The 57671-nt window shown below is 50.0% G+C and carries 50 protein-coding genes (2 of these 50 only partly in view); 29 read left to right on the forward strand and 21 right to left on the reverse strand.

Translation table 11 applies throughout. The features are described from left to right. Positions 1-1046, reverse strand: partial view of a FecR family protein gene (locus ACQ4MZ_RS23330; protein WP_430849053.1) — the 5' portion only. It extends 22 nt beyond the left edge of the window; 1046 of the gene's 1068 nt are visible here — the first part of the coding sequence; the start codon lies at positions 1044-1046; the stop codon falls past the left edge of the window. Next, positions 1028-1705 (reverse strand): RNA polymerase sigma factor, encoded by a 678-nt coding sequence (locus ACQ4MZ_RS23335; protein WP_430849055.1) that lies wholly within the window; start codon positions 1703-1705, stop codon positions 1028-1030. The genes ACQ4MZ_RS23330 and ACQ4MZ_RS23335 overlap by 19 nt, the downstream gene beginning before the upstream one ends. A gap of 69 nt (positions 1706-1774) precedes the next feature. Between ACQ4MZ_RS23335 and ACQ4MZ_RS23340 the strand changes: the two genes are divergently transcribed. The 14 genes from ACQ4MZ_RS23340 to ACQ4MZ_RS23405 all read left to right on the forward strand — a co-directional run bounded on the left by ACQ4MZ_RS23340 (position 1775) and on the right by ACQ4MZ_RS23405 (position 16324). Then, positions 1775-2368: an OmpH family outer membrane protein gene (locus ACQ4MZ_RS23340; protein ID WP_430849057.1), complete on the forward strand. Its 594-nt coding sequence runs from the start codon at positions 1775-1777 to the stop codon at positions 2366-2368. Between the two features lie 232 nt (positions 2369-2600). Further along, positions 2601-5069: a heavy metal translocating P-type ATPase gene (locus ACQ4MZ_RS23345; RefSeq protein ID WP_430849059.1), complete on the forward strand. Its 2469-nt coding sequence runs from the start codon at positions 2601-2603 to the stop codon at positions 5067-5069. A gap of 71 nt (positions 5070-5140) precedes the next feature. Further along, on the forward strand, positions 5141-5290 hold the full coding sequence (gene ccoS / locus ACQ4MZ_RS23350; RefSeq protein ID WP_106596734.1) for a cbb3-type cytochrome oxidase assembly protein CcoS: 150 nt from the start codon (positions 5141-5143) through the stop codon (positions 5288-5290). 45 nt (positions 5291-5335) lie between these two features. After that, a complete protein-coding gene (gene ccoN, locus ACQ4MZ_RS23355; RefSeq protein WP_430849062.1) occupies positions 5336-7480 on the forward strand; it encodes a cytochrome-c oxidase, cbb3-type subunit I in 2145 nt (714 codons plus the stop codon). 106 nt (positions 7481-7586) lie between these two features. Beyond that, positions 7587-8624: a cbb3-type cytochrome c oxidase N-terminal domain-containing protein gene (locus ACQ4MZ_RS23360; protein WP_430849064.1), complete on the forward strand. Its 1038-nt coding sequence runs from the start codon at positions 7587-7589 to the stop codon at positions 8622-8624. 50 nt (positions 8625-8674) lie between these two features. Next, complete coding sequence (ccoG, locus tag ACQ4MZ_RS23365) at positions 8675-10096, forward strand: cytochrome c oxidase accessory protein CcoG (protein ID WP_430849066.1); 1422 nt, start codon at positions 8675-8677, stop codon at positions 10094-10096. Positions 10097-10121: 25 nt separating this feature from the next. Then, the gene (locus ACQ4MZ_RS23370; RefSeq protein WP_430849068.1) at positions 10122-10574 is read left to right on the forward strand and encodes a FixH family protein; all 453 of its coding nucleotides are present in this window, start codon (positions 10122-10124) and stop codon (positions 10572-10574) included. Positions 10575-10577: 3 nt separating this feature from the next. Then, a complete protein-coding gene (locus ACQ4MZ_RS23375) occupies positions 10578-11276 on the forward strand; it encodes a sulfite exporter TauE/SafE family protein (protein ID WP_430849070.1) in 699 nt (232 codons plus the stop codon). Between the two features lie 40 nt (positions 11277-11316). Continuing rightward, a complete protein-coding gene (locus ACQ4MZ_RS23380; protein ID WP_430849072.1) occupies positions 11317-11664 on the forward strand; it encodes a hypothetical protein in 348 nt (115 codons plus the stop codon). An 88-nt stretch (positions 11665-11752) separates the two neighbouring features. Continuing rightward, positions 11753-13117, forward strand: a complete 1365-nt coding sequence (gene hemN, locus ACQ4MZ_RS23385) for an oxygen-independent coproporphyrinogen III oxidase (protein WP_430849074.1) — start codon at positions 11753-11755, stop codon at positions 13115-13117. A gap of 78 nt (positions 13118-13195) precedes the next feature. Further along, positions 13196-14431: a PAS domain-containing sensor histidine kinase gene (locus ACQ4MZ_RS23390; protein ID WP_430849076.1), complete on the forward strand. Its 1236-nt coding sequence runs from the start codon at positions 13196-13198 to the stop codon at positions 14429-14431. Between the two features lie 17 nt (positions 14432-14448). Next, positions 14449-15513: a response regulator gene (locus tag ACQ4MZ_RS23395; RefSeq protein WP_430849078.1), complete on the forward strand. Its 1065-nt coding sequence runs from the start codon at positions 14449-14451 to the stop codon at positions 15511-15513. A 120-nt stretch (positions 15514-15633) separates the two neighbouring features. Beyond that, the gene (locus ACQ4MZ_RS23400; RefSeq protein WP_430849080.1) at positions 15634-15822 is read left to right on the forward strand and encodes a hypothetical protein; all 189 of its coding nucleotides are present in this window, start codon (positions 15634-15636) and stop codon (positions 15820-15822) included. Beyond that, positions 15815-16324: a DUF6169 family protein gene (locus tag ACQ4MZ_RS23405; protein ID WP_430849082.1), complete on the forward strand. Its 510-nt coding sequence runs from the start codon at positions 15815-15817 to the stop codon at positions 16322-16324. Before ACQ4MZ_RS23400 ends, ACQ4MZ_RS23405 begins: the two co-directional genes overlap by 8 nt. On the opposite strand, the gene ACQ4MZ_RS23410 is transcribed toward ACQ4MZ_RS23405, so the two are convergent. Together ACQ4MZ_RS23410 and ACQ4MZ_RS23415 are read right to left on the reverse strand one after the other, a co-directional pair. Further along, complete coding sequence (locus tag ACQ4MZ_RS23410; RefSeq protein WP_430849084.1) at positions 16319-18091, reverse strand: hypothetical protein; 1773 nt, start codon at positions 18089-18091, stop codon at positions 16319-16321. The genes ACQ4MZ_RS23405 and ACQ4MZ_RS23410 overlap by 6 nt on opposite strands. Positions 18092-18199: 108 nt before the next feature. After that, positions 18200-18595 carry an iron chaperone gene (locus ACQ4MZ_RS23415; protein ID WP_430849086.1) on the reverse strand — a complete coding sequence of 132 codons (396 nt, stop codon included), beginning with the start codon at positions 18593-18595 and terminating at the stop codon, positions 18200-18202. A 171-nt stretch (positions 18596-18766) separates the two neighbouring features. Here ACQ4MZ_RS23415 and ACQ4MZ_RS23420 point away from each other — a divergent pair, with 171 nt between their 5' ends. After that, positions 18767-20131, forward strand: a complete 1365-nt coding sequence (locus ACQ4MZ_RS23420) for a hypothetical protein (RefSeq protein ID WP_430849089.1) — start codon at positions 18767-18769, stop codon at positions 20129-20131. 11 nt (positions 20132-20142) lie between these two features. On the opposite strand, the gene ACQ4MZ_RS23425 is transcribed toward ACQ4MZ_RS23420, so the two are convergent. The 5 genes from ACQ4MZ_RS23425 to ACQ4MZ_RS23445 all read right to left on the reverse strand — a co-directional run bounded on the left by ACQ4MZ_RS23425 (position 20143) and on the right by ACQ4MZ_RS23445 (position 28265). Next, the gene (locus tag ACQ4MZ_RS23425) at positions 20143-22260 is read right to left on the reverse strand and encodes an ATP-binding protein (protein ID WP_430849091.1); all 2118 of its coding nucleotides are present in this window, start codon (positions 22258-22260) and stop codon (positions 20143-20145) included. 162 nt (positions 22261-22422) lie between these two features. Further along, the gene (locus ACQ4MZ_RS23430; protein WP_430849093.1) at positions 22423-23190 is read right to left on the reverse strand and encodes a LytR/AlgR family response regulator transcription factor; all 768 of its coding nucleotides are present in this window, start codon (positions 23188-23190) and stop codon (positions 22423-22425) included. 26 nt (positions 23191-23216) lie between these two features. Further along, positions 23217-24248 (reverse strand): sensor histidine kinase, encoded by a 1032-nt coding sequence (locus ACQ4MZ_RS23435; protein WP_430849095.1) that lies wholly within the window; start codon positions 24246-24248, stop codon positions 23217-23219. Between the two features lie 50 nt (positions 24249-24298). Then, the gene (locus ACQ4MZ_RS23440) at positions 24299-26674 is read right to left on the reverse strand and encodes a TonB-dependent receptor (RefSeq protein WP_430849097.1); all 2376 of its coding nucleotides are present in this window, start codon (positions 26672-26674) and stop codon (positions 24299-24301) included. A gap of 328 nt (positions 26675-27002) precedes the next feature. Then, positions 27003-28265: a YdcF family protein gene (locus ACQ4MZ_RS23445; RefSeq protein WP_430849099.1), complete on the reverse strand. Its 1263-nt coding sequence runs from the start codon at positions 28263-28265 to the stop codon at positions 27003-27005. Positions 28266-29161: 896 nt separating this feature from the next. On the opposite strand from ACQ4MZ_RS23445, the gene ACQ4MZ_RS23450 reads away from it, so the two are divergent. The 3 genes from ACQ4MZ_RS23450 (at position 29162) to ACQ4MZ_RS23460 (ending at position 32093) form a co-directional block, all read left to right on the forward strand. Next, positions 29162-29881, forward strand: a complete 720-nt coding sequence (locus tag ACQ4MZ_RS23450) for a LytR/AlgR family response regulator transcription factor (protein WP_430849101.1) — start codon at positions 29162-29164, stop codon at positions 29879-29881. Positions 29882-29887: 6 nt separating this feature from the next. Continuing rightward, positions 29888-31111: a sensor histidine kinase gene (locus ACQ4MZ_RS23455; protein WP_430849103.1), complete on the forward strand. Its 1224-nt coding sequence runs from the start codon at positions 29888-29890 to the stop codon at positions 31109-31111. 343 nt (positions 31112-31454) lie between these two features. Next, entirely contained in the window at positions 31455-32093 is a 639-nt protein-coding gene (locus ACQ4MZ_RS23460; protein ID WP_430849105.1) for a response regulator, read from the forward strand. On the opposite strand, the gene ACQ4MZ_RS23465 is transcribed toward ACQ4MZ_RS23460, so the two are convergent. Continuing rightward, positions 32075-32434, reverse strand: a complete 360-nt coding sequence (locus ACQ4MZ_RS23465) for a winged helix-turn-helix transcriptional regulator (RefSeq protein ID WP_430849107.1) — start codon at positions 32432-32434, stop codon at positions 32075-32077. The genes ACQ4MZ_RS23460 and ACQ4MZ_RS23465 overlap by 19 nt on opposite strands. Positions 32435-32585: 151 nt before the next feature. On the opposite strand from ACQ4MZ_RS23465, the gene ACQ4MZ_RS23470 reads away from it, so the two are divergent. Then, positions 32586-33449 carry an NAD(P)-dependent oxidoreductase gene (locus ACQ4MZ_RS23470; protein ID WP_430849109.1) on the forward strand — a complete coding sequence of 288 codons (864 nt, stop codon included), beginning with the start codon at positions 32586-32588 and terminating at the stop codon, positions 33447-33449. A 118-nt stretch (positions 33450-33567) separates the two neighbouring features. On the opposite strand, the gene ACQ4MZ_RS23475 is transcribed toward ACQ4MZ_RS23470, so the two are convergent. Then, a complete protein-coding gene (locus ACQ4MZ_RS23475; RefSeq protein WP_430849111.1) occupies positions 33568-34035 on the reverse strand; it encodes a carboxymuconolactone decarboxylase family protein in 468 nt (155 codons plus the stop codon). A gap of 400 nt (positions 34036-34435) precedes the next feature. Between ACQ4MZ_RS23475 and ACQ4MZ_RS23480 the strand changes: the two genes are divergently transcribed. Continuing rightward, complete coding sequence (locus ACQ4MZ_RS23480) at positions 34436-37648, forward strand: carboxypeptidase regulatory-like domain-containing protein (protein ID WP_430849113.1); 3213 nt, start codon at positions 34436-34438, stop codon at positions 37646-37648. 381 nt (positions 37649-38029) lie between these two features. Continuing rightward, entirely contained in the window at positions 38030-38470 is a 441-nt protein-coding gene (locus ACQ4MZ_RS23485; RefSeq protein WP_430849115.1) for a methyltransferase family protein, read from the forward strand. 12 nt (positions 38471-38482) lie between these two features. On the opposite strand, the gene ACQ4MZ_RS23490 is transcribed toward ACQ4MZ_RS23485, so the two are convergent. Together ACQ4MZ_RS23490 and ACQ4MZ_RS23495 are read right to left on the reverse strand one after the other, a co-directional pair. After that, positions 38483-38674 (reverse strand): hypothetical protein, encoded by a 192-nt coding sequence (locus ACQ4MZ_RS23490; protein ID WP_430849117.1) that lies wholly within the window; start codon positions 38672-38674, stop codon positions 38483-38485. Between the two features lie 31 nt (positions 38675-38705). Continuing rightward, a complete protein-coding gene (locus tag ACQ4MZ_RS23495) occupies positions 38706-39152 on the reverse strand; it encodes a DUF6934 family protein (protein ID WP_430849119.1) in 447 nt (148 codons plus the stop codon). 327 nt (positions 39153-39479) lie between these two features. Between ACQ4MZ_RS23495 and ACQ4MZ_RS23500 the strand changes: the two genes are divergently transcribed. Together ACQ4MZ_RS23500 and ACQ4MZ_RS23505 are read left to right on the forward strand one after the other, a co-directional pair. Beyond that, positions 39480-39941, forward strand: coding sequence for a (2Fe-2S)-binding protein (locus ACQ4MZ_RS23500; protein ID WP_430849121.1), 462 nt, complete (start codon positions 39480-39482; stop codon positions 39939-39941). A gap of 8 nt (positions 39942-39949) precedes the next feature. Beyond that, positions 39950-42121, forward strand: coding sequence for a molybdopterin cofactor-binding domain-containing protein (locus ACQ4MZ_RS23505; protein ID WP_430849123.1), 2172 nt, complete (start codon positions 39950-39952; stop codon positions 42119-42121). Positions 42122-42123: 2 nt separating this feature from the next. Here ACQ4MZ_RS23505 and ACQ4MZ_RS23510 read toward each other — a convergent pair whose 3' ends face one another. Then, a complete protein-coding gene (locus ACQ4MZ_RS23510; protein WP_430849125.1) occupies positions 42124-44886 on the reverse strand; it encodes a DUF6797 domain-containing protein in 2763 nt (920 codons plus the stop codon). 158 nt (positions 44887-45044) lie between these two features. On the opposite strand from ACQ4MZ_RS23510, the gene ACQ4MZ_RS23515 reads away from it, so the two are divergent. Continuing rightward, the gene (locus ACQ4MZ_RS23515; RefSeq protein WP_430849127.1) at positions 45045-46337 is read left to right on the forward strand and encodes an NCS2 family permease; all 1293 of its coding nucleotides are present in this window, start codon (positions 45045-45047) and stop codon (positions 46335-46337) included. Positions 46338-46344: 7 nt separating this feature from the next. Beyond that, positions 46345-47151, forward strand: coding sequence for a 5'-methylthioadenosine/adenosylhomocysteine nucleosidase (locus ACQ4MZ_RS23520; protein WP_430849129.1), 807 nt, complete (start codon positions 46345-46347; stop codon positions 47149-47151). Here ACQ4MZ_RS23520 and ACQ4MZ_RS23525 read toward each other — a convergent pair. The 5 genes from ACQ4MZ_RS23525 to ACQ4MZ_RS23545 all read right to left on the reverse strand — a co-directional run bounded on the left by ACQ4MZ_RS23525 (position 47126) and on the right by ACQ4MZ_RS23545 (position 51584). Next, positions 47126-48436 (reverse strand): chloride channel protein, encoded by a 1311-nt coding sequence (locus tag ACQ4MZ_RS23525; RefSeq protein ID WP_430849130.1) that lies wholly within the window; start codon positions 48434-48436, stop codon positions 47126-47128. The genes ACQ4MZ_RS23520 and ACQ4MZ_RS23525 overlap by 26 nt on opposite strands. A gap of 107 nt (positions 48437-48543) precedes the next feature. Further along, on the reverse strand, positions 48544-49263 hold the full coding sequence (locus ACQ4MZ_RS23530; RefSeq protein ID WP_430849133.1) for a LytR/AlgR family response regulator transcription factor: 720 nt from the start codon (positions 49261-49263) through the stop codon (positions 48544-48546). Then, the gene (locus tag ACQ4MZ_RS23535; protein WP_430849135.1) at positions 49264-50424 is read right to left on the reverse strand and encodes a sensor histidine kinase; all 1161 of its coding nucleotides are present in this window, start codon (positions 50422-50424) and stop codon (positions 49264-49266) included. Between the two features lie 167 nt (positions 50425-50591). Beyond that, complete coding sequence (locus ACQ4MZ_RS23540; RefSeq protein WP_430849137.1) at positions 50592-50828, reverse strand: hypothetical protein; 237 nt, start codon at positions 50826-50828, stop codon at positions 50592-50594. 147 nt (positions 50829-50975) lie between these two features. Further along, positions 50976-51584, reverse strand: coding sequence for an START domain-containing protein (locus tag ACQ4MZ_RS23545; protein WP_430849139.1), 609 nt, complete (start codon positions 51582-51584; stop codon positions 50976-50978). Positions 51585-51857: 273 nt separating this feature from the next. On the opposite strand from ACQ4MZ_RS23545, the gene ACQ4MZ_RS23550 reads away from it, so the two are divergent. Next, a complete protein-coding gene (locus ACQ4MZ_RS23550) occupies positions 51858-52112 on the forward strand; it encodes a helix-turn-helix domain-containing protein (RefSeq protein ID WP_430849141.1) in 255 nt (84 codons plus the stop codon). A gap of 7 nt (positions 52113-52119) precedes the next feature. On the opposite strand, the gene porV is transcribed toward ACQ4MZ_RS23550, so the two are convergent. Both porV and ACQ4MZ_RS23560 read right to left on the reverse strand, forming a co-directional pair. Further along, positions 52120-53202, reverse strand: coding sequence for a type IX secretion system outer membrane channel protein PorV (gene porV, locus ACQ4MZ_RS23555; protein ID WP_430849143.1), 1083 nt, complete (start codon positions 53200-53202; stop codon positions 52120-52122). Positions 53203-53301: 99 nt separating this feature from the next. Beyond that, positions 53302-54273, reverse strand: a complete 972-nt coding sequence (locus ACQ4MZ_RS23560; protein WP_430849145.1) for a phytanoyl-CoA dioxygenase family protein — start codon at positions 54271-54273, stop codon at positions 53302-53304. Between the two features lie 157 nt (positions 54274-54430). Here ACQ4MZ_RS23560 and ACQ4MZ_RS23565 point away from each other — a divergent pair, with 157 nt between their 5' ends. The 3 genes from ACQ4MZ_RS23565 to ACQ4MZ_RS23575 all read left to right on the forward strand — a co-directional run. Continuing rightward, complete coding sequence (locus ACQ4MZ_RS23565) at positions 54431-55273, forward strand: AraC family transcriptional regulator (RefSeq protein ID WP_430849147.1); 843 nt, start codon at positions 54431-54433, stop codon at positions 55271-55273. 105 nt (positions 55274-55378) lie between these two features. Continuing rightward, entirely contained in the window at positions 55379-56026 is a 648-nt protein-coding gene (locus ACQ4MZ_RS23570) for a 2'-5' RNA ligase family protein (protein ID WP_430849149.1), read from the forward strand. Between the two features lie 164 nt (positions 56027-56190). Beyond that, a protein-coding gene (locus ACQ4MZ_RS23575) for a gamma-glutamyltransferase family protein (protein ID WP_430849151.1) crosses the window boundary here: on the forward strand, positions 56191-57671 show its 5' portion. The gene runs 391 nt beyond the window's last position; 1481 of the gene's 1872 nt are visible here — the first part of the coding sequence; its start codon is at positions 56191-56193; its stop codon lies off the right edge, out of view.

A 57671-nucleotide genomic window follows, 5' to 3' on the forward strand; every position in this document is an offset into this window, starting at 1 on the left:
ACTAACTGGTCGCCGTCGCGCGTGATGGTTACAGCGGATGCCTCGGCAATACCCTGCAGAAGCAGGTCGACATTGTCCGTCGGGACGGAGCCAGAAATCTGGCGATCGAGCAGTTCGGGCCGGCTGGCTTCTGTTTCCAGGCCATAGGTATCCCGCAATATCCCCGCGACCTCCCGGAGTGAAGTATTTTTAAAAACAAGTTTATGGTCTTTCCATGCAGAATAGAGACCTTTTTCTACACGCTCTCGCTGGTAATCAGATGGTTTTTTATGAAACTGGATCATTTCGCCTGGCCTAAGGACCAGCGTGTCACTTTCTGAGTCACCCAGGTTGCAACGGACTTTCCCTTCGTCGAGGACGATTCGTGTGCCGCTCTCACGCTTGCTGATATTGAACTGGGTACCCAGCACGTCGAGGCTGAAATCAGCTCCTGTACGTACGCGAAACTTCCGGTGGTCTCTGGTATGAACTACCTTGAAGTACCCCTCGCCTTCCAGCCGTACCTCGCGCAATTCCGGCCATTCAGTATCGTATGAAAGCACTGAGTTTCCATTCAAAGTCACTTCCGAACCGTCGGGCAATATCAGTACCCGCGTTTCTCCAAAGCCGGTGCGTTCGGTAACGCGGCCTTTTTGTTGCTGAAACACATACAAGCCGATTCCAGCGACAATCAGCAATAGCACCGCTGCCGCGATTTTTCCCCAGCCAAACCAGCCGGACTTACCAGCCGGCGATTCTTCCAGCCATTCGTGAGATTCTGCATTCGCGGTCAGTATCCGGGCAAAAATTTTATCCTCTAATGCCGACAAGCCATCTGCAGACAGCCTATCCGTTAACGCCGGGCGCGCCTCCGCCGAGCGGTACCAGGCTTCCAGTTCCTCTGCCTCCGCGGACGAGTTCTGTCCCCTCTTGTCATTTTCCAGTAAATACAGCAAGCGATCTTTGTCCATTCGTCTATATACTTCTCCGCTTTTGATATAGTAACATTCCGGCGCGGTTACCGCCACGGCCAGCGCAGTTTTTTCTTCTAGGGGTATAAATCCCACATTTCCAGCACAATCCACGCCCAGGCAAATTCTTTCAGATTTTCACGCAAGATTTTCAGTGCCCGCCCCATTTGCTTTTCGACTGTATCGACGGGAATTTGTTCCTGTTCGGCAATCTCCTTGTAGGTTAGATGCTCCTTCCTGCTGAGCAGGTACACTTTTCGCAATTTCTCCGGCAGTTTCTGAACACTACTTTCCAGCGCGCGGGCGAGCTCCTCATAATGCAGGCGATCTTCGATATAGTTGTTTTCGTCACCCGGCATTTGTAGTAGATGCTCGAGATAAGCGTCCCTGATTTTGCGGGAACGGATAAGGTTATAAATGCTATACCGCAGCGCGCCGAACAGGTAGGCTTCGAGCGATACCGAAATTAGCAGCGTTTCGCGTTTGACCCAGAGATCCACGAAAATTTCCTGGATCATTTCCTCGCTTTCTTCACGCAACAGGATCCGCCGGTACGCGGCGTCGAAGAGCCTGCGCCAGTATTTACGGTACAAGGCGGCAAAAGCCTCACTATCGCCTGTTTGCATACGGGCGAGCAAAATATCGTCGGTGCTATTTGGGTTTTCGGGAGCGATGGTTGTAAGAAAGGGTTTGGAGCCCGCAAGTTCGCTGATCCGTCGGTTAAAACCGATGGTAGTTGGTGAGAATTTTAACAATTTTTGGGACAACAGGATCTTTATGTAACCGTTATTGAAGTATTACAAACCTCAAACAAACCTTTCGAAATGAGAACATTATCTGTACTTTTTGTGATGGTACTTTGCTGCACCGCGGCCAGTTTTGCACAGGCTCCCGACCAGAAGATCGGCTACGTCGACCAGCAGCACATTCTTGAAAATATGCCCGAATTCAAGAAACTAAATGAAGAGATCGTCGTCAAGAGCGATCAATACGATAAGATTCTGAAAGGGAAATACGAGGAATTCAAACTCAAATCCGATGCCTTCGACAAACTCGTCGCCAGCAAGGCCGATCAGGCCATTCTGCGGGACAAGGCCATCGAGCTCGAAAACCTGAAAAAGTCCTATGAAGATTTCGAGGCCAATTCCATGGCCCAATTGCGCGATTATTACGCCAAACAGTTTGAGCCCATCAAACAAAAAGTCAATGAGGCCATCATCTTCGCCGGTCGGCAGAAAGGTTATGCCTTCCTGCTCCGCATGGACCTCAACCCCAATGGCGGCGACCTCTGGCCCGTCGTCCTCTACGCCCGCGATTCCACCTCCAACCTGACATCCGATATCATGAAGAACCTGGGAATAAACGCCGCTGGCGCATCCACACGCAAGGTGGGGCTCCCGCAGCTGTTGAAGCGATGAACGCCGGATAACATTACATTAAAGAGCCTTCTTTACCGAAGGCTTTTTTCGTTTCCGATAAATAAATATAAAAGCTTACGGTTGAAAAAATCAATTATCACTACGCTTTCGAGCTCAACCAGGGTATAGATTACAATTTCTGACCAAAGTCAGTTTTTCACACGTCTTTCCGTCATCCGTTCGGCTGATCGTATGCTCCAATTTTGGACAAGGTTTAATCCAGACCATGACCATGAGCATATTGACGGCCCCGGAGGCCATTTCCGATACACGACATGCCTGCTACCATTGCGGCGAGGAATGCCGCGATGAAGTCCTGCACGCCGACGACCACGATTTTTGCTGCGACGGCTGTCTGACCGTCTACAGCGTTTTGAAAGACAGTGATCTTTGTCAGTATTACGCGATCGAAGGTGCGCAGGGCATTTCGCCGGATCCGACTTTTTACAAAGGCAAGTACAACCATCTCGATCAGCCCGAAGTGCATGACAAGATGATCGAGTTCACGGACGGGCACCTGACCACCGTGTACTGGTACCTTCCGAAAATGCATTGCAGCTCGTGTATCTGGCTGCTCGAACACCTTTATCGCCTCAACCCAGCGGTGCGAAGCTCGGTGGTGAACTTTCCCGAGAAAAAGGTTAGAATTACATTCGACGCGCCCGCATTGCGGCTAAGCGAACTGGCCGCGCTGCTTACGCGCATCGGATATGAGCCTTACCTGAGCATGGATGATTTGTCGGGCAAGAAAGCCGGCAAATGGAACCGCACCCGGCTTTACAAAATCGGCATTGCGGGCTTTGCATTCGGGAATATTATGATGCTCAGTTTTCCCGAATATTTTCATTTGGGACAGAATACTTCTGACCAAAATCTTCGTACGCTTTTCGGTATTCTTAACCTTACGTTGAGCTTGCCGGTTCTGTTTTACTGCGCGGCGGACTTCTACAAATCGGCCTGGTCGGCACTGAAAGGGCGTTATCTGAACATCGACGCACCGATTGCCCTCGCATTGAGCTGCGTTTTTCTGATCAGCATTTACCAGCTCGCCACGCAAACCGGCCCCGGATATCTGGATTCATTTGCGGGAGCCGTGTTTTTTATGCTGGTAGGCCGGTATTTCCAGGACAAGACTTACGCCGGCGTTTCGTTTGACCGCGACTACAAATCGTATTTCCCGATCGCCATTTCCATCCTGAGCGACGGCATTGAAGAACGCAAACCTATTACCGACCTGCAAAAAGGGGACCGGATGCTGGTCAGAAATGAAGAACTGATCCCGGCCGATGCCGTGCTGCAAAGCCCGGTGGCGATGGTCGATTACAGCTTCGTCTCCGGCGAATCGCAGCCGGTCGAAAGACGGAAAGGCGATACTATCTACGCAGGAGGCAAGCAAAAAGGTGCGTCCATCGAACTGGAAGTATTGCGGGAGGTTTCCCAAAGCTATCTGACGCAACTTTGGAATAATGAGGCATTTGCCCGTGAGAAAGACGATACCAACAAATCGCTGGCGGCACGTATTAACCGCTACTTCTCGCTGATCGTGCTGGGCATTGCGGCAGTCACTTTTGCGTTCTGGTTTTTTGTCAATAACAACCGGGAAACCGCATTCCTCGCGTTCACCACCACGCTGCTGGTGGCTTGCCCGTGCGCATTGCTGCTTTCATCGACCTTCACCAACGGGAATCTGCTGAGCGTTTTCAGCCGTAACCGTTTTTATCCTAAAAATGCACACAGCATCGAACGGCTGGCGCAGATCGACGCGGTAGTTTTTGACAAAACAGGCACCATTACCCTGCCCGACGACGCGGAAATCGATTTTACAGGTGAACCATCGACGTGGGATGAGCTGGTGATGATCAAAACCCTGGTAGGCCAATCCTCCCATCCATTGAGCAGACTGATATCGAAGCATTTGGCCGATGTGCCCGCCAGCCGGCGCGTTCTGACAGGCTTTTCGGAAGCGAGCGGCAAGGGCATGGCCGCACAATGGGGGGTACGAATGGTCAAAGTGGGATCCGCTGGCTGGGTTGGAGCGGTCAGCGACGAGGAAAGTACCGGGCAGTCGAGCCGGGTATATGTGGCTATCGACGAGGTCGTAAAGGGTTATTTCACGATCCGCAGCAAATACCGGCCCGAGCTGCCCGAAACGCTTTCCGCATTGCGTCAAGCAGGTATCCGCACCTACCTCCTTTCCGGCGACCGCCCTACCGACCGCGATTTGCTCGCCCCGCTCTTCGGGGAGAACGCATTGCTGCTTTTTAACCAGAAACCGGAGCAAAAGCTGGATTTCGTGCGCGGATTGCAACAAGAAGGCCGCCATGTGCTCATGGTGGGCGATGGACTGAACGACGCCGGCGCATTGCGCCAGAGCGACGTCGGACTGGCCGTTTCGGATGATATCAACAACTTCTCCCCTTCCTGCGACGCGATCGTCGAAGGCAACCAGCTCAGGTTGCTGCCGGGATACATCGCCCTTGCCCGCAGCGGCCAGCGTATCATCCGTGAAAGCTTTGCTATTTCATTGATCTACAACATAGTGGGACTATCCTTTGCGGTAACAGGCCACCTCTCGCCGGTCATTGCTGCCATTCTGATGCCGGTCAGTTCCATTACGATTGTGGCGTTTACCACGGTTGCAAGTAATGCCGCAGCGCGGCGACATCTCAGAAAACTGACCAATGTCATAAAACGGACGTAGCAATCATCATCCTTTACCAGCCGCACCGCCGGTAGTTTTGACCTATCAAAAACACCTAACCAATCCTCATCATGAGTGCATTATATCTACTGATCATCGCCAGTTTACTGGTGGCGCTGGGATTCCTGGGCGCATTCATCTGGTCGGTGCGGAAGGGCCACTACGACGACGATTACACGCCTTCCGTCCGCATCCTGCTCGACGACTCCGAAAAGCCATAACCCCCAGAACCTGAACTGATTTTTACCATTTATCACCACCAAGTTATGTCAAACGTTCCCCATCCCGGCCTCGCCTCCGTTGAGTTGGATGAATTTCAATACGACAACCGCATTGTCCGGGATTTCGCCATCGCCACCATCCTGTTCGGACTCATCGGCATGCTCGTGGGCTTGCTGGCCGCATTGCAGCTGGTTTTCCCAAACCTGAATTTTGATCTGCCGTTCCTGACATTCAGCCGCATCCGGCCACTGCATACTAACGCGGTGATTTTCGCATTCGTCGGAAACGGCTTTTTTACCGGGCTCTACTATTCTGTTCCGCGCGTGTTGCGGACGCCCATCTGGAGTCCTGTCCTGAGCCGCTTCCACTTCTGGGCGTGGCAGGCTATCATCCTCGGCGCGGCCATTTCGTTGCCCATGGGTTTTACCACTTCCAAAGAGTACGCGGAGTTGGAATGGCCGTTTGACATTGCGATTGCCGTAGTTTGGGTTTCCGCATTGGTGAACATCATCATGACCACCATTAATCGCCGCGTGGAGCATATTTATGCCGCGGTATGGTTCTACATCGCCTCTTTCGTAACCGTCGCCATGCTACACGTTGTAAACAGCGTGGAGCTCCCGATCTCATTTATGAAAAGCTACTCTGTGTACGCCGGTGTGCAGGATGCATTGGTACAATGGTGGTACGGACATAATGCGGTCGCATTCTTCCTGACAACCCCTTACCTGGGCTTGATGTACTACTTCCTGCCCAAAGCGGCCAACCGGCCAATTTACTCCTACCGGCTTTCGATCGTACACTTCTGGGCACTGATATTCCTTTACATCTGGGCCGGCCCTCACCACTTGCTATACACCGCATTGCCTGAGTGGGCCCAAACGCTTGGTACGGTGTTCTCGGTAATGCTTATCGCGCCGTCGTGGGGCGGTATGATGAACGGACTGATGACGCTCCGTGGTGCCTGGGACAAAGTACGTGAAGACGTGGTACTGAAATTCATGGTGGTAGCGATTACCGCTTACGGTATGGCCACTTTCGAAGGCCCGATGCTGTCTTTAAAAAATGTAAACGCCATTGCCCACTACACCGACTGGATCGTGGCACACGTACACGTAGGTGCGCTCGGGTGGAACGGTTTCCTTACTTTCGGTATTCTCTACTGGCTTTTTCCGCGCCTGTATAACCGCCCGTTGTATTCTACCAAAGCTGCTAATTTCCACTTCTGGATCGGTACGCTGGGTATCATTTTCTATACCATCCCCATGTATTGGGCTGGCTGGGTACAGAGCTCGATGTGGAAAGAGTTTACTCAGGAAGGTCTTTTGAAATATCCTAACTTCCTTGAAACCGTAACGGCTCTCAAACCACTGTATTTCCTCCGCGGCGTTGGTGGCTCCTTGTATCTGGTGGGTTTTGTAGTGATGATCTACAACCTCTGGATGACCGCCCTGAAAGGCAAGCTCGTAGCTACCGAAACCGCCAAAGCCATGCCATTGAATGCGATCTGGCATGCCGAAAAGAGCGAATACTGGCACCGCCGCTTAATGGAGCGCAAGCCTTTGGCATTAACCATATTCTCCCTGATAGCCGTCGCGATCGGAGGGATGATCGAAATGATCCCTACGTTCCTGGTCGAATCCAACGTGCCTACCATTGCGAGTGTAAAACCTTACACGCCGCTGGAATTGCAGGGACGCGACATTTATGTCCGTGAGGGCTGCTACGTGTGCCATACGCAGATGATCCGTCCGTTCAGATCCGAGATCGAGCGGTTCGGGGAGTATTCCAAATCCGGGGAGTTTGTCTATGACCACCCGCACCAATGGGGCTCCAAACGCACCGGCCCGGATTTGCAGCGCGTAGGCGGCAAGTACCCCGATTCCTGGCATTACAACCACATGGAAGATCCTACATCGATGTCGCCGGGCTCCATTATGCCGCGCTATGGCTGGCTGCTCGAAAACGACCTGGATACGACCACAACCCAAGCGAAGATCAAAGCCATGCAAACACTCGGTGTCCCTTATGAAAAAGGGTACGAGCACCAGGCCAATGCCGATCTCGTGAAGCAGGAACAGGAAATCCAGGAACGCCTGAAACAAAGCGGCATCAAAACCGCAGCGAATAAGGAGATTATCGCGCTGATTGCGTACATGCAACGACTTGGGACTGATATTAAAAAATGATTGAATGACCGAATGATTGAATGACTGAATAACATATTGTCGATGTCCTCATTCAAATTCCTTCATTCGGTCATTCAGTCATTCAATCATTCAAAATTGACTATTCATGAAATTCCGGAATTACCTCGAAACCATAGCGGGCGTAGGCATTTACCCCCTCATATCCCTGCTGATCTTTTTTGTTTTCTTCGTCGGCCTGCTCATTTATGTGTGGGGCCTTGATAAAAGAAAGCTCGACAAAATGCGGAGCATTCCGCTGAACGACGGCGTTGCGAAAAAGACAATATTATCTCTGCTTTTGCTCGCGTGCATCGCATTACCTGCCTCAGCGCAGGAGACCACCGAGCCGGTACGCGCTATCACCGGGTTCGACCTCCTCCTCTGCGTGGTGCTTGCGGCACTGGTTTTCATCATGATCCAGCTGGCGGTCCTGCTGGCCTCTGCCATGCGGTTGCTCAACAAATCCGCACAGGCATCCAACCAGGAGCCGACACACATTTTCAGCGCGCATTGGTGGAAGAAATTCAGGGGCATCGGTGTGGCATTGCATGATGAAAAGCAAATCCTGATCGACGGCCATGACTACGATGGTATCCAGGAACTGGATAACCGGATGCCCCCCTGGCTGCAATTCCTGTTCTATACTACGGTGTTCTTTGCGGTGGTTTATTCAGCTTATTATTTCAGCGGCCTGGGCGACTTGCAAATCGCTGAACTTGATAAGGAAATAGCTGTCGCCGAGGCCGAGAAAAAGGCTTACATGGAAAAAGTAGGCGCCAGCATGGATGAAAACTCCGTTACGGCCCTGACCGACAAAGCGGGTGTCGAAGCCGGTATGAAGATATTTCAGGAAAAATGTACCGCCTGCCATGGAACCGAAGGTGGCGGTGCCGTAGGTCCCAACCTCACCGACGACTACTGGCTGCACGGCGGCGGTATTCAAAATGTGTTCAAAGTGATCAAATATGGTGTACCCGAAAAAGGGATGATCTCCTGGGAAAAACAGCTTTCTCCAACCGACATCCAGAAGGTAGCGAGCTTCGTGCTGTCCCTTAAAGGCACCAAGCCAGCCAATGCTAAAGAACCGCAAGGAGAATTGGATGGAACTTCGGCTGCCGGCAATCAGCTGTCGGCGGCTGAGTAGGACTTCGGCGGTCGGCGGTAAGCAATGATGGCATTAAAAATAAAGTTCAAATGGGAAACCTAACCATTAACGAGTCGGATCAACAATCGCACAGCGAGCACCCAAAGGCAAAAGCCGAAGGCCGAAAGCCGACAGCTGAAAGCCGTCCGCTTTATCCCCAACGCCCGGCAGGCAAGTGGCATAACCGCCGCGTGGTATTCAGCATTGTGATCATCGCATTGCTGTTCGTCACGCCGTTCATCCGTATCGGCGGACAGCCGCTGGTGCTATTGAATGTGCTTGAAAGGAAAATTATCCTCTTCGGCATCTTTATCGGGCCGCAGGATTATTGGCTTTTTGGACTTACGATGCTTTCGTTTTTCGTATTTATCGTGTTGTTCACCACTGTTTTCGGACGGTTATGGTGCGGTTGGGCTTGCCCGCAGACCGTTTTTATGGAAATGGTTTTCCGCAAAATCGAATATGCCATAGAAGGCGACGCCGGGAAGCAAAAGCTGCTGGACAAAGCACCATGGAATTCGGAAAAAATCCTGAAAAAGGGCTTAAAATACGCCATTTTCCTGATCATCTCCTTTGCCATCGCCAACCTGCTATTGGCCTATGTGGTAGGTACCGACGAGCTCTACAAAATCATTTCAGAGCCTATTGAAAATCATATCGGCCTCTTTTCAGGCATTGTCATTTTCACCGCGGTGTTCTACTGGAACTTCGCGTGGCTGCGCGAGCAGGCCTGCACCGTGGTATGCCCATATGGCCGCCTGCAAAGCGTGCTGCTCGACCGAAACTCCATCAATGTGGCGTATGACCACGAACGTGGCGAGCCGAGAGGAAAATTGCACAAAGGTACCGACCGCACCGAAGGCGATTGTATCAATTGCTTCCAATGCGTGGCCGTATGCCCGACCGGCATCGATATCCGGAATGGCACCCAAATGGAATGCGTGAACTGCACTGCTTGCATTGATGCCTGCGATGCAATAATGGATAAAGTGGGATTCGACAGGGGACTCATCCGCTACACTTCCGAGAATGCGATCGAGAAGAAAACAGCCAAAGTGATCACTCCGCGGACATGGGGTTATGCGGCCGTGCTGCTATTGCTCTGGTCGGCATTGGGATTTGTTGTGGCTACCCGTACGGACACACAAACTACTCTTTTCCGCGCCCCAGGCAGCCGTTACATCGAAAACAGCGACGGCACGATCAGCAACCTGTACACTTTCAAGATATTTAATAAAACGAACCATATCATCAAACCCTCCCTCCACCTCGACACCCCGCAAGGAAAGCTTCTTTTCGCCGGATCACCTGATCTGACGCTCGAAGCTGCGGGGATGTCCGAGGGAACCGTGTTTGTGATTATTCCAAAATCTGAATTAAACACCCGGAAAACAGTACTAAAACTCTCGGTTTCACAGGGTAACCAACAGCTGGAAACCTTCGAAACGACATTCATCGCACCGGAAGAATAATATATTAACCTGTTTTATAAACACCATGAAAGTCAATTGGAAAGCACTTATTGCCGCCGTTTACATCAGCTTTGTATCGATGATACTGCTGCTGGTAGGAATGAGCGCCGGACAAAAAATCGATCTTGTCACAGATCAATACTACGAGGAAGAGCTGAAATTCCAGGGTAAGATCGACAAACTGCAGCGCGCCGCAGCATTAACGGAACCATTATCCTGGCAAATCAAGGATAATGCCTTACAAATCCGCTATCCGGCCATCTTCGCCGATTCAAGCATTTCGGGCCAGATCCGCATGTATTGCCCGTCGGACAACCGCAACGACCGCCAGTTCACAATCGACTCAAATGGTAATCGGCAGACCGTCGCATTGTCAGAGATTCCCGCGGGACGCTACAAAATCCAGGTCGACTGGAAAGGCGGCAGCGAGACCTATTGGAGCGAGGGTGTAATAGTAGTCGATCATAACAACCTTTGAACGATGATCACCGTTCTGCCCTACCTCGCCATTTCAATGGGGCTCGTCAGCAGCTTCCATTGCGTAGGCATGTGCGGGCCTATCGCGCTCGCATTGCCCGTGCATGAGGGCACGCGTACGCGCCAGATCACGGGTGTGCTGGTCTATAATGCAGGACGCACGCTTACGTACGCGGCGTTCGGCGTTATTATAGGTACTTTGGGCGCTTCACTGGCCTGGCTAGGCATACTGCGATATGCTTCCATGGCGGTCGGTATGGTTATGCTTGCTTACGTGTTCTGGCCATCGGTACTGGGTCAGCAGCTACATATGCCGTTGTTCTGGCAAAAAACAATCCATCGTTTGAGGCAAAAAATGGGACTCTATCTCAAAAGGGCCGATTTACCGGGTATGCTGCTGCTCGGCATGCTTAACGGCGCTATCCCTTGCGGAATGGTTTATATGGCGCTCGCGAGCTCGGTCGCCACCGGCAGTACCTGGGGCGGCGGCGCGTTTATGGCACTATTCGGGCTGGGTACCATGCCTGCCATGCTCGCATTGGGCATTGTGAAGCAGCAGTTCACGCCCGCGCTGAGGACGCGCATCCGCAAGCTTACACCGCTGCTGGTGGCCATCGCAGGCATCTGGCTTGTAGCGCGCGGGGTCATGACCTCCTACCCCGATCATTCCAAACCTGCCGCCGGAATTACAATCTGCCGCTGAACTGCTTGAACCGGCAGGCCGAATGACTTACCTTGCCGGCATGAAAACGTACAAAGCCATTATCCAGCTTACCTCGGACGATCCCAAAGTCCATCGCAGCATAATCCGGCAAATCGGTAACCTGCTTGCACATTTGGGCAAAACAGTTGATGTTCGTATCGTTTGCCACGGCTCGTCGATGCCATTTTGTACCGCAGGGAATGCGCTCGCCAGCGATATTGCGGCATTACTCAACCAGCATGTTACCATCGCCGCGTGCCGCAATATGCTTCTCGCCAACGGAATGGAAGCAACGGGCTTGATAGAGGGTATAGAAGTTATTCCATCCGGCATTGCCGAACTCGTAGTGTTGCAACAAGAAGGTTGGAGCTATATAAAAGCCGGTTAGAAGTCTGTTTTTTGCATGACCAAAGTCATGTTTTTCCCCTCCTGTCCTGGGTAGTTTTGGTCAATGATCTACATCAAAATTTTGACTAATGGACAAGGACCTGCTCTTTAAATATAACATCCCGGGGCCGCGCTACACCAGCTACCCGACCGTTCCTTACTGGCAGAAGACACCTCCCGCCGTCAGCAAATGGAAAGAGCTGGTACAAGATGCATTCTCGGTTTCGAACCAGAAAGAAGGTATCAGCCTGTACATCCATCTGCCATTCTGCGAGAGCCTTTGTACCTATTGCGGCTGTAATACGCGCATTACGATCAATCATGCGGTGGAAAACAAATATATCCAGGCCGTCTTGAAGGAATGGAAGATGTATTGCGAACTCTTTGGAGCAGAAAAACCGGTGATCCGGGAATTGCACCTGGGCGGCGGGACGCCTACTTTTTTCAGTCCGACCAACCTGGTGAAACTGGTGAACGGCCTGCTTTCCAATGCACTCGTACACGATGATGCCCGCTTCGGTTTCGAGGCGCATCCGGGGAATACCACTGATGCGCACCTGGAAGCACTGTATTCGGTCGGATTCCGCCGCATCAGCATTGGTGTGCAGGATTTCAATCCGGTGGTATTGGCCATCATCAACCGTCACCAGACTTTTGAACAGGTCAAACACCTCACATTGAAAGCGCGCGAAATTGGTTATACGTCGGTCAACTACGACATCGTGTATGGCCTGCCGCAGCAAAAAAACTGCTCCATGATGGAGACTATGCTGCGTGTAATCCGGCTGAAACCAGACCGTATCGCATTTTACAGCTATGCCCATGTACCCTGGATCAAACCGGGCCAGCGCAGCTACACTGAAAAAGACCTTCCCGATGCAGACCATAAAATTGCAATTTATGAAACGGGCCGGAATGCCCTGGAACTGGCCGGCTATGAGGACATCGGCATGGACCACTTTGCGCTCCGATCCGACGAACTTTACAAAGCAGCCAGGGAAGAACGGCTGCACCGGAATTTCATGGGCTATACCGATACCCGGACCCAGCTATTAATCGGCCTCGGTGCGTCGTCTATTTCCGATTCGTGGTGGGGATATGCCCAGAACGAAAAGAAGGTAGAAGACTATTACAAAAAGCTCGCTGCCAATGAGCTGCCTATTTTCCGCGGCCACGAGCAGAGCCGCGAAGATCTGATCCTGAGAAAGCACATTCTGCGATTGATGACCAATTTCGAAACCTCCTGGGGCAGCACCTCAGAAGTTTGTATGGAACTATACCAGGCGCTGGAAAGGCTTTCCGAAATGGAGTTCGACAGGCTGGTAGAAGTAGAACCTTTCCGCCTGAGGATCACCGAGAAAGGCAAGGCCTTCGTGCGTAATGTGTGCATGGCCTTTGATGCTCGCCTCTGGGCCGATTTACCCCAAACGACTCTTTTTAGTCAAACAGTTTAATGATAAATTCTTGCGGTGTTCACCTGTGTCCTGTACTTTGGTATGTTTGATACGGATATTTTAATTCATACGCAGGTAATGACACGGCACATCGAGATGCTGGATGCCCTGTTCAAGCACGCGACCGAAGGGATCGTGGTGGTGGACAAACAGGCAAACATTGTAATGCTTAACCCCAAGGCCAAAGAGCTTTTCGGCTACTCTGATCGCGAGCTGATCGGCAAGAAAGTCGAGACGCTGATCCCGCAGCGGTTCAACAGAAACCATGTGGGCTATCGCGACGAATACCTCGAAGCCCCTCGCGCTCGGGGTATGGGGCATATGATGGATCTTTTCGCCCGGCGCAAGGATGGCAGCGAGTTTCCCGTGGAGGTCAGCCTCAGCCCTTTTAAAACCAGCGACGGCGAGTTTGTCGTGAGTTTTGTGATTGACATTACTGAGCGCAAAAAGCAGGAAAGCCGTATTATCGAGGCTAATCTTGAAATACAAAAACTGAATGCCGAACTGGAAGTCCGTGTGCAGCAGCGCACGGAGGAACTGGCAGCGGCGATCAGGCGTATCGAGCAGTCGCAGGAGGAGGTCGTCCGGGCATTGACGAAGGAACGCGAGCTGAACAATATGAAAAGCCAGTTTGTAACCATTGCGTCGCACGAGTTCAGGACACCGCTCGCGACTATTCTGTCGTCGGCCTCGCTCATAGGCAGGTACTCACGTACGGAAGATGAAGACAAGCGTCAGAAACACGTTCAGCGCATCAAATCGACCGTTACGAACCTTACCGAGATTCTCAATGACTTCCTGTCGATCGGCAAACTCGAAGAAGGCCGCATCCACTGCATTCCTGTGCTAACCGACTTGAACGCATTTTGCAAAAACCTGATTGAGGAGATTCGCGGGCTTTGCAAGGATGGCCAGGAGATGTTTGTGACCTATGACGGCGAAGCCCAGGCATGGCTCGACAAGCAGCTTTTGCGCAATGTCCTTTTCAACCTGCTTTCGAACGCGATCAAATACTCGGATCCCGGCAAATCCATCTTTTTGAGGGTCAAGAATTGGAGCGGACTGATCCGTATAGAGGTACAGGATCAGGGCATAGGCATTCCCCAGCAAGACCAGGGTCATATTTTCGACCGGTTTTTTCGCGCCAACAACGCCGGCAATGCGCAGGGAACGGGTCTCGGTCTCAACATCGTACAAAATTATATCGAGCTCATGGGCGGCACCGTCCGGTTCCAGAGCGAAATAGGCATGGGCACAACGTTTTTCGTAGAACTACCTAACCGCGAACCGGCATCCGTTAAAATCGAATCCTGACACAAACAGTATCCAACTTGGAAGCGAGAAAAATACTTTTAATAGAAGATAACCCCGAAATGCGGGAAAATACGGCCGAGATCCTGGAACTCGCCAATTACGAGGTGATCACCGCCCAAAACGGCAAGGAAGGCGTGCAACAGGCAGGCCAGCATAACCCCGACCTGATCATCTGCGACATTATGATGCCCGAGCTCGACGGCTACGGTGTGCTGCATATGCTCGGCAAGGACGAGCGCACGGCCTCAATTCCGTTTATCTTCCTGACAGCCAAAGCAGAAAAGGAGGATTACCGCAAAGGCATGACCATGGGCGCCGACGATTATCTTACCAAACCTTACGACGACGTAGAGCTGCTGAATGCCGTCGAAATGCGCCTCAAAAAGAGCGACCGGCTGAAAAAGCAGTTCGAGCGTTCCGCGGAAGGCTTCGACCAGTTCATCAAGGAAGCCCAGGCCTTCGATCCGATCGTGAAACTTGCGGAGGACAAAAAGGTGAAAGTGCTACGAAAAAAAGAGACCATTTATACCGAAGGCAGTTTCCCGTCGCATGTATATTTCCTGCAAAAAGGGAAGGTCAAGGCCTATAAATCCAACGAGAATGGCAAGGAGTACATCACCGACCTGCTCAAAGAGGGCGAGTTTTTCGGCTACCTCGATCTGCTGCAAGGTGCGCCTTATGAGGAAACAGCCATTGCGTTGGAAAAGTCGGAAGTTGCAATGATCCCGAAAGACGATTTTTTCAATCTGCTCCAAGGTAACCGGGAAGTCGCTTCCAAGTTCATTCGGATGCTTTCCAATGAGATCAAAGAGCGCGAAGAGCGGCTTTTACAACTCGCCTACAACTCAGTGCGGAAACGCGTGGCACAGGCGCTGGTAATGCTTGTACAGCGTTACCAGGAAGACCGATCGAAGCCATTTTCCATGGCCGTTACCCGTGAGGATATTGCCTCGATGGTAGGAACCGCTACCGAAACCGTCATACGCACGCTTTCAGATTTCAAGGACGAACGCCTGGTGGATATGAAAGGCAGCCAGATTACGGTTTTGGAATATGAGAAGCTGGCGCGGATGCGAAATTAGCAGCTTTTTTCACCGTTGATAACTCATTGGTTCCGGCTGATCATTCCCTTGTTTAGGGGCAGAAATAGTTCATTTGCTTTTCCTAGTTTTGACAAGAACTTCATATAAATCTTTCAAACTATGGAACAAACAACCCCTACCAACGCACCAGAACCTGCGGAAGTACCTACCCCCGAAGAACGTCCGGAGAAGCTGACTTTCCCGATTCTGATCGCCAGAATGATGCAGACGCATCGTGACATCGAGGCGTATGAAAGAGGCGAAATGACATTAGAGGAACTTCATGCATTAGGCGTAAGGCTTGGTTGAAATTTATCCATACCAGCAATTTGGAGAATTATACCAATTCACCACGGCGCAAAATATCGCCGTTACTGTCCACGCGCCTTTGGACGGAAGGTGGTTCCCTAATAATCCCGAAATAGCGGGCGTTCATAGTTTTCTCATTAAAACAAACAAACCGTCCGCTGGCCTGGATGTCCGGCTCAGAAATACTGTGCTGGACATCCTGACTAATTTCCTGAATGAGAACGACGCCATAATTGTCTACTATTGCGATCCGTTTGACGGCAAAGGATACAAGCGATACCTTAAATTCAACAGATGGTTTGGCTTAATTGATGACTTGTCGATCGAAAAACAGGATAGACGAGTCATTGTCAAGGATTTGAAGATCGATGAGAGTGATCATCTTATCAAATCAGAACTAACCGTGTATGCTTCCATCCTACTCCGGAAGACCCATCCTGATTATGACGCTGCGATCAGTCTCTTCCATTCGGGTGGTCTGGACAAAACAGGCAAGCTATGAAAGCCTGGCCTCAATCGCTTCCAACTGCACCATCATCTCCTGCCGGTAAGCCACCGTTTGATTGGTAATTTCAGGGATCAGTTTTTTGTAGTAATTGATCCCTTCAAGCAAGTTGGCCCGGAATTTCGAGAAATATTTAGCCTTCTTATCGTTTAGCGCAGCAGCATGCCGCTCGACATCCTTCTTGAGATAATCCACATACAAATTCAGCTCGTTGATGAACATATTCGGCCGAAGTTGCTTGGAGAGCAGGTCTATTTTCCCATAAATATGTCCTACCATTTCGTCCAGCGAATAGATTCCCGAGAACCATGCCAGATTAGGTCCAGGGCAAATGGCTACCGCACTGTTCTCCCGCGGTTTAGTCAGATGGTTTTTAATAAGGGCAGCCGTACTCAGTCCTTCACAAAGGCATAGCTTCTCGGTTACTGCGTTTATTTGCATTTGCAGGTCGGTTGGCTGCGGGTCGAGTGCGAGCAACTGTTTAATTTTCAGATTCTGATACTCACGCGATGCCGTGCAGATCGGTTCACCGGTGAATTCGGTGTTTGAAACGAGATACCGCTTGTTGCACGGACTGCCAGGCCGGCCTTTTGCAATACGTTCCAGACGCTGCTTTTCGGCCGTGCTGTTTTTGAAATTATTGAAAAGCACACCTAATGGCGATGAATCGCTCACATAATAGGCATCGCTATCTGCATTGGCCAGCTCATTCAAGGTGGTCTTATCTACGTTGGTAACCTCGGGAACCAGCAGGAACGGGCTTCCCCAACCTGTGGCTTCGATGCCGTAATGTTCCAGCAAAAAGGCATTTTCGGCTGCGGTACCAATGCCGCCCTGCACTGATATGCGCGTACGTGGCGCATGAATGAGCGTAATACCCTTACTTTGCAGCGCGGGTCCATACAGTGCGAGCAACTCGGTAAACATTTCATCGCGCCGGTTTTTGAACTCTTCCAGTACAGGCCCGAGCAGATTACCTTCCGTAGCAAATGCATGTCCGCCGCAATTAAGTCCCGATTCAATCCGGAATTCGGAAACCCAGATACCTTTCTTAGCCAGGAACTTCGCCTGAATCAATGCTGAACGGTAGTCGCTCACTTTCAGGATCACTTTTTTGCGAAAATTGCCCTCAGCGTCTGGGAAGAAATCGGCAAAAGCTTCGAGATAGCTGTACAAATGCGGGTTCATTCCCGCCGAGAGAATGATCGACGAGGACAACCGGCTTAATGCGAAACCGCGCAGCGCAGCCAGTGCGTCCGTGTAAATGTCATCGAGCAAATTTCCCTCGGGATCGGTATTCATTTTATCTACCTTCGACATGATGTTCACATCGATACTGCCGGGCACGAGCAGAGCCCGTAGCTCGGATGCTTCTACTTCCTTCTCCACACCGTCGGGCATGGCAAGCAGTGTTTCATACCTGGCTTTCAGCTCTGAATCTGCTGGCAGCAGACTGAAATAGCGATCGATATCACTCCCCACGCCGAAGGGCTGGCTTTTCAGGCTTTCAAATTCCTCTTCCACAATATTTTGCATCAGGTCGAGGTAGGCAGTGATCCGACGGCTGCGATAATCCGGTTCGGATTTGGGAATGGGCGTATCATCGTCGCCGCGCTGGCGGGCATAATGTATGCGCATACGCTCGATCAGCTCGTCATCGACAATGGACGCGACAGAGGATATGCCGTATTTGGCGACCTTAATGGGAGTATCTATGGAGTATCCCAGCCCGAGGACCGGGATATGAAAAGTATGCGGCGTCATATCTGGATGAGGTATTGATAATTCATCCAAAAGTACATGGCCACCGCTACCGGAAAACTGACGCCGCTTAGCTGCGATACTGAGAAACGTCATGCCCGTTCGGTCAGCTCATTTCTTTTTGGCCTTCTGCGGCCTGGATGCCTCGGCCAGCTCATTTTCTTTCATCCTGTACGCAACGATACGCCCAATAAGGTCGAGCGGCAATGGATCCTTATCGGGCAGTTGAAGCGCCGATTTACTCATTTTATACTTCGAAAGCTCTGTTTTGAACTCATCCAGCAGCGCCTGACTGTAAGGGTACGACAGCGAAATGTGATGGGTAGCAGCCGAATAGTAGATCAGAAACCCAAAATACTTATAAGCCGGGATCTGGTAACTGATCACCTCCTCAGCATCCGGCGCTACTTCCCTGATGGTTTTGCGGATCGCATCCAACCGTGCTCTTTTCTCTCCCTGGAACGTGTCATGATACTCGTCTACGGATTTAAAATCTGTTTTTGCCATGCCGATTGTGTTGTTTTGATGAGTGTTTCCGTTGTTAAAAAGCGTGCAGGCAGTGGAATTTACCATTACAACCTTTTATTCAAGTAACTGAATTGTGATTATTTTATATTTTTAGAAATTTTCAACCAAAAATCACAACACTAGCTACCAGTCAACGAGTTATAATATACAATGAAAAAAGTTTGCTTTTACCTCTTCGCCCTGGTGATCTGCTGTTTGGCAGGTTGTAAAAAGGAAAAGGATTTAGATCCGGAAAAAACGTTGAAGGAAGACTTGTTTCTGAGATCGATAAAAGTCGCCGGCGCACGGGAGGTAACCATAGACACGGCCCGCAACTACATTCAGATCGTTCTTCCCGAAGGATACACGGATGATATTGTCGACTTGCAAGTCGACGCCGCACCCGGGGCTGAGCTGGTTTTAGACCCATGGAAAACGCTTTATAGTGCCGGCCATGTAAAATACCATTTCAGGGCCGCGTATCCTGAGAATTTCACCATGGTTGTCAAGAGCAGTAGCCGCACCAAATCGTACAAAGTTTTTGTGGAACAGGAAGGACCTCTGACTGCTGAATTAACTTCAGACTTGGATCTCCAGGTCGGCGACGCAAACACGGCGGCTGCTGTGGCCAAAATCCGTCTGAAATCCGGTGTGGGATCAGTACCAGAGCGTCCGGACCTGCAAGAGCAGATTGTACCATTCCTAAGAAACAGCTCTAAAAATGTCAACGTAAAGGGAAGTTTCGACAACGGCTTGGGCGTTATCTTTTTTGAAGATATTTTGAGTCTAATGGAAGCGGAAGGCACGGCTTTAAGTATTGAATATGGCGAAAAGGCCTTCTCCTTCCCGCAAAAGCTAAAACTGAAAAGAGCGAAGGTCTCTTTGTTTGTCGTTCAACCCGATCGCCTTTTCAGGGTATTTCAAACCGGCAAAACCATTGAATTTGATGGCGGCATATTTCTGAATTCTCAAAAGTATACATTAAAACTGCACAACGACGCGAGCTCGTCGGAAGTAACTCTTCCCGCTACGATTACCGACCTTTCTACGCTTAAAACACAATTTCCGGCCTCGATTGCTGATGGTCAATACAAAGTATCATTTTTCGAAAATACGCAGTTGATCACCCAGGCCGCAATCGTGATCGCACGGGATTCGACTGTCAAGGCAATCGGACAAATGTGGACGGGAGGCCAGGGCATCCCATGGGAGGAAATCTGGAAAACTCAACCCATGGCTATCTCGCGCGGACAAGAACTTTTCGTAAATCCTTTTCCGGCGATCATAGATGCATCGGCCCAGCCGTTCGACAACAAGAAAAAGGTCCCCGACCTAGCATTGAAGCTAAACGGCAAGATTACAGTTCTGAAAGCAACTGTAAAAGAAGATCCTAAATACGCGGATAACTCGATAAGGATCTACTACGGTGCGTATCGCATTCCCGCCGATTTACTGCCTGGGCGGTACGAAGCAACGATGGTACTGGATAACAAGCAATACTCACTCCCTTATTGGAGCCGGGTCGAAATCCGTTAGCGCCTTGTTACTCACCTGCCAGCACCCAAAACGGACGCCAGTACCGATAAAAATTCCCTCTCGGAAAATGGCTTGCCCAACACTCCGTTGATGCCCAGATTCGCATAAAAGTCCTTGTCACGGTCGGACAGATCACCGGTAAAACCTATCACCGGCGTGGCAGCTTTTTGAGGATCCGGGTTGGTGCGGATTTGCCGGGTGAGTTCAGAACCATCCATACCGGGCATGTTGATGTCGGTAATCACGAGATCGTAGGGTTGCTTCTCAAACAGCTCGAGCGCATCGTCACCCGAGCCGACGAGGTCGTAAGAAAGCCCATGCTTTTCGAGTAATCTGCTCATTAGTACGAGGTTCAGCTTGGTATCGTCGGCAACGAGTACCTTTTTGCCCCGCAGCTCCACCTGCGTAGCTACTTGCGACCGGCTTCGGACAGCTTTCTGTTTTTCGGCCACCTGCATCGGAATCGCTATTTTGAACTCCGAGCCTTTCCCTAACACACTTTCGACCCAAATCTTCCCTCCATGCAACTCCACGATCCGCTTACATATCGCCAGCCCAAGCCCGGTGCCCTGCTTGCCTACCGAGGCGCCGTCTATCTGGCTGAAATCTTCAAAAATCTCCTTCAAATGCTCTTGCGCAATGCCAATACCCGAGTCCTTGACCCTTATTTTCAAGTACTTCTTCTGCCCGTCAGCATTTTCTAAACCGGCCTCCACCAGCACTTTACCATGGGCCGGCGTAAATTTGACCGCATTGCTCAGCAAATTGATCAGCACCTGTTTGATCCGGAACTCGTCCCCCGAAAGGCATACCGGCTGCCCAATATTGATTTGCGATACAATTTCAATATCCTTTTCACCCGCCAGGACGCTCATCATGGACACTACCTCATTCACAAGCTCCACCGGATTAAAAGCCTGATAATGCAGTGTCAGTTTACCTCGTTCCAATTTGGAAAAATCGAGCAGATCGTTCACCAGCGTCAGCAAAATCCGCGACGAACTCTGAATGGCTTCGACGCTTTCTTTCATCTGACCTTCGAGGCGATCGGTATCCATCAGTTGGGAAAAACCGATGATCGCGTTAAGCGGCGTTCGGATTTCATGCGTGACCTGCGCAAGAAACTCCCCTTTGTTTCTGGCCGCCTCGGTCGCCAACGCGGCATATCTGACGATCGTAACGTCGTTGCGGTACAGTTTGATGAGATTGCGGATGATGATGATCGTCATCAGTAATACCACGAAAGCACTGGCCCAGAAAAGGTGATTCACTTCCTCAATCTTGTCGGATGTTTCCGTCAGCAGCACCCCTCTGAACTTCCTGGCTTTTTCTTCTTCGGCAGCTTTCAGTGATTTGAGGGTCAATTGCAGGTTCGCAAACAGCTCTCCATTCAGGAACAATAACCTCTGCTCAGCCTCGTTCAATTCCCTTTTGACCCGATTGTACTCATCGTACCGGCTCAGATCGAGCTCACGCGCCATCAGGTACGGCATTACCAGCGAATCACGCTGGGTGATTACCTTCGTTTTTTCCTGGACCACTTCATCGCCCTGCTTGTTCGTAATCGCATCAGCCAGCCTTTTGAAAAGTCCCCGCTTCTTCTTTTGAGGATCCGTCAGTATTACCGAATCAACTTTGGAAGTCTTTTTTACGCGAATCGGCGCTGGCTTCGGCTTGGATTGTTCTTGCTGAATCTGCTCGCTGCGTTGCACCGAAAGTGCAAAAAGGCTGTCGACCATGATCTTCATCCGGATAAACTCTTCGTTGCTTTCCCGCTTGCTTTCCATAAGCCCCGATAGTGCCGATGGCTGATGGGCACGTTCGCTTTCGAACTCATTAAGGATCCGGGAAACCGTCTGAAGTTCGCTGGTAAATGCCTTGAGGTAAGTAGAATCCTGTGTAATAATAAAGAGCCTGCTGTTGTTCTCGGCTACATAAAGAAGCGAAATGCATGTATCGACCTTCTGATAGCCATTCATATCCTTACGGAGTTCCTGAATGTTCGCTCGGATGGTTTGCGATTTGCCGCGCGTGAGCAACAGCATAAAAACGAAAGAGCCCAGTATGACGACCAGCAGGATGGTCCAGACAAAAAATGCCCTGGATAAGGTTCGGAAAGGAATTTTCATGATGTGTAAGTCTGTCGATTCTTCCCTGCTTCCCTGGAAAACCGATATTTTGAGGGTTGATAGCACAAAGGTAAAAAAGCGGACACAAAACACTGCCATGCCCTGCCACCTATTATTTAGTCTACAAAACCACTCGAATGAGTTACACACTCATACCAATGCCTAAGTTTCAAGCCACGCTTTGAATGCCGGGGCCTTATCCCGGCTGACGACCACCTCCTGCGAAGTCTGCGGGCGGAGCTCTATTTTCAGTTTACCATTAAAATAGGTGTGAATCTTCTGTATGGCGTCGATACGGGCGATAAACTGACGATTAAGCCTGAAAAAATTCAGCGGGTCTACCAGCGATTCCAGCTCTTCCAGCTTGTAATCCACCAGATATTGTCGTCCGTCCGTGGCTACCAGGCACGCCATTTCATTGGCTGTGTAAAAATAGGCGACGTGTTCCTGATTGATCGGGATAAGCTGTTCTCCATTTTTAACGAGAAAACGCGTTTTGAAGGGCTTTTTCGTCATTTCCAAACTATCGAGGAGCGTTTCTATCTTTCTCGCATAAGCTTTGGGTGAAAAGTCCTCGCGAAAGTTCTCGTACTTGCGGATAGCCTCTGCCAGTTCTGGAGCCTTGATGGGTTTGAGAAGATAGTCAATGCTTTTCACACGAAATGCCTTGATCGCATACTCGTCGTACGACGTCGTGAAAATAATAGGGCTATGCGCCGGAAATTCCTCGAATATCTGGAAACTCAGCCCATCGGCGAGCTGAATATCGGAAAAGATAAGATCCACTGGGTCCGCGTTCGCGAACCATTTCCGCCCCGCATCGACACTTTCCAGCACCGCGCACACTTCCACGCGCGGATCGAGTTTTTTGATCAGCTTTTCCAGCCTTTCCGCGGCCGGGTATTCGTCTTCAATGATCAGTATTTTCATAACAATCGGCGGCAACCGCCCCGGTATCATTCATTTTCTGCCAACACCCTCAGTAGCGGAATCTTTACGATAAAGCGTGCTTCCTCACGTTTCACCTCCACCTCCCTGTCGGTCAGAAGGTTATATCTGTTGATAATATTCTGTAATCCTACCCTAGTCGATTTTTCGAGAATAGTCTTTTCCGAAATATTGTTTTCGACCACCAGATAGCCGTCTATGTCGCGGATCACGATATGCAACGGATTCTGGCGCGAAGCGGCGTTGTGTTTAATTGCATTCTCAATCAACATTTGCAGGCTCAGCGGAGTAATGTAGTGCTCCAGTGCCACCGTAGACAAGCGCTTTTCGACCTGCAAGTTTTCCCGGAAGCGGATCTTATTCAAATACACATAAGCGTCCACGAACGCTATTTCCTCGCTAAGCAAAACCGTGTTTTTGTTCCTGCTCACGAGCACGTACCGGTACACGTCCGACAGTTTTTCGAGGTAATCCTGCGCAGCGGTATTCTCGTCGTCGATCAGCGCCGCCAGGGTATTCATGCTGTTGAACAAAAAATGCGGGTCCAACTGATTTTTTAGCACTTCCAACTGAGATTGCACATTCTCGCGCATCAGCGCCTCCGTCTTCCGTACATTCATTTTCCAGGCATCAAAAAAATAAACGGCTTCATAAACCAGGTACACGATCACCGTTGGCACAATGCTGATCCTGAAACCGATCGCGAGCACGCTCACGTGGTAAACCGGTTTGTAGTAAATCTCGTCGAGCAGCAACGACACCAGGAACACATAGGCAACCGCCAGCACAGCCTCCGCGGCCACTCGCCGGCCTGTCTGGCTGTATTCAGGAAAAATCCGGCGCATCCAGATGATAATGTACCGGTTACCCTCCCAAAATGTGAGCGTAAGCAACGTCGAAAAAAGCACACTGAGAAAAAAATGCTGGCTTAGTTTCAGAAATTCCTCAAAAGCAATCATCATGGCAATGACTGTCCCCATGAGTGGGATGCCAATAATGCGCCATTTCCAGTCATTGAGTGTATAAGCCTTTTCCTTCATTGCGAGTTGATATTGACGGGCAAACTACTCGTTTACCCGTCAATATTCAATTAAAACGTGTATCTGAAATACGGCACCGGGAAGAACGGCTGCTGATATTGGTTCACCAGTTCGTATGTTCTCGGGTTATAGGTTTGCTGGAAAATGTTCTTGCGCGCCGTGACGTTCTGTAAATCCATCGAAAATTCCATCGTGCTCCGGCGCATTTCCCGGCGATAGGAAAAACGGATATCCGTTCTGAAATAGGCGCTTTGCCGCAACGAATAAGCCCGGTTTTCGTCGTAAACAGCCGCCCCTCTGGCCCGCGACGCAGCCAGGTTCAGCGGCGTAATATACTTACCGCCTACCCATGAGGTTTTGATGTTCGCGCTCAGGATGTTGTTGCTGCCAAACCGGAATTCCTTTCCGCCGAGCACATTCAATACATATTTGGTATTAAATGCGGTATTACGCTCGACTTTGTCGCTGCCTTCGTATTTCGAATCAAACAAAGATGTCGTAAGCAGGAAGTAATAGCCTTTGTTGAAATACCTTTCCAAAGTAAGTTCAACACCCATATTACGGCCCGTGCCGCTATTCATCAAACTGTCACGGTCCGACGGGCCAAAAGCGGCTCCCATATTCAAAGCAGAGTAGGTCGACGCCCGCCGCTCTACCGGCACGTCGAACAGCTGCTGATAGTACGGCTCAATTTTCAGCAAGAGATTCTCCGTCAACCGGTTCTGATAACTCAGCACAAAGTGATGACTTTTAGTAAAGCCCAGATCCTTGTTGGTACGCACAGGCCCCGACTCGCCGGGAGTTTGTACAAAATAGGTATAAATGTTCTGAGCCTGACTATTCATACCATACCCGACACTCACCGACTGCCCTTTTCCGAATGCATATTGCAAACCGGCCCGCGGCTCTACCGCTGCATTGTTGTTCAGGTTATAATGCTGGAAATGGAGCCCGGTTGTAAAGATCAATCCCTGCGAAATCCTGTACCTCCATTGTGCATAAGCCTGGGTCAGCACCGTTTTCTCCCCGCTCACATTCGCGCGAACGGTATCGACCTTTCCGCCCTGGTAAATCGAACGGCTGTACAGGTCGAAGTCGAGTAAATCCGCGGTAATGCCTCCGTAAAGGCTGCTTTTCGCATTCATTTTATGCCTGACATTCAACACAGCCGAATATTTGGAAGTGTTGTATTTCGCCTCGCCGCTGAGGAAAGCTTCGCGCGCCGGGTTGCTGATCGAATCACCGCTGAACCGCTCACGAGTGGTGCTCATACCCAAGGTCAGCTTGGCGAAAGTTTTGGGTGTGAGGTTATGCTCATAGGCCAATCCAAAAATATGGGTCCCATACTTCACGCGGGTGTTGGTGTTTTCAGTGCCATACATGTTCGAAAGCGTGGTATCGACCTCATTACCCAGGAAATTCACGTCACTGCTTCCGGTTATGCCAAAGAGCGTCAACTTCCCCTTGTTACCAGTCGGGACAGCCACTTTAAAGTTCAGGTCCTGGTAATCCGGAATGGCTGTTCCGGTTCCGAACTGCAATCCAAGGGCTTTGAACAGGCCGAGTGTGGAATAGCGATAGTTCAGAAGAAAAGATGCTCTGGAGCTTTTTGCGAATGGTCCTTCGGCTCCCAATTCAAAACCATTGAACCCCACCTGCCCCATTAGTTCATGTTTCTGATTATTCCCTTCGCGAAGTTGCAGGTCAAACACCGCCGCAAGAGCATTTCCGTACTGGGCGGGGAAAGCGCCGGTAAGAAAATCGGATTTGCCGAGCACGTTGTTGTTCAGCATACTCACTGGTCCTCCTGTCGCTGCAAACGAACCGAAATGATTGGGATTGGGAATATTAAGGCCTTCGAGTTGCCATAATGTGCCTGACGGCGAATTCCCCCGGACCACGATGTCGTTACGCGAATCATCGCCGGACACCACTCCGGCAAAATTGGCCGCCATCCGCGACGGGTCGCCCAATGCACCGGCATAGCGTTTGGTATCATCCACATTAAACGATCGTCCGCTCACCAGCGACAGCTCGTTATTGGTTTTGGTCTTATCGTTTTTGCGATCGGCGGTTATCACCACCTCGTCCAGGTTCTGAACCGCCTCAGTCAAGGTTACGTTCAAAAATACCTCTTTGCCGGCTGTTACCACGATATTGGACAATCGCTGCGGTTCATACCCGACCATCGTAATCTGAAACGACTGGCGACCCATTGGCACGCCCGTGATCACGAAATCACCCCTGATGTCGGTAACCGCACCCACCGGACCGGCATCGGCTTCCCGGATGAGCAATATCGACGCCCCGATCACGGGCGATTTAGAAACTTCGTCACGGACTGTCCCGCGGATCGTCTGCGTGCCGTCTTGCGCATATACGCTGGCGGCGAAGACAAATGTCATGGCTAATAGTAATGCTTTCATTGGCTATTTTATGGATTGATGCGCCAAATTCAGCATAACAAGCTGTGTTTAAAATGAGATGGGAGGTCAACTGTACAGATCCGAGGGCGAAACGGTGACTGGGCGCGGGGAATCGTTCGCACAATTCCCGTAGTTAGCAATCCAACTTATTGGAACTTATATAAACAAAGGCCCAGACCGCTTCGGCGCTGCTGATTTCCGAACGGGGCCTGAAACCAACGACAACACCACCCACAACCGCGAATGGATGTTCCAGGGCGACTACTCCTGCCACGCATGTGGTCGGGCAGCCATGCATTGGAAAAACGTGAAACGAGGCGGTTAACATCTAAGGATCAAGCGGCTCATCAGCATCAATATGCAATGCGTCCAGCACCGGATAGAATTCGACATCCGTGTCACTGAGCCGCTTACCCAGTTTGTAAGGGACATAATTCATTTCCCGCATGCAACGGCTTACAAATGCATCGCTCGAAATAGAAAAGCTTTGCGACCGCATTGTGGAAACGAGGCACGGCTTCTCCACCGGCATGCCGTAACGATACAATAACCTCACCGCGTTGCGCATATTGGTGGTCGTGTGCCGCGCGTGCGGGTCCATGATGATCGCATTTTCGGGAACTTTCAAGGTTTCCATCAAAAACTTCTTCATTTCAAATGCCTCGCTGTATTTCGTTTTAAAAGGGTGCACCCGGCCACCCGAAACCAGGATGTACGGTGCCAGTCCTTCAAAATACCGCAATGCAGCCACGCGGCAACGCAGCATCCCGCCCTCGCTCAATGCACGGTCGTACGTATCCGGGCCCGCGCCCGGGACGAGGATCAGCGTGTATTTGAATTTGTTCCAATCGATTCTCTTTACGCGATCGACAGCCGCTTTATTAACCGTCGAAACCATTGGCTCATAGTCCGCTGCTTCGTGTCGTTCGTTTACTTCAAGAAATTGGAGCGCATAATACATGGAAGGCCCGAAAAACAGCTTTGCACCTTTCTTTTCCTGACGAACAATATCCGTGGCATCGTACACCAGGACCGGGTAGCTCCTATCCGTAGTTTTGAACTCGATGGAATCTATGGCGGGATAATTGGGCTTTTTGCCCTCGGCATAAACTTCTATGGCGTGATTAACGCCCCTGGCATCCTGCTCCCAGGCTTTTCGCAGCAACACCTTTTCGCTTTGGTCCTTCAACAGGATATAAGTCCCGGAGGGAATCAGGTGCTGCTTTACCAACTTGCCCAATGCATTATTCTCACTGTAAAGTACTTCCAGTCTTGCTCCGATTGCATCGATTTCTTGGGCAGAAAACTTCATTTTGCCCGTATAGCACAGAAAATCGCTTTTACATTCCTTGACGGATGCTTCCAGGTTCATGGACTTCGAACCTGCAATTGCGGCGAGCTCGCTATCCTTTTCCAGCAAGGACTTCACTTCGGGAAGCGATTCGAACAGGGTCAGCAAATACCAGTTCTTAGATTGGATAAAAGAGTTGCCTGTGATCAGTTGATAGTCCTGTCTCGGAGCTTGGCCGATTTGAGCAAAACCGGTCATATTGATCAACAAAACGAGAAAAAAGGTTAAAGGTTTAGTCATAGCAATAAAGGGTATCGAAAAGGCTTGCAAACTAAGCCAATCCGGTTGAAGAGATCATTACCTGAAAGTTAAGAAACAAAAACAGGGTGCCCACGCTCCGCAGCAACAACCCGGGGCTTCCCGGACATTCCAGCCGGATTTCTGCTGCTTGTCAGTATACCCCATTTGAACGTCAGCAAATATACGCAAATCAACAGTCGAAGCGGAAATATTCATGCTTCCCACAAACCAGCTTGTCAATATTCAGCTACAAAAAGAATACTAATTAATCGTCAAAAGCGAACCAATTAATTGATTTAATTTCGGGTAATTTCAAACAAAAAAGCCCCTGACAAAATGCCAGGAGCTTTTCAATTTTTAAGCACCCATTTTACTTATAAAAGTTATCGTTTTCCAGTACCAGCCCGGATCGTTGTTTTCTTAGATAAAAATTGTGTTTTTCCAGCTTAAATCCAAACTAAACAACCTATTCAATGACCGAGAGTACCTGGAAGCAGGAAGTCACCTGTTTAATTCCGTCGAAATCAAACCGTGCAGAGCCGGAATAGCGGCAATCGTTGCAAATGAAGTGTAATAGTGTTTTGTATGAAACAGGGCGGGGTGTCCGTTTGACCCTCCTTTAAATCCAATTCCAGTAAGTGTTTTTATCATGGCCAATAGCAACTTTTATTCTTTCACAAACCATTCATTCCTTAGCGAGTTTAAAGTAATCCTAAATAGCTCTCGAACTAAAATAATTTCGCCGAATTATGCATTTATTTCGACCAATACCTATATTATTGCAGACGAATGAAATTTAGTACAGTAGTTAAGGTCAGAGTATGTTGTCTCCCGGCAGGTTGCGGTGTATAATAGTAGACGATGAGGCTGATGCACGCCGATTGATTGAAAAATATGTGCAGAAAGTTCCCTTTCTCGAACTGGCCGGCATTGCGGAGACCGCTACCGACGCCCTTTTTCTGATCAGGGACATGAAGCCGGACATTGTATTTCTGGACATTGAAATGCCTGAAATGACCGGATTTGAGCTATTAAAGCTTCTTCCTCCCGCCCGTCCGGCAATGATCATGATTACCGCCGACCCTTCCTATGCGCTGGAAGGTTACGAACATGAGCTAACGGACTACCTCCTCAAACCTGTCTCGTTCGAAAGGTTCCTAAAGGCCGTCAACAAGGTCGATGGCGCTCGCTTTCCGAAGCACTTACCGGGCACAGCCGAGCTGATGGACAAAGTTGTTTCCTCGATAAAAGAACCACACCAGCAAGTAGCGGATACGGAGTTCTCAGGTGCACGAAACGACTTTCTTTTATTGAAAGAGAATAAGAAACTCATTAAAGTAGCGCCTAGTGAAATACACTTTATTGAAGGGATGCGCGATTACTTGAAATTATATTGGTCGGACCGGGTTGCGGTTATTCATATGACGATGGCCAAAATCGAAGAAGCATTGCCTTCGGCACAATTCCTAAGAGTAAACCGTTCTTACATCGTCAATAAAAAAGTAATACGGGAAATTGAAGGAAATGAAATCACCACGAACAGTGGCCGAAAAATTCCGATTGGCGTAACGTATCGCGCCAATGTGCTCGCTGTGTTACAAAGGAACAGAATCTGACAGGTTATGCGTTTCAATCCTATTTCATCTGAGAAAAGCGCAAAAATAACCAGGATTATTTATCACATACTGGCATGGATTGCGCTATGGTGCGTCGCACATTATTACAGCATTCCGGCACTCACCAAAGACAACGTCTCCGTTGTATGGCATGCATCGGCTGCGGTGTTCCTTCAATCCGTTTCCGTATTCTATCTGCTGGGATATGTGGTCTTTCCTCGGTTTTTATACACCAGGAGAATACTGCCACTGGTTATAAGCCTGGTTATCGTGTTCCTCCTGGTGCATGTCACCAACTATTATGAATTCAGGCACCTGGCATCTCTTACGAATGGTTCGGAGGAAAATTCTTTTTATGTTTCCAAATTGTGGGATTTCTTCCAGGCCCGCGGCCGGTGGATCAGCTGCTTCACTGATTTTGACATCGCGTATACCGACTACGCATGGAGCCTGTATTACATCACGCCATTGCTCGCCATCAAAGTAATGCGTGACATTATTAATTCCCGCACCAAGAATATGCAGCTGGAAATGGAACGATTGCAGCTCGAAAAAGCAAATCTGAATCTGCAAACACAAAGTTTACAATTACAAAAGAATAACCTTAATCTCGAACTCAGTTTCCTTAAATCGCAGGTCAATCCTCACTTTCTGTTTAACACCCTCAACGCTATTTATACCAAAACAGTGGATGTCGACGAACAAGCTGCCGACCTCGTTCTTAAATTATCGGACCTGATGCGATACAGTCTTTACGAATCGAGCAAAGAAAATGTAGTACTGTCCAAAGAAATCAGTTACATCGAAAATTACCTGGACCTCGAGCGTGCCCGTTTCTCCGACAAAGTGACTATTAATTACCAATTAACCGGCAACCCTGAGGAGTATCTTATCGCTCCCCTCCTGCTGGTTTCATTTGTAGAAAATGCATTCAAACACGGTACTGCCAAGAGCAAATATGCGTCTTATGTGGACATTTCCATCGTGCTGGATCAAAATACACTGTACTTCAAAATAAAGAACAATATACCGCAGCACGCACGTCAAAGTCCACCCAGGGCCAAAGAAGATAAAGTTGGCGGATTCGGGCTGAGCAACACTTCAAAACGGCTCCAATTGCTTTACCCCGACAGGCACCAATTGTCGGTACAGCAGTCCGAATCCGAATTCAGCGTCGATCTCAAACTGGAACTGGATTCTGCCAACGTGGTACGGTATTTCAGTTCCTGACCTCCGCATACTGTCGCCTCCGTATATATGCGAGCGTCAGGCGCTTGCGCTGCCAAAGTCACCGAACAGGTCCCTTTTCAATTGCTTGACGACAAGTCGTGTCACTTTCACAAATCGGGAAGAAGGTACAATTCGTGTCAAATTATTTTATCAGAAGTTATTTTGCTTTTATTTTCAGATTTTACTTTTAATATTGAAATATCCGTTGAAAAACGGCCCAAAATTAGCCCTCAGCTATCCAAAGATTTTTGAAAAGAGCATCGACCATGTTCATACTCAGCCATTCATTTATTCTCTGGACCTTCCACAAGGAATTTAATTTTTTGAATTAGAAAATGTCCGGATGAAAAACATTTTAATTGTAGAAGATTATCAGATTATCAGACTTGCAACCAAAATACTCGTTCAGGATTTGTACAAGACCGCGGTGATACGCGAGGCTACTTCTTTTAGTGAGGTGTTATCCGAACTCGCCATACATCCCCAGGACCTCGTCATTCTGGATGTTCAGATTCCTGAGGGCCAGGGATTTGAAATGATCGGGGCAATGCGGGCCGTTCAAAAAAATGTGAATATCCTTATTTTCTCTGCCATTGAGGAAAGAATTTACGGGATACACTATCTCCGTGCAGGCGCAAACGGTTTTGTATCCAAAAATTCTGAAACCGGAGATATTCGTACGGCGATCCTGTCTATCGCAGATACCGGCAGGTATGTGAGCCCGAGAATTAAAGTTGAGCTGCTGAACCAGCTCGACAAACATAATTACCGGGCCGACAATCCGCTCCTGGACCTTTCAGCCCGTGAAATAACGATCATGGACATGCTGATAGACGGGTTCTGGATCAAGGAAATAGCGTCAAAACTGGACCTGACCGAAAGCTCCGTGAGTACATACAAGGCACGGCTTTTCGAAAAACTTCAGGTAACCACGCTGATTGAACTGTTCCAGAAAGTAAGCCACTACAAGGATATGGATTGAAGACTTTCTCGGGCAACAACGTCTTTGTACTGCAATCCCCATTCGTTGATCCGGTCGATAATGGGCATGATCGTGCGCCCGAGGTCGGTCAGCGTATATTCGGTATAAAGCGGAAAACCGGTCGACTGGCATTTCTCAACGATCCCGCTTGTCTCCAGTTCGCGCAGCTGCATATCGAGCACGCGCGGGGTCGCGCCTTTGATTTCCCGGTGCATTTCGCTGGGCCTGCGAAACCCGCGCTGGATGGCGTCGAGCAAGCAAGGCTTCCATTTTGCCCCGAAAACTTTCATGGCAATGGTAATGCCGCATTCGAGGTCTTCGGGTGTTTTCCGCTGATACATGGTGTTGATGAATGAGTTGATCGGATGTCTTTTATTCAGCCCAATTTACTCAATACCGAATAAATTTTCGGTTACCGAATCTTTTTTCGGTAATTGATTGCCGGCCTCCCGTCCCCGATTTTTGTGCTCATGAATTCAAAACGAACAGAAAATGAACACAAAACAAATTACCGTCATAGGGCTGGGACAAATGGGAACACGGCTTGCCGAGTTGCTGGTTGCACAAGGTTATTCCATCTCCGTCTGGAACCGCACCCGGGCAAAAGCAGACGCGATTGCCGGCGTAAAAGTATTTGAGAACCTCGAAGAAGCGATCCGTCAGAATCCGCTGATTGTGATATGCGTCCTGGATTACGAAGCTGTACATCTTATCTTCGAAAATATCACGGATAAATCCATCCTGACCGGCAAAACGCTGATCAACTTCACGACCGCCGACCCCCAGGAGGCCGAACAGCTTGAAACCATGTTAGCCAACCTGAATGCAGGGTATATCAATGGCGCTATCCAGGTGGCACCCGACCAGATGGGCCTTCCCGAAACCACCATCATCGTTTCGGGCAATCAGAAGCATTTCGAACGCAGCCGCGATGCCTTGACGATATTCGGGGGAAATATCAAATACCTCGGCGACCGTGCAGCGCTGGCTTCGGCGATGGACCTTGCCACACTGACCTGGCTTTACGGCTCTTATTCCGGCCTGATCCACGGCATCGTACTTTCACAAAAAACCGGGTTGTCGCTCGGCGCATTCAGCGAAATATTGGGCGAGATTACTCCTGGATTTACCGAGTTTTTTAAACATCAGATCGGTGTGGTAGAGAAAGGTGATTTTACAATCAGTCAAAGCCCGCTGTCGATCAGTGTGGCCGCTACCCAGCGCATTCACAATGCATTCCGGAATGCGGGTATACAACCTGCTTTTATTAAAACCATCAGCGACTTGTTGCAAAAGGCTGAGTCCGATGGCCTGGCAGATCAGGAGCTTGCCGCATTGGTAAAAGTAGTGGAATAACCGAATTACCACCTTCTCCGGGCTTAAAAGCTATGGAAAAATAAAGCATGCCCCAGGGCACCGCATCGTATTAACGAAATACCGATGCGTGCCTGGGGCTCGTCCATTGATGAAGTGCTTAATGAACCGCAAACTGGCCCGGCTCGTAACTTCCGGCTTCGGTGCGGAATGCGATGTTGAAGCGGTTATAGGAGTTGATAGTCGTGATGGCGAGCGTCAGATCAATGATCTCCTCGTCGGTAAAATGCTGGCTGACGGCGTCGAATACCTCGTCGGTAACTTCGCGGTCTTTCAGCAACGTCACGGCTTCGGCGTAGGCCAATGAGGCGCGTTCGCGTTCGGAGTAAAAAGGTGCTTCCCGCCATGCATTCAGCAAATACAGCCGCTGCTCGGTTTCTCCCTCCGCGCGGATATCTTTGGAATGCATATCCAGACAGAATGCGCAGCCGTTGAGTTGCGATACACGGAAGTAGATCAGGTTCAAAAGGCGTCGCTCTACCTGCGATTTCGCCAGGTAACCGCCTATGCCATACATGGCCTTCAATGCTTTTTGTCCTTTTTCCTGAAGATTGATTCGTTGCTCCATGTTGATTTTAATGATTGAATGATTGAATGAGTGACCGGGTCGCCGGTGCGATGATTGAATGGTCGGTTTTTTTGTCAAGATTTGTCAGGTTTTGTCGAATATTGTTTTGCTTGATAGGGATTTCAGGTACGCCAATGACCATTCCTGACTACCAATGACCACACCTGACTAAAACCCGATCATTCGTTGATCGCATCTACGACCCGGTCAAAACTCATGTTAAAGACGAACGCCCCCCTCTGGATTGGACAATGCGATGAAAAAAAATCTGCGTTTTTTTGGGCGGCGTGGCGTGGGTAGATTCAGATGTTAATGCGACTTTACAATTACATAACACTCCAATAACATCCTGGACAAGTAGATCCTCTTCTTTTGCGGCAAATTTTGTTTAACCAACAACATGCTCATGCATAAGAGATTTTTACTACCTATTATCCTGACATTGCTTTGCTGCTTCGGTAACATCGTGGTGTTGAGGGCTCAAACAACGCAGGCGTCGATCTCCGGTACGGTAACCGACGACCAGAATGCAGCACTGGCGGGCGCTACCGTTCAGGTGAAAAACGAATCAACAGGCTTTACGACTGGAACCGTTACCAACGCAAAGGGTGAATATGCCTTTAAGGAACTTCCATTAGGCGGGCCTTACACGGTTACAGCTACTTACGTCGGCTTTGGTGAACAAAAGCTGACGGGTTATCTCCTGCACCAGGGCGATGCCGTGAAAGTCAGAATGAGTATGAAAGAAGCCGGCCAAACGCTGGAAGTTGTAAGCGTTGTTGCATCGGGTATCAAGAACAAAATTGAAAACCTGGGCGCTTCCACGGCTATTTCAGCACGGGACATTACCCGTCTGCCGGTAAACGGACGAAACTTCACGTCGCTGATGGACCTTTCTCCATTGAGCCGCGGCGGTAATATCTCCGGCCAATTAGGCTCGTCTACGGGCTACACGATTGATGGTATGAGTTCCAAAAACCCGACTTCCGCAGGCGCTACCACCAGCCGAAGCGGAGCACCCTACTCGATTTCGATTGAGGCGGTACGCGAGTTTCAGGTGGTTACCAACCAGTACGACGTCACTTACGGCCGCAGCGGCGGTGGTACGATCAGCGCGGTAACGAAATCGGGAACCAACCAACTGAGCGGTAGCGCATTCAATTATACACGTGCCGACTGGTTGTCGAGCCCTTATGATATTCGTGGCAACAAAATCAATAACAAATTCTCCACCAATCAATTTGGATTCTCCCTGGGGGGACCGATCCTGAAAGATAAGCTGCATTTCTTCGTAGCCTGGGACCACCAGCAGGACAGCCGCCCATTGATCATCGCGGATATCCTCAGCCCGGTGGATGAAAACCGTTTTAATGTAACCCGCGCTACGCTGGACCAGTTCGTCAATATTGCCCGCAGCAAATACGGCATGTCCGACACCCAGCAGTTTGGCACTTTCGATAAAAAACGCGGTTCCGACGCAGCATTTCTTCGTCTCGATTGGCAGTTGAACAACCGAAACCTTTTAACGATCCGCAACAACTACACCAACGACCGCAACAAGCTCGGCCTGGCGGATAACACGACGATCAACGCCTACGAGTCTTACGGAAACGACTTTAACCAGGACAACAGCCTGCTCGCATCGCTCCGCTCGACACTCAATTCGAAAGTGACCAATGAACTGAAAGTGCAGCATTTGTTCGTGAAACAGAAAAGTGCGCCGGGCGACCAGCTTCCGGCTGCCAACATTCCAAGAGCGATCGTGGAAAACGTAAACTCGGTACTGAGCGACGGCAGCTCGCGCTCGACCAACATTCAGATGGGTGGTCACCGATTTGCACAGGAGCGTTTTACCAACCATGTGGTTCAATTGGTGGACAACCTGTATTACAACACCGATAAAGTTGAGTATACTTTTGGGGTGGATATGATGATGACCCGTTCGCATTCGACCTACGGCTCGGAAGTGAACGGCCGTTTCCACTACAATGTGGACGCCGCTGCGGGTAAAACGTCTCTTGACCAGTTCAATGACCTGAAACCTTACCGGTACTACCGTGAAGTACCTTTGATGGACGACTGGTCGGTGAAAGGCACGATCTGGAATGCAGGTGTTTATGGTCAGCTAAAAACAAGCCTCGCTACCGGCCTCGACGTAGTGGCAGGCCTGCGCCTTGACTACGCGCATTACCCGAGCTCGCCTCTGAATCAGACTTTGTATGATGCTCTGAAAATCCGCACCGACAACAAGATCAAGTCGTTTGTCGTACAGCCGCGGGTACAGTTCACCTGGGATGTGAATGACAAGCATACCGATATCTTCCGTCTCGGTGCCGGTGTGTTCGCTTCGGATATCAACAACTACGTGGTGATCAACAACCTGACATTCGACGGGAAGCACCTGGCGACCGTCGACGTACGCAACCCAAATGTCCCTACACCGGATTTCGCAGCTTACCGTGCCAACTACAACAGCATTCCGACTTTGTCGCAATTCCAGTTGCCGACGATCAATACCAATGCCAAAGATGCACGCGTACCTATCATTTACAAGGCCAACATTTCCTACAACAAGTACCTGACCGACAAATTAAAAGTGGGTATAGCGGGTTATATGAGCCTGGGCCGCAACAATTATATGTACGTGGACAGAAACATGGTCGACGAGCCATTCTTCCGTCTGGCTAACGAAGGTAACCGTGGCGTGTTCGTGCCTGCGGACAAAATGCCGGCCAACGGCGCTGGTGACTGGCTCCTGGGACGTAAATCGACGCAATTCGGCCGCGTGCTGGAACTAAATAGTGAAGGAAAAGTGAATGCGTTCTCTGTTGTGGCGGATGTGAAATATCAGTACTTCCGCGACGGAGAAATCACTTTGAGCTACACTTACAACGATGTAAAAGACAATACCTCATTCAACGGTAACGTAGCGAACAGCGCTACGCTTTCACTGCCTGTAAGGGACGATCCGCGCAACCTGAGCCTGATGTCGTACTCCGACAACCAGTTCCGTCACAAAATCGTATTCTACGGCTCGCTGCCCAGCTTCTGGGGTATCAATGTAGGCGTGCGCTATTCAGGAATCGGTGGTACCCGTTATACCCTGCTCTCGGGTGGTAATACCAATGGCGACTTTGTAGGTACCAACGACCTTGCATTTGTTTTCGACCGGAATGATCCGAGCGTACCAGAAAACGTGCGTAACGGTCTCCAGGCGATCCTCGACAACAAGGACGCAAGTCAGAGCATCAAGGATTACATCATCAAGAACTCAGGTAAAATTGCGGAAAGAAACGGTGGTATCAATGGTTTCTACGGTGTGTTCGACGTTCGCGCGTCGAAACGCATCCGAATCGCGGGCACCCATGCCATCGAAGTTTCCGCCGATGTATTCAACTTCGCGAACTTCCTGAACAAGGATTGGGGCCGCAACAAGTCGCTGGGTACACAAGCACTTTACGCATTGGGCATCCCTGCTGCGAATGGCAAGCCTGCCGTTGCCGCATTCGACAAAGCGAAAAATCAATTTGTATACCGTGTAAATACCGCCGGTGTGGTAACCCCTTCGGGTAACCCTTACCAGGTGCAGATTGGTTTGCGGTATAGTTTCTAAGGTTTCATTTAATAAGGATACAAAAAACCGGCTGCTTAGGCAACCGGTTTTTTGTATCCAACTGGTAATTAGCGAAATACCTTCACCAGTATGCCCGGCGATGTTTCTTGCAGATTAGAAAATGATGGATTTGAAGAAAACAGGAGCGTAGCCAAACTCGCGATTAAACACTGATTAACTCAAATTTCCTGCAACTTATTGACAGATTTCTGCGAAATAGACGTTAACGAGGGAACAGACTACACCTGTTTTGGACCGGTTTAACCCCTCGTTTGGGCAGTTCATCACAATGGCGTTCTGTATGTTGAGTCTTCAACACTAATTTAGAGCATGTTTCATTCAGTGGAAGCACATCTTCCGGAACATTAACTTCATTTAGCCATGAGTACAATTGAAATTGAACAAGAGCAGGAAATCACTCCAATCAACATCATCCGGATCGGAACGGGGTTCTGGTCTGCCAAACCGCTGCTGACGGCCATCCGTCTCGGCCTTTTTACTGAACTGGCTAACGGCCCGCTGTTCGTATCCGAGATCCGGCAAAAACTGGGACTACAAAGCCACAGCTCGCTCGACTTCCTCGACGCGCTCGTAACCTGGGGCCTCATTGAGCGCCATGGCAAAGGTTTTACCGCCACTTACCACAATTCGCCGGAAGCCAACGCATTCCTGAACCGCCGCAAACCCGACTACCTGGGCAATTTGCTCGAAATGGTGAATGATGAGAAATCTCAGCTAGCCACCAATCTAAAAAAAGTGGTCAGTGAATCGGGCGTCAACAATTCCTGGGACCTGAACAGGTTGTTCACCATGGTTGCCTGATATTAAGTATACTTATTTCCGGGGAGCGGTTTTCCGCTCCCTTAATTTGCGCAATGCTGCTTTGAACTCAGGCGTCCAGGCTGCGACTAAGCGATCCACCTTCTCTTGTGCAGCTGCCTCAATGGCTGGGCGAAACTCCTCCAACTTTTCCGGGGTAAACCAGTCCGGTACATTCCTTTTTTCGACTTTAATTTCTGTTCCCATTAGATTTTTGTTGAATATTCTTAATTTAAAACTATAACCTATCTTCTCTTAATGAAATGACAAACTTCTTGTAGTTTTTGCCACTCTGTAAAACTTCTGGCTTTTCATTATCAAATCCATAGGCCACAAGGTACTCCCCGAGGTCATCTAGTCCCCTTTTAATCGCAATCTGATAAAGACGTGCTCTGGAATCACTGTTCGCCTCAATCACTACCTGTGCCTCCATATGATCACTCAGGAAAAACAGCAACGCCTTGGCAACCGTGGATAACACCTCCTCCGTATCACCGTTGTCACTTCTTTTATCTAAGTCAATCGAGCCATCCGAATTCAAGTCCCCCAGTGCTATTTCGTAAATATCGGGTTCTTCGGTTGGCTTGAATTGTATCACCTTTATAATTGATTCCTTTCCCATACTGGTAAACCAAAACATAAGTCGTTTACCGTTCAGGATACTTTCGTAAAATGCCGCATTCATGTTGAGAAGAGTTTTAATTTCCTCTCAATTTGTACCCATGTAACTATTACAAACCAATCCGATGTCCGTGTGGCAGCAACGGATTATCAAGCGCCTTGTTTATCTCCTTGCAGGCCATTTTCCCTAAGCTGAAACAAGGATATTTACAAGTAGCCCCAATTTATCACTCAGAAGTCCTCATTTCATAATTCATTGTCCGACCGGCATTGACTAATTATCCAAAACCCGCATTTCATCCCTCCAAAACGGCACCTCGTCAATCTGATTTGCAGGCGGCTGGTGCCTGGTTTACCTTCGAAGTATTCAAAACTTTTAATCCTACCGCCTATGCCTTCCTACCCGCTTTTAGTGAACGGTAAGTCCTATACTGTCGAAGCCGACGAACAAATGCCATTGCTTTGGGTAATTCGTGACCTGATCGGACTTACGGGGACCAAATATGGCTGCGGAATTGCGCAGTGCGGGGCTTGCACGGTACATTTAAGCGGTGCGCCGGTGCGGTCTTGCTCTTTTCCTGTATCAGCGGTGGGTGAGCAACCTGTAACGACCATCGAGGGGCTTTCGGAGGATAATTCTCATCCGGTGCAGCGTGCGTGGATCGCCGAACAGGTGCCGCAATGCGGCTACTGCCAGAGCGGGCAAATCATGTCCGCAGTAGCGTTGTTAGCAGGTAACGCCAATCCCGACGATGAGGCCATAAACGCTGCTATGAATGGTAATATTTGCCGTTGCGGAACCTATCCACGCATTCGCAAGGCCATTAAAACGGCAGCCAGCTATTCGCATTGATCGATGCCATGAAGTCACAGGACATTTCCCGCCGTAATTTTCTTCGTAAGGCTACGTGGTCGGGTGCGGCGCTGACGCTCGCGGCATACATACCTGCGAACAGCCAAGCGGTTCGGCTGATTATCAACCCCATATCCGACGAATCTCAGCAGGGCACCGAACTGATGTCCTGGATTTCGATACGTCGCACCGGCAAAGTGATTTTAATGTGCAACCGCTCCGAAATGGGCCAGGGGACGTTTCAGGCACTTCCTCAAATGCTCGCGGAAGAATTGGAAGTAGCGCTGGACGATGTCGAAATCGTTTTTGCACCCGCTAATCCTGCAAAATACGGCCCTCAGCCGCAGGAGGGCAGCTTTTCCGTTCGCGGATGGGCACCCCGGCTTCTGCGCGCAGGAGCCTGCGCACGTGAAATGCTGATCGAAACCGCCGCTGCCGAATGGAACGTGTCGAAAAATGATTGTTATGCAGAAAACGGCACGATTATCCACCGGAAAACGCTAAATACATTGCCGTATGGCGCACTGGTAGAAAAAGCTGCGAAACTCAAACCGCCTGCCGAAGTCATTCTGAAAAAGCGTTCCGAGTATAAAATCATTGGCAAGTCTGTACCTCGAAAGGATATCCCATTGAAAACGAACGGGACCGCCCTATTCGGCCTGGACAAAAAATTACCCGGAATGAAATACGCCGTAATCGAGCGCGGCACGCGGTTCAGGGAAACCATAAAAAGCTTCGACGACACCGAAACCCGAAAAGTGCCGGGGGTTACACATGTTTTCAAGGTAAGCAGGCCTGTGTTTTCCCAATACTGTGAAGGAGTTGCCGTCGTTGCCGATTCCCTCTGGGCGGCAATGCAGGGAAGAAAATCATTGAAAGTAGATTGGAATGATCCTGATTTTAGACTTCCGGACACGACATCGCTCGAAAATCAAATGCGGGGAAACCTTCAAAAGATCGGCAGCCATCCCCGATTCGAAGCCGAGTATGAGCAGTGTACCCAAAAGTTGGAAGCATCGTATGAAACGCCCTACCAATCACACAGCTGCATGGAGCCCCTCAATTGCATTGCCGACGTCCGCGCCGACTATATCCAGATATGGGGGCCGATACAGGAAGCAAATTGGATACAGGCCGATTTGAGCCAACGATTCAACATACCCATCGAGCAAGTGGCTGTGCATATGACCTTCCTCGGTGGCGGTTTCGGCAGAAAAGCTTTTCCTGATTATCCTTACGAGGCTGCATTCATTTCCAAAGAAATACAAGCACCCGTACAGGTAGTATGGACGCGTGAAGACGACATGACCGCGGGTCCATTCCGCCCAGGCGCATTCTACTCACTGAAAGGGGGCCTGGACGCCCAGGGCCGTATCCATGCCTTTCAGGCCAATACGGCAACCCAATGGATCGGTCAGGAATGGTCACCTACCCCGTCCGGCTCACCAGATGCAGCCGGTTACAACACAGGCGATTTCGAGGGATTATTGCCCCCCTACCGGCTGGGAATCCAGCATTACAGCTTCGGAGGCGCAGGTATACACTCACCCATACCGGTGATGTGGTGGCGCTCCGTGTATGCGTCCACGCATGGGTTCGCGTGTGAGAGCTTCATTGATGAACTGGCCCACTTGGCGGGTAAAGATCCCATGGCATTCCGGCGAGCGCATTTGCCCGCCCCGCGCTACCAGGCGTTGATCGACCGGATGACGGAACTGACCGGCTGGCAATCCCGCGGTAAAAATCAGGGTTGGGGCGTTGCATTCACAGAATGCTTCACCGGCATTTGCGGCCATGCGGTAAAAGTAATGCGGAATGCGGAAGGGAAAGTCAGGATTGAAAAAGTGGTAGCGCTGATGGATTGCGGGTGGTACGTCAACCCCGACACCATCCGTGCACAAGTGGAAGGCAGTATTGTGATGGCGCTCGGCGCAGCCACGATCCACGCAACCACATTCAAGGATGGGAAAGCTGTTCAGGAAAATTTCGATACCTACCCCATGCCGCGCATCGCGGATATCCCGCCTATCGAAGTACACATCATGGAAAACGACGAGAAACCCGGTGGCGTGGGTGAGCCGGGGCTGCCTCCGTTTGCCCCGGCCCTCGCCAATGCCATTTTCGACCTCACGGGCCGACGCATTCGCCGGCTTCCGTTCAGTCTCGATGAAATTTCGTAACGTTATTTCCCCGAAAGTGATTTGATAAACAAAATCACCGATTCGATATCGTTATCAGAAAGTACGCCTACGAACGAAGGCATTTCTTCATTATAACCTTTAATAATGCGTTTCGAAGGCGTCAGGATCGATTCACGGAGGTATGCCTCATCGGCGATTACCTTGGTGCCGTCGTCAAAAGTACGCTCCGATTTGTACAGGTTCTGAAACGGCGGCCCATACATGCCCTTTGTGCGGGTACCTTCCGAATGGCAGCCAGCACAGGCCATTTTCTGGAATATTTCACGACCCTTCTCCACCGAAGCCGCCGTCTCCGCCACAGCTGCGGTGGAAGTCTCAGGGCGCTTGACATTCAGCAATGCAAGATCTACGCCTTCGAAGCCCTTCAAATCCACGTCTGTCGACTGGTTAATGGTAAACCAGAACTGGTCGTTCACCTTCTTACCATCCGCTGCCTGCATACGGTAGGTCACCTCCATTTGCATTACTTCGGTCATTTCAGGAACGAGCAGCAGCACACTTTTACGATCGGCCGACAAATAAGATGCCGCCACGTGCATAATTTCCTGGCCAGTCGAGCCGTCGAGCTTGAAATGCCCCGAACCATATTCTTCGGTGCGCTTGTAATTCCACCTTTTTACTTCAAAGTTTTTCGGATCGCTCGCAGTGGCTTTGTCCAGCGGCGAATCGAAACGTAGCACAATGCCCTGCTTGCCAGCCCGGAAATGGTTGGGCAAATAGCTCGGTTTGCCGGTATAGCGGAGCCTCAGCAATGCACTGATCCCGTTCGAACTGGAACCCCATAGGTTAAACCCTGCCACATATAACTGCTCATCCAGCGGGTTCATCGCCCCTTTCGAGGTAGGAGCCGGGTAATTGGCATTAATGACAGATACACCGCCCTGCACAACGCTGGTAGTACTGTCGATCAGCACGCGGAATAATCCGGGCCTGCCGAAAGAAAAGTGAATAAGGTTATCATTCAATGGCCCCATTTTGGAACTGGTAGCCCAAACCTGGCTAATCGCGGAACGGTCGACACTGTGAGGTATCCAGGTCAATGGCGGGGTTACAGTTGGATTATCTTTGCGATGCAATGTGGGTTCTACCCCAAAATAATCGCCTTGATGAATCACAAAAATCGGTGTAGACGGCACGAAGTTACCCTGCTGATCGGAGGCGGTGAGAATGCCTTTGGTAGGATGCATTCCCAGATAAGGGCCACGCAAACCGGTTGCAACAACCTCGGCACTGCGCCCGTCGGGCGAAATTTTCATAACGGTACCGTTCTGGTCAGAACCTGCGCGGAAACCCTTACCGGTAATTTTCGTCATACCCGGCCCGTTGCTCAAACTACCGCCTTTGGCAATGTAAAAACTGCCATCGGGCGCGGTCACAAGGTCTCCCGCCCACTCGCGCGACTCGGCCGATTGTTCCATGACATTCGAAAAGTTCTCATAGTAATCGGCCACACCGTCGGCATTCAGATCATGAAAATGAACAATGCCGTTTCTGTCGAAAACATAGATTTGTTCCTTGACGATCTCAATGCTCATCGGCTCGTGGAGACCCGAGGCAAAGCGTCGCCATTTCAGGTTTTGGAGGTTTTTATCAATGCCTTCAACGGTCCAAACATCACCCTCGAAAGTAACAACCGCCGCTCTGCCATCCTTAAAAAAAGCGACATCAGCCACACGCACATTTCTTTTCCAGGGATTATGCAAAGGCAATGTAAGCTGATCGGTCACGAACGCGGCAGTGTCCGGCGCGAGCTGTCCTTGTGTTACCACCGCTTCCTTCCACAGTGCAGGGCCGCCTTTTTTGAAATCCGGCAGTGGTATATGTTTGGTTTTTACAAACTTTTCAAACGCCTTTTTGTCCTTCGAAAGCCCTTTCCAGATCGCGACTGTCGCCTCACCGGATGCGGGCACTTTTACAGTCAGATATTTCCCCTCTTCCACACCAGGCTGCCAATTGGGTTTACCTTTACCCAAAACCGCCACGGTGGTAACAGTATCCTTGTTCGCCCCCTGATACACGTAAGCTATGCGGCCTTTTACTTCGCTGCCGGAGGCATTATCGATTTCAGCAGCCGTAAGGAATAACTCGGTAGAAACATCACCAGCCCGGATGGCGCGGGTAAATGCTACACCGCCATCGAATTTGGTGCTTCCCGGCAGTTCATAAATATGCGCCGTTCCTACCGAATAATCGAGTATGGATTGTTTTCCGTAAACATACACGCCATTGTAACGTCCCTTTTCGGCCGGAAGCGGTTTCCAGGTTGGTGGCAGCGACTGGTCGGTGCGGTACTGGGGCATGCCTGTCGACCACCCCGCGTAAGCGCCTGTTGCGAGCACGGGCGAGCCCGGAACTGTGGCTATGTTATTGTTCTTGTTGAAAAAATCTTTGTACGAAACCTGCGCCATCAGTACCATCGGCAGAAACTTGCCCGTCCAGGCCACCGACCAGCGAAGCAGATCGGTATCGAAACAGGCATAGGCGCTGTCGCCCAGCTGCAATGCGAGCGTGCGCGCAGCCTGATTGTCTTTCGGGAAACCGCCGCCCAGCTTGCGGGCGTCAACGGAGGTTGAAATGTAGGGGAACCCGGGTTCGACGAATGAAGCCAGTTGCAGCGAATCGGGTCGATCGGAAGCAGTATTGCGGGTATAGGTGTAGCCCGTCATCAGCACGGACGCCAGGGTAATACCGCCCAGCAAGGCTATGCCCCAGCGTTGGCCCTGGTACTTTGGAATGTTAAGCATGTATGGTTCAGGTGATAAAAGAACAATTTTTAAAGTAATGCAAAATAGCAACTTACTGGATTACATATGACCAATTTTCGGCACTCTATCCCTTACAGCTTATGAAAAAGCCCTTCCATTGAAACTAAATCAATATATTTGAAATAAACCTGAACGATATGACCTTATTCTCCGGACTTCGCAAAGAGCAGATCTCCACCGAAATCCTGGCCGGGATTTCCTCATTCCTGGCAACGGCGTATATCATCGTCGTCAACCCGTCGATCCTCAGCCAAACCGGCATGCCGTTCCCGGCGGTGTTAACAGCCACGATACTGGTGTCGTTTTTCAGCAGTCTGATGATGGGGCTTTACGCGAACAACCCCATTCTCGTTGCCCCCGGAATGGGCCTCAATGCATTTTTCACCTACACTGCTGTGCTTACAGATGGCCTTTCCTGGCAAGTGGCACTCGGGACGGTATTCTGGTCCGGGGTATTCTTTCTGATTCTATCCGCCTTCAATATCCGCTCTTATATTGTTAAAGCTATTCCAAAACCTTTGCGTTTCGGCATCGCGGCGGGGATCGGGCTGTTTATCACGCTCATCGGTTTCGCCAATGCCAAATTCATTGTGCCTAACCCGGCGACGATGATCAGCCTGGGGAATCTCAATGCGCCGACGCTCACATTTATCGCTGGACTGCTCGTGACGGTCATCCTGCTCATCCGCAATGTCAAAGGCAGCATTCTGATCGGCATTGTCGTCACCAGCCTGCTTGCCTGGCCGATCGGGCGGTGGTGGGGCGGTTCCGAAGCGATTATTACCATCGATCACATTGTTTCGAAACCCGATTTCAGCCTGCTATTTCAGCTCGATTTCGTCAATTCACTGAAATGGAGCCTGGCTCCGATCATCCTTGCATTCGTATTTACCGATATGTTCGACAGCCTTTCTACGTTCGTCGGGCTGGCCGAAGCGTCCAACCTGCTCGACGAAAACGGAGAACCGCGTAATATCCGCCGTTCACTGATGGTGGACGCCGTTTCGACCACCATCGCCGGGCTCACGGGCAGCAGTCCGGGCACCGCCTACATCGAATCGGCCGTTGGGATCGAGCAAGGGGGCAAAACGGGCCTTACCGCTGTTACCGGAGCTATTTTATTCCTGCCATTTTTGTTTCTTTCCCCACTGCTGAGCGCGGTACCTTCCATCGCCACCGCACCTGCATTAGTGCTGGTGGGTGTTTTTATGATGAAACCGGTGATCCGCATTAACTGGAATGACCTTTCGGAAGCATTTCCGGCATTCCTGGCCATGGTACTGATCCCATTTACCTATTCCATCACCCAGGGCATTATCTGGGGATTCCTCAGCTGGACTGCCCTGAAATTGCTCACGGGACAGGCCCGAGACATTAGTTTAGCCCTCATTATCATTGATATTTTCGCCATTCTGGCTTTGATTTTTTAAACTCAACATGAAGAAAAATTCACTACTCACGTTCCTCTTTCTGATCATCGTCCTTTCTGTAAAATCTCAAAGCGTTACCGGCATTCTCGGCGCATTCCCGCCTGAACTGGTATTGCTGGAAAGCGAGATGGCACAGAAAAAAGATACCGTTATCAGCCAGATCCGGTTCATTACCGGCCAGCTTCGCGGCAGACGTGTAGTACTCGCAGAGACCGGCGTCGGAAAAGTGAATGCAGCCATTACGACCGTGATGATGATCCAGCATTTCCAACCGCGTGAGATCGTGTTTTCAGGGATTGCAGGAGGTGTCGATCCGGCGCTGGCGCCGGGCGATCTGGTGATCGGGACGCAGATCGCTTATCACGATTTCGGGCAGATCGACGATGCCGGAATGCACTACTGGGCCACGAAAAACCCCTTCACCCAAAAAGAGAATCCCCTGAAATTTCATTGCGACTCCGCATTGATTTCCCGAGCGCTTTCGGTTTCCAAAAGTCTGAAACTGGCAAAGGTGGAGCGGAACAACGGCAGTTTTGTCCCCGCTGTCAAGAAAGGTATTATAGTCACCGGCGACCAGTTTGTTTCATCCGAAAAAACCACGCAACGGTTACTGAAAGACCTGAATGCGGCCGCTACGGAAATGGAAGGCGCCGCCATCGCACAAACCTGCTACCAGCAGAATATCCCATTCCTGATCATCCGAAGCCTGAGCGACAAAGCCGATGGCAAAGCGAAAGCGGATATGGACCAGTTTTACAACGTCGCCGCACATAATGCAGCCACGCTGGTTATGGCCGTGATTGAGGAAAAGTAGCCGTGTGTGCGACGGCGCCCGACGCATGTTTGACCTGATAAGTATAAACCGAATACGGAAAGATCGCCGCGGCCACCCATTTGGAAACAAGGCTCGCGACTACGATCGGAACGAACAGGATATAGTTATCGGCCAGCGCGCATACCAGGAAAATGGAGGTAAACGGCGCATGGATACTACCGCTGAGCACGGCTGCCATGCCTATCAGTACAAAATTGACAGGGATAAGGCCGAGGCCAAAGAAATGGTTGAGCACAACGCAAACGATCAGCCCCAGGAAGGCGCCTATAAACAGGCTCGGTGCAAAAACGCCCCCGTCGCCACCTGCCCCAAGAGTCACCGACGTCGCGACCGGCTTCAATAGAAGTACGGCGAGTAACGGTAGAACCACGGCCAATGTAGGTGCGTCGGCATGGCGGAAAACGTGCTTAATGCCCTCATACCCTTCTCCGTAAAGATTGGGCACGAAGAAAATCAAGGTCGAAATGAGCAGCGACCCGCCGATAATACGCATGTAATCGTTTTGCAGCGAACCGAAGAATTTCTTGAAAAACAGCACGCATTTGGTGAGGTAAACTGAGTTAAGCCCCGCCAATACCCCTAGCAAAACCATGTAAGGCAATGCTTCGGTACGCCAGTTGGTCACGCTGAAATGGAATACTTGCTTATAAAAGTAGAACCGGGTAATGAGGTAAGATGAGAGAACCGCGGTAATCACAGCTGCCGTATGAAGTTTGCTTTTTCTTCTTGTAAAAACCTCAAAGGCAAATAAGAAACCTGCAACAGGCGCGTTAAAAAGGGCTGTCACACCTGCGGCGAGGCCCGCGCACACGAGGTCCGTGCGGTACTTACGCAGATAGCTCACTTTCCGGCTCGACAATGCACCGATCGCCGCGGTCGACACCACTGTGGAAACCTCAATTCCCGTGGAGCCGCCGAAAATCACCGTCAACAGGCCGTTGAAATAATGAGAGGGAATCTTGTAAGCGGGCAGGGTGTGGGCATTTTTATTGATGGTGTCCAGCACCTCCTTGATCCCTTTATTTGCTTTGTTATGAAAGAGAAAATAGCGGAGCAAATGGATGGTCGTGAGGCCAATCAGCGGAATAATGAATATCAGGTAACGATTATGCCGCAAATTTTCCAGGAATGCTTCCTCGTAATGCTCCGTGATCACTTTGAGGGTATCTGCCACCAGTGCCGAAAAAACGCCGGTTGCCGCCGCTGCGAGCACTACCGCTACTACCCTTTGGGATTTTTTTACTTTGTATGAACTCAATTCCATTGTCTTATCTCGAATCGGAGTATTGAGCTCCGCCCGTCAAAGGTAACGCGGATCAAGCGCTTTTTGTCCCTTTCATGGCACGTTTTGTGCTGCCGCTTCCGTATGACCTAACGGTTCTTGTCCATTAGCCTCCGGTTCACTACCTGCTCAATGACCTGCTCACGGTAGTTACGACTAATGGGAATTCGATGGTTTTGAATAAAGATTTCATTCCCGTCGATCCCCTCGATTTTACCAATTGAGACAATATAAGACTTATGGATACGGATGAAATGCCGACTATCGAGGTTTTGTTCGAGGTGTTTGAGGTTGAGCAGCGTAATGTATTTGCCTTTGCCTGTATGGATCGTCACGTAATTTTGGAGACCTTCGATATACAGAATATCGTCGAAGAAAATTTTCTCGTATTTGCTTCCGCATTTGATAAAAAAGTAATCTTCGTCGGCCTTCGACGTGGTAGATTTGGTCAGCAGTTTGTGATAATCCCTGGCTTTGCCCGCCGATTTGAAAAATCGCTCGAAAGTGATCGGTTTAAGCAAATAATCCATCACATTAAGCTGAAAACCTTCAAGCGCGTAGCTTGGATACGCGGTGGTAATAATAGCCATTGGCGGGTTTTGTACAATTTTAAGGAAATCGATGCCGCTCATTTTCGGCATTTGAATATCCAGGAAAATCAAATCGACCGGCTCCCGGTCCATCAGGCTCAGGAGCTCCACGGGATTTTCGCAAACGCCTGTCAGTTTTAAGAAATCCACTTCTTTTACATAATCCGCCAGCCCTTCGCGCGCCAGCGGCTCATCATCAATTATCACGCAGTTGATCATCTATCCAAACTGATTTAAAGGTATTTGAGCAATTTCCGTCGTTGCCAGCGTTTCGAGTTCCACTTCAAAATGTACAACGAACCCATCCGCATCGCCCCAGGTATCCAGCCTGTATTTTCCGGGATAGATCAGGTCCAGCCGCCGGCGCACGTTTTTCAAACCAATACCGCCGTAGTGGACCACTTCGGTACTGGTCTCTTTCGAAATGCTGTTGCTGAGATTGAATATCAATCTTGCCTGGTCAAGCTGCAACCCGCCGCGAATCCAGTTACCCTCCTGCCGATGCCTTGAAACATGCTTGAATGCATTCTCCATAAAAGTCATGAGAATAAACGGCGCAATACCCGGTTGTCCTTCAAGCCGTTCCTGCACTTCAAAAACAACTTCGAGGTTGTCGTTCTGGCGCAGCTTTTCCAGCTCGATGAAATTTTCGAGATAAGCTATTTCCTTGCTCAGCGGGATCTGGCGGTCGTTGCATTCATATAGCTGGTGCCGCAGCAGCTCCGAGAACTTAGCCAGCGATGCCGAAGCCATGTCGGGGTTTTTATGGATCAGAAAAAAAATGGAGTTGATGCTGTTAAAAAGGAAATGCGGATTGAACTGGTATTTCAAAAAATTCAACTCGGTTTCCAGCTTTTCCTTTTCCAGCATTTGTTGCCTGCGTTGCGTCTGGAGCCAATTTTTGGCCAGTTTAATACTCATTGCAAATGTCATCGCCGCGACTGTCGACGACAACGGTCCCCCAAGCAGCATGTGAAAAAAACCGTAATTCCCCGGCCCGAAGAATTCTTCCACTGTTTTCCCTGAAGCCCACGCCACGATGTAATACCCGGGAACGATCAGAGCTGCGGTGGCAACGATGGTCAGCAACAGCAGTGCGAGAAAAAGCAGATACTTGCCCTTTTCCAGGTAGTGCGGAACCAGGAAGTACAGGTTGAAGTACACGGCCAACGCCTGCCATATCACATAAAACAGGAACTTGATCACCGACGGCGTAAACAGCGCTTCCACCACCTTGACCGGATTCCCCAACGCCACAACCCACCACACATAGTGGTACACAATCCAGAAAGGAATGTGGTAGAGTTTGTACCTGAAAAACCAATGCGCCCGGGCAGGCGAAGGAGCAAAGTCCGGATCTGAATAGGGCTGGGCGGTCATGCAGTAACAGGCGATACAACCTACAATTTACGGTAATAGGCGCGAAATAGGAGCCGGCTGGACCAAACAGCCTAAATAATTGATGAACTGCCGGTGCTATTATACAACAAGACCTGGCGGGGTTGATCTCCCTCCGCCAGGTCTATACTGAATGTTTTCCTCGAAATCTACGTCAATGTAACGCCGCAGGGGCATGCCGAGCTGTTTTTTGCATTGGTATTGTATTCCAATTTCAGCTTTTTGCCCTTCTCATCTGCCTCTTCGAGCAGCTCAAATGTGCGGCGCTCGCCAAGCATCAAAAGCGACTGGAAAAGAACGCCGGCATATTTACTTTCTTCGCTACCCGGGCCCTTTTCCTTGGCGAGGTCATTGTAGTGTCCGAAAAGATCTTTTCCTTTTCCCATGATTGTATGTTTTGCTTTGAATTTCAGAACCTTCGTTTCGATGCAGCAAAACGCATCGAATTTCTCTCTTGCCAATTTAGGAAAATAATCATAAAAAATCTCAAAAAAGGCATGACAATATCAGTGAATTCGGACTGCCTTCGACGATCAGTGAGCAGTAGCCGGCTTGCGCTTCCGCTCCGCCAGCACCTGCCGCATATTCTGAAAGGTCTCGATCGGGGCACGGCAGGCAAACATATTGACGACATGGGCAGGTAAGTGCCCGCCCGGATCGACTTGCAGTGTGTATTCGACCCGCACCCGTGCATTGGGCAACGGATGCAATACCCAACGGTTGATGGAAGTACTGATGCGCACAACGCCTTCGCGCACCGGCATAATACCCGGTATAGCCGGTGCTTCAATAGTCATAATAGGACTGTTTTCGATCCTTATCACTCTCAAATGCGTTACAAAGTCGCGATTATCCAGCGGCCAGGGCAAACTCACCTCGGTATAATAAAGCAGCTCGGTATCGGATATCTTTTTGATGAGCTTGCACGATTTGGTGTGACATACCCATCGCTCGGCGGCATCGACGTCCAGTAGCAATGCAACTACCTCGTCGACTTCCGCATCCAGGACACATTCCGCCTTCATCGCCTTGATCTTCGAATCGGGCACCGTTTTCGCGAATACTTTTATCCCGTCACGTACGGCCACGCGCCTCCACTCAACCTGCGCGTGCGCATTTGTAACACACAGTAAAAGAGCCATTAAAACGAGCATCATGTACCTCATAACGGCACTAAATTCTCATTTCAAACACCATCATGGAAGCCCATTCCGCTTCTGACGCCGGAAAGCATGTTCCAACTGACAGAATGCATGTTTGAAATGATGAAAGTTCGCCGCCGCTGGATCATTGGATTGCAGTGAATGCGCTTTCAAGGAATATTATTGAAAACAGAATTCGGCGGTATGCTCCAAATGCGAAATTCAACCACATTAACGCAGAAACAATCTGAACAATGGAAAAGGCACAATGGTATGCTTCTCGTTCACCTGATCAGCGAATACGAGAAAGGTTTCCGTCTCGACGTCGAAGTCGATCCGGTCGAGGTCATCAAGATCAGAATGGAAGATTTCGGCTACAAACCGGCCGACCTGGCGCAGGTATATGGTGACAAAGGGACTGTCAGTAAAGTTTTAAATTACAAACAGGCCCTTTCACTCTCGATGATCCGGAAATTTAGTCAGTTGCTACGCATTCCGGCTGAAATGTTGATCCGGAGTATGCACTGAAAGGCGTTTAAAAATCCACCGAAGCCGACACCTTGTACATGTTCTTCATGGCACTACCCGAGTCGGTGGGTATGAGATATGCGAAATCGAGCGAGTAGTGTTTCAGAAAGCGGGCACCTGCGCCGGCTGTAAAAAACTTGCGGTTGCCTTTCTCTTTGTTTTCGGCATAGTAACCGCCCCGGAGCGCGAACAAGTTTTTATACCAGTATTCGGCACCCATCGCCAGGACTATTTCCTGCATTTCCTCCTTGAAACCGCCCGGAGCGTCCGAAAAGGATTTTAAAATGCCTTCCAGATAGGGCTGTTGGTTCACATTACGCCCCGGTGCGGGAGTTGGTACCAGCAGTTTTCCTGCTTCCGCGGTTACATTCAGCTTATGTTGCCCATTGGCAGTATACGAAAAGCCCCCTCCCAGCCGGAGCATGGTCGGTAAGAAGTATTCATATCCCGCCCCGTAATTCATTTTCGGACCGATATTGGCAAGTGTGGTGCCAACCGTCCACACGATATTTTCACGGCCGTCCACATCCGACGAATGGCTTTTATAATAAAACCCGACGTCGCCAGCCACTGCCCGGGCGGGTTTCAGCACCGCACCGGACACGACAGCATTACCGATATCCGACGACACATATTTGAGCGTCACGCCCGCCGAAAAATGGTTTCCTAGTTGTTTGGCATACGATCCGCTGAACGCAACGTCTCCGCCCGGGGATAGTGTCGGGGCCGAAATAATCGCCGGGTCGCTGAAATATTGAACAGAGGCACCCAACACCTGCCCGTTACCTAACTTCTTATAACCGGCCGCATAACCCTGCCAGGCATTATTGATAATGTAGGGAAGCCAGGGCGAATAGGTCGCTGAGGCACCGAAACTCCCGGGCGCGTCGGTGAGCTTGCCCACGTTCCAGAATGCTGAATTCGCATCGGCGCTGGTGGCCGTTCCGGCAAACCCCATTCCACTCGCCCGGGCATCCGGCGCTTTGATCAGAAACTCGCCCGCTGTCTCGGAAACGCGGTAGATTGTTTGAGTAAATCCATTCGTCATAGCGCACGACAAGCATGCAAGCGTGAACAGAGTCGCTTTCATAGGGGTTCAGATTTACGTTAAGAAAGTTTGTTAGCGGTTACAAACTCAAAACGTGCCCCATTTTAGATTATTACCCGATTTACCAATATTATTCGGATTCTAATCCCATCGTTCCAGTCCCAGCAGCTTTCGTCCCAATTCGCTTAATTCTGCCGTTTGATAACGTGTTTGTTCCCAATTTCTGGGGTCTCCTGGAAAAGCATACCCTTGAGGCGCCTCCCGTTCCCGCCAGGAGCGGATTCGCCATTGCCGCAATGCCTCGTCGTCTTCCTGAGCCGGCATCATGGCAATGTATTGCGCAAGGCGGACCTTGTCTTTGCTTCGGTTGGCGCGGATGCCATGCGGCTGAGAACTGTTGAAAATGAGCAGATCACCGGCATTCATCTTTACCTTCACAATTTCAAAACCTGTTACGTCTGGCTGAAAATGGTTTCTATCCTCGGGCTGCGTTAATTTCCAGGTATCATAGGTCCTGAATAGCTCCGGCACGCATTGGAATCCACCCATATTCTCATCGTCCTGATCGGCCAGGGCCAATACCCCCTGTACATTCTGCGGTTTGGTTTCCGGATCGTAATCCCAGTGAATGAACCCCTTGTACTCAAATCCGGGACGGAGCGGGAGGTTCAGATTGGCGCGGTCGATGGTCACCCATAGTTTTTCGGTTCCCCAAATGTCGGTAAATGCCTCATGCACTTTCGGGTACTGCCGGTTGTCCCACAGATATTGATGGTTATATACCTCCACCATCCCCGTGTTGGTGAGTTCTTTCATCTTCATCTCGGCCCGTGGAGGCGCATACCAGGTTTCCGGGTCGTTCGGATCCTTCTCTTCGAACTCCCAGAGAAAATCCGCCAGTCTTTTGACCTGCTCTTTCGGAACCGCGTCCTTGACGACGATATAGCCATTGGTTACCCAGAAATCCCAGTCTGCCTCGCTCAGCAAACGGAGCGGCTTGCCATTGCTCCTGTCATTAAGCCTCACATTGCTCGACTTCGCGGTCGAAGGATTTCCCGGAATGTCCGTATGCGCATTGGCAGGTGCAATGGTAGCCATTGTTTTCGTTTCCATATCAATAATATTTTTTTATGATTGAATAAAACAAAACTAATGCATCACTCCCCCCTCCGACTACCGCTACAATTGCTTACTTTTGCTCTATATTGACAAAATGTGATCCTCTCTACATAAACACCAGCAAACCAGGAGCAATTAGTATTCCATCAAGATGAAAATCATCCGAGAAGATATCCAGCCCGACCAGGGAAGTTCTTTCAAAATTCTGCTTACTCCCGGCCTGAACGACACCTTTCTCTGGCACCTTCATCCCGAGTATGAGATTGTGTACGTCGAGGGGTCGGGCGGGACACGCCACGTGGGTACGCATACCTCCGTATACGAGGGCAGTGACCTGGTTTTCATCGGCCCGAATATCCCCCACCTCAATTTTGATTACGGCGTGCGGACCCAATGCGAGCAGGTGATCATTCAAATGCGGGAGGACTTTCTGGGTAAAGAGTTCCTGCTCGCACCCGAGCTGCAAAGCATCCGGAAGCTGTTTGAGCAGTCCCATCATGGCCTGTCATTCTCCGGCGAGACCAAGCGCACGGTAGGTCAGAAACTGAAACAAATGCCCGCGCTCTCACCTTTCGAACAGTTATTGGCCCTTCTGAACATCCTGAAAACAATGGCGGAGTCGACCGAGGCCATTGTACTGAATCCTAAACCCATCGGCAGTAAATCCTTCCATAAAGAGCAGCTCCGTATGCAACATGTTTACACTTATGTGGAAACCCACTTCGACCGTACGCCCGATGTGAATGAAGTCGCGGCGGCCGTCAACCTGACAACCCCTGCATTCTGCCGCTTTTTCAAAGCCAACGCCCGCATGACTTTCACCGATTTCGTAAACCAATACCGGGTCAATCAGGCCAAGAACTTCTTACTCCAAGACCGCTCAGTTTCAGAAACATGCTTCGCCGTCGGGTTCGAAAGCCTGTCCTATTTCAATAAACTTTTCAGGAAAGTTGTGGGCGAAAACCCGTCAGAATTCAAAAAACGGCACTTGTAGTGCTTTTAATGATATTTTTAAAATCAATTGTTTGGTATTTAAAATATCTTTATTATTTTTACCAATGAAATTTTCATTCTGGAAATTTTATTACACTTCATCATCATGAAATCTATTCACTTCAACAACAACGATTTGAGTACGATCAGGAACATCCGGGAGCATCTTTATGAGTATCTCCTGGTTTTTTCCTGTGATCCGGTGACCGAAGCCGCGATCGGGAGCGTCAAACAGTATTTCCAAAAGGCTTATGGCTGTGAGCAGGCAGCCCAGCTCCGCCCTCACCTTACGCTCTTCAATTGTATTATCCACGAGTACAAACTCGAGCGGGTTGTTCACGGATTTGAAAAAGTGGCGCGGCACATTGCACCATTCCGCATCGAGCTGGATGGTTTCAATAAATATGAAGGTGGTACCTTCTACGTGGATCTGGAAGAAAGCTCATCGCAGCGGGTCAACGATTTGGTTAAAAGGCTTAAAAACGAAACGGTTGACCATCTTTCTAAATGGGCTTCCGGCGAATTCAGATTTTGCACCGATCCCCACGTTACCGTCGCCCGTAAAATGACACCTGTGCAAGTAAACAGTGCCATGAAAGAATGGATGTACAAGAAGTTCCGTTCATCCTTCCGCGTTACTGAAATGATCCTGCTGAAACGATCGCTCGTCAGCGGTTCCAAATGCCGGGAAATTGCCCGGATGCCGCTGCTGGGTTTGCCCGGCGAAGCGTTTGTGCAGGGCAGTTTGTTTTGACTAAGGTAAAACGTATAGGGATACCCGACTAACAAAATGATGAGGGGCCTTTTTTACGATCGGCCTGACGCGCTTATTTTGTATCTTCGGCTATCGGGCTGCAGCATTTCGGAGCGAAGTAACCTTCGATGCAACGACAGCCTAAAAATTCCTAACCACGTTTTATGAAATCAAAACTCCTTTTACGCTCAACGATCGGACTGCTGTTTTGCAGCTTTGCGGCCTTTTCACAGTCTTTCAACAACTTCCCCGTCACCACTCAAAAGCCGCCGCTGCATGGCAGGCATTGGATGGGCATTACCGGCAAGCCGTTGGCTGCAACCGCGGGAACCATGATTTTCAGCAAAGGCGGTAATGCCGTCGATGCCTCGTGCGCGATGCTTGCGGCTACCTGTACGATGTGGGATGTGTTAAGCTGGGGCGGTGAAACACAGGCATTGATTTATAATCCCAAAACCAAAAAAGTGATCGCCATCAATGCAATGGGCGTCGCCCCGACGGGTGCCACAGCGGATTTCTTCAAAAAGAAGGGCATGAAATACCCCCCTGAATATGGTCCGCTGGCTGCCACTACACCCGGTACACCAGGAGGCCTGATGACCATGCTCGCAGAATACGGCACCATGAGCCTGAAAGAAGTCCTCGCTCCTGCGATGCAAATGGCCGAAGGCTATCCGATCGAAGCGCAAACGGCCAATTCCATTGAAAGAGGTAAGAACCAGATCAAAAAGTGGCCGTATTCAACCAAGGTGTTCCTGCCGCACCTGGGCCAGAAACGGGAAGCCCCGGACGCCGGGGAGATATTCGTTCAGAAAGACCTTCAGGCGACCTTGCAAAAACTGGTAGATACCGAGCAATTGGCACTCAAAAATGGCAAAAACCGCAAGGAGGCCATTTATGCGGCCTACGACCGGTTCTACAAAGGAGATATCGCCAAAGAGATCGCGCGCGGTTGCCAGGAGCAGGGCGGCCTTATCACAGAGCAGGACATGGCTAACTGGAAGGTCAAGATTGAAGAGCCCTTGATGACAAACTACAAGGGAATCGAAGTTTATAAAATGCAGCAATGGACGCAGGGGCCAGTGATGCTGCAAGCCCTGAATATGCTCGAAAACCTCGATTTGAAGGGCATGGGATACAACTCGTCACGCTATGTGCATGCATTATACCAGGTCATGAACCTGGCCTTCGCCGACCGCGACTTTTACTATGGCGACCCTGCTTTTGCACCGGAAGAGCCGATGAAGGGCTTACTTTCGAAAGAATATGCGAAAGAAAGGTTAAAACAGATCAATTGGGAACGCAACGACGCGAAGGTACTGCCAGGTGACCCCTACCCTTTTGAAGGCAAAAAGAATCCCTTTGCAGACCAGATCAAGAACTGGGGTAATTTTCAGGCGTCCCTGAACCGCAATGCGAACGGGCTCAACGAAAAGTTCATGGAGGAATTCACCGCGGGTACGACGTCCGTGGAAGCGGCCGACGAAGAAGGCTGGGTCGTAAGCATTACGCCGAGCGGCGGCTGGGTGCCTGCGTGCATTGCGGGTAATACCGGTGTTGGATTGAGCCAACGCATGCAGTCATTCGTGCTCGATGCGCGTGAGAACCCATTCAATGTAGTGGAACCGGGCAAACGGCCAAGGGT

Source organism: Dyadobacter sp. BHUBP1 (assembly GCF_050587785.1).
Taxonomy (GTDB): Bacteria; Bacteroidota; Bacteroidia; order Cytophagales; family Spirosomataceae; genus Dyadobacter.

Bases quoted from the DNA above. Each gene is read 5' to 3' on its own strand.
- ACQ4MZ_RS23340 (WP_430849057.1), top strand. From the start codon at position 1,775: ATGAGAACATTATCTGTACTTTTTGTGATGGTACTTTGCTGCACCGCG.
- ACQ4MZ_RS23345 (WP_430849059.1), top strand. From the start codon at position 2,601: ATGAGCATATTGACGGCCCCGGAGGCCATTTCCGATACACGACATGCC.
- ccoS (WP_106596734.1), top strand. From the start codon at position 5,141: ATGAGTGCATTATATCTACTGATCATCGCCAGTTTACTGGTGGCGCTG.
- ccoN (WP_430849062.1), top strand. From the start codon at position 5,336: ATGTCAAACGTTCCCCATCCCGGCCTCGCCTCCGTTGAGTTGGATGAA.
- ACQ4MZ_RS23360 (WP_430849064.1), top strand. From the start codon at position 7,587: ATGAAATTCCGGAATTACCTCGAAACCATAGCGGGCGTAGGCATTTAC.
- ccoG (WP_430849066.1), top strand. From the start codon at position 8,675: ATGGGAAACCTAACCATTAACGAGTCGGATCAACAATCGCACAGCGAG.
- ACQ4MZ_RS23370 (WP_430849068.1), top strand. From the start codon at position 10,122: ATGAAAGTCAATTGGAAAGCACTTATTGCCGCCGTTTACATCAGCTTT.
- ACQ4MZ_RS23375 (WP_430849070.1), top strand. From the start codon at position 10,578: ATGATCACCGTTCTGCCCTACCTCGCCATTTCAATGGGGCTCGTCAGC.
- ACQ4MZ_RS23380 (WP_430849072.1), top strand. From the start codon at position 11,317: ATGAAAACGTACAAAGCCATTATCCAGCTTACCTCGGACGATCCCAAA.
- hemN (WP_430849074.1), top strand. From the start codon at position 11,753: ATGGACAAGGACCTGCTCTTTAAATATAACATCCCGGGGCCGCGCTAC.
- ACQ4MZ_RS23390 (WP_430849076.1), top strand. From the start codon at position 13,196: ATGACACGGCACATCGAGATGCTGGATGCCCTGTTCAAGCACGCGACC.
- ACQ4MZ_RS23400 (WP_430849080.1), top strand. From the start codon at position 15,634: ATGGAACAAACAACCCCTACCAACGCACCAGAACCTGCGGAAGTACCT.
- ACQ4MZ_RS23410 (WP_430849084.1), bottom strand. From the start codon at position 18,091: ATGACGCCGCATACTTTTCATATCCCGGTCCTCGGGCTGGGATACTCC.
- ACQ4MZ_RS23415 (WP_430849086.1), bottom strand. From the start codon at position 18,595: ATGGCAAAAACAGATTTTAAATCCGTAGACGAGTATCATGACACGTTC.
- ACQ4MZ_RS23420 (WP_430849089.1), top strand. From the start codon at position 18,767: ATGAAAAAAGTTTGCTTTTACCTCTTCGCCCTGGTGATCTGCTGTTTG.
- ACQ4MZ_RS23425 (WP_430849091.1), bottom strand. From the start codon at position 22,260: ATGAAAATTCCTTTCCGAACCTTATCCAGGGCATTTTTTGTCTGGACC.
- ACQ4MZ_RS23430 (WP_430849093.1), bottom strand. From the start codon at position 23,190: ATGAAAATACTGATCATTGAAGACGAATACCCGGCCGCGGAAAGGCTG.
- ACQ4MZ_RS23435 (WP_430849095.1), bottom strand. From the start codon at position 24,248: ATGAAGGAAAAGGCTTATACACTCAATGACTGGAAATGGCGCATTATT.
- ACQ4MZ_RS23440 (WP_430849097.1), bottom strand. From the start codon at position 26,674: ATGAAAGCATTACTATTAGCCATGACATTTGTCTTCGCCGCCAGCGTA.
- ACQ4MZ_RS23445 (WP_430849099.1), bottom strand. From the start codon at position 28,265: ATGACTAAACCTTTAACCTTTTTTCTCGTTTTGTTGATCAATATGACC.
- ACQ4MZ_RS23455 (WP_430849103.1), top strand. From the start codon at position 29,888: ATGCGTTTCAATCCTATTTCATCTGAGAAAAGCGCAAAAATAACCAGG.
- ACQ4MZ_RS23460 (WP_430849105.1), top strand. From the start codon at position 31,455: ATGAAAAACATTTTAATTGTAGAAGATTATCAGATTATCAGACTTGCA.
- ACQ4MZ_RS23465 (WP_430849107.1), bottom strand. From the start codon at position 32,434: ATGTATCAGCGGAAAACACCCGAAGACCTCGAATGCGGCATTACCATT.
- ACQ4MZ_RS23470 (WP_430849109.1), top strand. From the start codon at position 32,586: ATGAACACAAAACAAATTACCGTCATAGGGCTGGGACAAATGGGAACA.
- ACQ4MZ_RS23475 (WP_430849111.1), bottom strand. From the start codon at position 34,035: ATGGAGCAACGAATCAATCTTCAGGAAAAAGGACAAAAAGCATTGAAG.
- ACQ4MZ_RS23480 (WP_430849113.1), top strand. From the start codon at position 34,436: ATGCTCATGCATAAGAGATTTTTACTACCTATTATCCTGACATTGCTT.
- ACQ4MZ_RS23485 (WP_430849115.1), top strand. From the start codon at position 38,030: ATGAGTACAATTGAAATTGAACAAGAGCAGGAAATCACTCCAATCAAC.
- ACQ4MZ_RS23490 (WP_430849117.1), bottom strand. From the start codon at position 38,674: ATGGGAACAGAAATTAAAGTCGAAAAAAGGAATGTACCGGACTGGTTT.
- ACQ4MZ_RS23495 (WP_430849119.1), bottom strand. From the start codon at position 39,152: ATGAATGCGGCATTTTACGAAAGTATCCTGAACGGTAAACGACTTATG.
- ACQ4MZ_RS23500 (WP_430849121.1), top strand. From the start codon at position 39,480: ATGCCTTCCTACCCGCTTTTAGTGAACGGTAAGTCCTATACTGTCGAA.
- ACQ4MZ_RS23505 (WP_430849123.1), top strand. From the start codon at position 39,950: ATGAAGTCACAGGACATTTCCCGCCGTAATTTTCTTCGTAAGGCTACG.
- ACQ4MZ_RS23510 (WP_430849125.1), bottom strand. From the start codon at position 44,886: ATGCTTAACATTCCAAAGTACCAGGGCCAACGCTGGGGCATAGCCTTG.
- ACQ4MZ_RS23515 (WP_430849127.1), top strand. From the start codon at position 45,045: ATGACCTTATTCTCCGGACTTCGCAAAGAGCAGATCTCCACCGAAATC.
- ACQ4MZ_RS23520 (WP_430849129.1), top strand. From the start codon at position 46,345: ATGAAGAAAAATTCACTACTCACGTTCCTCTTTCTGATCATCGTCCTT.
- ACQ4MZ_RS23525 (WP_430849130.1), bottom strand. From the start codon at position 48,436: ATGGAATTGAGTTCATACAAAGTAAAAAAATCCCAAAGGGTAGTAGCG.
- ACQ4MZ_RS23530 (WP_430849133.1), bottom strand. From the start codon at position 49,263: ATGATCAACTGCGTGATAATTGATGATGAGCCGCTGGCGCGCGAAGGG.
- ACQ4MZ_RS23535 (WP_430849135.1), bottom strand. From the start codon at position 50,424: ATGACCGCCCAGCCCTATTCAGATCCGGACTTTGCTCCTTCGCCTGCC.
- ACQ4MZ_RS23540 (WP_430849137.1), bottom strand. From the start codon at position 50,828: ATGGGAAAAGGAAAAGATCTTTTCGGACACTACAATGACCTCGCCAAG.
- ACQ4MZ_RS23545 (WP_430849139.1), bottom strand. From the start codon at position 51,584: ATGGCTCTTTTACTGTGTGTTACAAATGCGCACGCGCAGGTTGAGTGG.
- ACQ4MZ_RS23550 (WP_430849141.1), top strand. From the start codon at position 51,858: ATGCTTCTCGTTCACCTGATCAGCGAATACGAGAAAGGTTTCCGTCTC.
- porV (WP_430849143.1), bottom strand. From the start codon at position 53,202: ATGAAAGCGACTCTGTTCACGCTTGCATGCTTGTCGTGCGCTATGACG.
- ACQ4MZ_RS23560 (WP_430849145.1), bottom strand. From the start codon at position 54,273: ATGGAAACGAAAACAATGGCTACCATTGCACCTGCCAATGCGCATACG.
- ACQ4MZ_RS23565 (WP_430849147.1), top strand. From the start codon at position 54,431: ATGAAAATCATCCGAGAAGATATCCAGCCCGACCAGGGAAGTTCTTTC.
- ACQ4MZ_RS23570 (WP_430849149.1), top strand. From the start codon at position 55,379: ATGAAATCTATTCACTTCAACAACAACGATTTGAGTACGATCAGGAAC.